Below are 57,671 nucleotides of genomic sequence, written 5' to 3'. Positions count from 1 at the left end.
ATCCGCCTTCGCGGTCACTGGCTCACCGCCGCCGGCTTTGCGCCGGGCGACGACATCACCGTTCGCATCTGCCACGGCCGCCTCGTCCTCACTCGCCGCTGATCGTCGATACGGCACCCGTCCCGCCCGGGGCGGGTGCCCTTCGCGTTCCGCAACGTCATTGCTCATCTGGCTTACGGCGTTCCGTCCGCCTATTGCAGAATGGCATTGGTGTACCGATCGCCACGGCGCTCGTTCGGCGCCTCCCCGGATCGTTCCCGACCCGCCACGGCTTCCACCGGCAACGCCGTTCGGCGTGCGTCCCTCACCGCGCTTCCGCCCCAGCCGAATGTTCGGCTTTCCTTCCGTCGCGCGTTGAACACGCCGACCGTTAGACAAGAAAGACGCCGCTCACGGCGATCGACACTTCAAACAACAGGAAGGATCATGAACACGATGCAATCCGCGCACCGGCGCGGCAAGGGATTGCGCGCCAGTGCGCGGCGACTGAGTACCCTCTGGCTCGCGGGCGCCATGCTCGGCGCGCTGAGCCTGCAAGCCCATGCCGACATCTACAACGTCAACGTCTCCAGCGACGCCCCGCAGGATCCGGCTATCACCAACAAGTGCGCGGCCCAGGGCGATACGACGCACTGCTCGCTGCGCGCCGCGATCATGTACGGCAATACGCGCGCCGGTTCGCACACCATCAACTTCGTGGGCGTCACGTCCATCACCGTGGTCAACGGCGGGCTGCCGCAGATGCGCGCGCCGTATACGGTCAACGGCAACAAGGTGGTCATCAACGGCAACGGCCGTCCTTGCCTCGATCTCACCGACTCGGGCACCGCGGCGCTCGGCCATGCCGACGGCGCCACCGGTTCGAAGATCCTCAATCTCGTGATCGGCAACTGCAACGGCAACGGCATCAGCGCCAATGGCCACAGCTATACGTTCAGCGGCAACTACATCGGCGTGAACGTGACCGGCGCCGTCGCGATGCCCAATACCGGCGACGGCATCTCGCTCTCGGCGTCGCACGTCTATCCCGATACCAGCACCGCGTTCCTCTCCAATCTGTATTCGCAGTTCCCGGTGCAGCCGGTCGATGCTTCCGCCGTCAACGCGTTTCAGAGCCAGCTGGCCACCGCGCTGGCCTCGCTCGACCCGGTGCTGGTCACCGGCAACGTCATCGCCGGCAACGGCGGCGACGGCATCGAGATCTTCAGCCAGAACCTCGCGGCGGTCTTCGTCAGCGGCAACATGATCGGCACCGACCTCACGGGCAACATCGCCATCGCGAACGGCGGCCACGGCGTCAACCTCACCGGTACGACGTTCGGCAACATGATCGGCCCCGGCAACGTCATCAGCGGCAACAACGGCAACGGCATCAACGACGTTTCCGGCGCCGTGTTCCTGCCGAACTTCATCATGGGCAACCGCATCGGCCTGAGCGCCGCCAACCAGGCCGTGCACATCGGCAACGCCCTGAGCGGCATCTATGTCGATTCCAAGCCCGATACGTCGGGCGCGAGCTACAACCCGAGCTTCACCGCCGCCGTCATCGGTCCGGCCAATATCATTTCCGACAACAAGGGCGCGAACAACAACGCGTTCCCCGATGTGGGGGCCGACTATGCCGGCGTCATGATCACGGGCGCGAGCAATGGCGTGAAGGTGCTCTACAACACCATTGGCCTGGCGGAGTTTCCCACCGGCACGCCGATCAACTCCGCCGCGTTCGGCAACAAGGGCGACGGCATCATCGTCACCACCACGGGCAACGCCATCACCGGCAACACCGTTTCGGCCAATGCGCGCCACGGCATCACGGTGCGCGGCAGCAGCACCAACAGCACCACCATCACGAAAAACCTCGTGGGCATCAGCGCGAACTTCGCCAACGTCACGACCCTGGGCAACGGCGTCGACGGCATCCATATCGAAACGGCGGCCTCCACGACGGTGGGCGGCCCCGGCGCGAGCGACCGCAACGTCATCGTCGCGAACAAGCGCAATGGCATCAAACTATACAATGGCGGCGGCGACACCAGCGGCTGGGCCAACCTGTTCCAGCGCAACCGGGCGTACGGCAACGCCAAGGCGCTGCCCGGCGTGGACATCGATCTCGAGCACACCACCAATGCGGCCGACTTCGACCACAGCGAATTTCCGGCCAACTACGCCAACCGCGATCAGAACACGCCGCAGATCTGCACGGGCAACGACGCCTCCGGCCCCTGCGTCGGCGGCGCCGCCCCCTTCAACGTGGGTGCGAACACCTCGGCGCGCTGGACGATCGCCACGCATGGCCCGGCCAGTTTTCGCATGGAGTTCTATTCGATCAACGCCGCCACGACGACGGCGGCCACGTCGATGGTGTTTCTGGGCGAGCAGCTGATCACCACCGACGCGACGGGCAAGCCCGCCAACAGCGGCGCGTGTTCGGCAGGGCGTTGCACGGCCACGATAGGGCCCGTATCCACCGGGCGCCGCATCGTGATGACCGCCACCGACGTCACGCCGCTGACCAATGTGCCTTCCGGCAGCGGCTGGCAGGGACAGCTGAAGTGCTTCCTCGGCAACAACGGGATCATTCTGTCGGCCTGCAACGCCAACAACACGTCGGAATACTCGAACGTCGTTGTCATCACCGGGGGCGACGTGCTGTTTGCCAACGGGTTGGACTTCTAGGAATGGTCCGTAGCGTCCATCGTTGACCTGTCATTCCGCGTCGCGTCCGGAGCAAGTCCTGACGCGACGCACGCCGCATCAGGCACTATCGACTTCGCCGGTTTCCCGACGCCGCCTACCAGATATGCACGCGATCCGCAGGCGCGAGATAGAGCTTGTCGCCGGGCTTCACGTCGAACGCGACGTACCACACGTCCATATTGCGGACGACGCCGTTGACGCGGAATTCCGCGGGACTGTGGGGGTCGGCGGTGAGGTTGGCGCGCAGCTGCGCTTCGCGAATGTTCTCGCGATAGGTTTGGGCCCACGAAAGAAAGAAGCGCTGAAGCCCCGAAAAGCCGTCCAGCACGGGCGGTTCGCCGCTCAGCAACGACATCTGGTAGGCCTCCAGCGCGACGCTGAGACCGCCGTTGTCGCCGATGTTCTCGGCGAGGGTGAGGTTGCCGTTGAGGTGCGTGCCGGGCAGGGGTTCGAATTGCGAATACTGCGTCGCGAGCCTTGCGACCAGCGTCTTGAAGCGGGCGACGTCCTCGGCTTTCCACCAGGTGCGCTGGATGCCGTTTTCATCCGACTTCGATCCCTGGTCGTCGAACGCGTGCCCCATCTCGTGGCCGATCACGCCGCCGATGCCGCCGTAGTTGACCGCGGGGTCGGCCTGCGCATCGAAGTAGGGGGGCTGCAGGATCGCCGCGGGAAACACGATTTCGTTGAAATACGCGTTGTAGTAGGCGTTGACGGTTTGCGGCGTCATGCCCCACTCGTCGCGGTCCGTCGGCGCATCGAGGCGGGCGATGCGGCGGCGCCATTCCCACGCTTTCGCGCGCTTGCGGTTGCCGACGGGATCGCCGGCGCGAACATCCAGCGTCGCGTAGTCGCGCCACGTGTCCGGGTAGCCGATCTTGACGCGAAACGCATCGAGTTTTCGAAAGGCCGCCTGCTTGGTTTCGTCGGACATCCAGGCCGCACGCGCGATCCGCGCGCGGTAGGCGGCACGCAGGTTCTCGACCAGCGATGCCACTTGCGCCCTGGCTTCCGGCGTGAAGTGCTCGCGCACATAGAGCGCGCCGACGGCTTCGCCGAGCGCGGTATTCAACGCCACGGTCGCGCGTTTCCAGCGCTCGCACTTCTGCGGTTGTCCCGAGAGCGTCCTGCCGTTGAAGTCGAAGGCGAGGTCGTCGAGGTTGCCGGGCAACATGTCCGCCATGGCGTTGAGGTACTGGAACGTCATGTACGCGCGCCATGTCTTTACGGGTGTCGCGCGGAACAGTTTCGCCAGCGCGCCGACGGCATCGAGTTCCTTCACGACGAAGAAGTCGTGATGCGGGATCTGCGCCGCGGACAATATCGCCAGCCACGGGAAATCCGGCGCGAACGCCACCAGTTCGGCCCGCGAGCGGGGGTGATAGGTCAGATCGCGATCGGCGCGCTTTTCCGCCGACCAGTGCAGCGTCGCGATCTGCGTTTCGAGCGCGGCAACGGCGTTGGCCGAACGCGCCGCCAGCGGATAGCCGCCCATCGACAGCAGTGCTTCGATGTAGGCGCGATGCTTGCGGCGTATCTCGACGAATTTCGCGTCGTCCTTCAGATAGTAGTCGCGGTTCGGAAGGCTCAGGCCGGACTGGACGATGTTCACCGCGTAGCGATCGGGATTTTTGCGTCGGGCCAGGGTGAGATCGAGACTGGGCCGCCCACGTCGATGTCGCGGCGTCCCATGAGGCGCGCGACGTCCTCGTGCGAGCGCGCGGCGGCGATCGCGGCGAGGTCGTCGCGGACCGGTGCGAGGCCCGCCTTGTCGATGGCTTGCGTGTCGAGGTAGGCGTTGTAGTAGTCGGCGATCTTCCGTTCGATCGATCCCGCCGGATTCGGCCGGCTGGCCACCGCTTCGACGATGGCGTTGACGGCCGTCTCGGCATTCGCGCGCAGCATGGAGAACGTACTCCATGACGCGCGATCCGGCGGGATGGCGGTACGGGTCATCCATGCCCCGGCGCTGTAGCGGAAGAAATCGTCTCCCGGCCGGATCGTTCGATCCATGCCGGCGAGGTCGAATCCCCAGGGGCCCGTGTGCGGCTTGGCCGTTTCGCCATGGGCGACGTTGAGCGATAGCAGCAGCAGGGTCGCGGCAACTCGCGCGCGAACGCCGTTCGATGTCATGGCGAATCCTTGAAAGCGGTGGGGACTGCGTACGCGCTACCGCTGGCGCGCTTCGGCGTTGTCGTGCCGCGCCGGGCAACGACGGGGTCGATGGGTGCGACTGAGATGGCGGCGAACGGGAAAGGGTTTACGCGAGGTCGGGGCAGGGGTGGGGCAAGGGGCCGGGCAGGCCCCGAAGGCCCGATCGCGCCCGGGAACGTCGCGAGTGGCCAGCACTCACGCGTGAGTATTCGAGTACTCATGCGTGAGTGATTTTTACTCGCGCGTGAGTGCCCGGCAGTCACCGTCGAGTGGCTGGTACTCACGCGTGAGTGATTTTTGCTCACGCGTGAGCGGCGGGCATTCTCGCGTGAGTGACGGCCAGTCTCGCGTGAGTATGCGGATACTCGCGCGCGAGTGATTTTTGCTCACGCGTGAGTGATGAACAGTCAACGCTGAGTGTTCGTCACTCACGGGTGAGTAGTGGACACTCAAACGACGAAAAAAGCGTGCGAAATGCCCGGAAAAGCGCGGTTTCGGACTGCAAGCGGGCCCGAACGCGGGCGAATCCGCGTTCGAGGTAACGAACGAGGGCATACGTGCTTGCGAGTCTTGGCACTTGCTCCGGCTCGTGCTCGTCACTCAGGCGCAGGCCGGGGTCCAGCTTGTCGGTGTCTACGAAGATCGGACGGTACAAGCTGGATGACTCGCCGCATCCGCGGCTCGCCCTTCGGGCCATTCGCTGCGCGAATGTTCGCTCCGGCATCCCTGCCTTCGCAGTCCGGCCTGCGCCGGTATGACGAGCAAAGGCGAACGTCAAAGGCTGGATGACTCGCCGCATCCGCGGCTCGCCCCTCCGGGGCCGTTCGCTGCGCGAACGTTCGCTCCGGCGTCCTGCCTCCGCAGTCCAGCTTTCGCTGCGATGACGAGCAAGGGCGTTTCATCCGCGAGCAGGAGATTCAGGGACACCCAGATTCAGGGACACCCGCCGATGGATATGCGAGGCCCGAGTCATCGGGGCGAGCTCTGACTTTGCTTTAGCTCGCCATTCCAGCGAAGGCTGGAATCCAGCTTTTAACGCCCGGTCTTCGTAGAAACCGAAAAGCTGGATGACTCGCCGCATCCGCGGCTCGCCCTTCGGCCATTCGCTGCGCGAATATTCGCTCCCGCATCCCTGCCTGCGCAGTCCGGCTTGCACAGGAACGACGTGCAATAACGCGCGCAGACCTTCCCGCACTTGCAGTGCAGCAACACGGTTTCATGACCGGGACGTGACGTTTTTTCGGAAAGCTTCAATGCCGACTCCCACCCGGTCGGCCGACGCCCGCGCCCAGTCAGAATCCGCGCCGGAGCGCTACTGTAAAATGTGATGACTTGCACATATTCACCAGCAGGCGTAGATTCAAAGTGGATAAATTCCGATGTTTTGAATCGTCGCCGCAAGGTCACAGGGGCCTGCGATGGGGTTGAGGTGCGCGCGGTCGTCGTATCGCGGCGCGCGGTCGTACTCGCCCCTGATTCCACCCGCTCGATCGTTGCCGATGCGGCCCGGCGGGAGCCGCATTGCTTCGAAAAACCGACAACCCCTCGTTCGGTGAACGGCCGCCGGCCACGGCGTCGCCGGCAAGGGCGGCATGCCAGACGCCAAGCGTCTCTTGGACGGATGTGACGGATGCGCAATCAACAGGCAACGCACTCTCAACGGGAGAAACAAACATGTCCACTCCGCTATCCGGCAATCAGATTTCTCTGAGCGCCAATCCGATTCCCGCCAACGTCATCTGCGTCTTGAGCGGCTACTGCCAGTCGGCCTATACGCAGTTCGCCCAGGTCCAGGACCAGAACGGCAACGTCGTGGCCCAGATCACCGGCGGCTCGATCGCCCCGGGGCAGATGTCGCCGCCGACCGGCCAGTCCATTTCGTTCAAAGCCGCTGCCGGAACCACTTACACGGTTTCGATCGGCAATACCGGCAATGGCGGCAAGAGCCCGAAGGCCTACAACACGGTGCTCGCGCAGTACCAGACGATCGCTTCGGGCACGAGCACCTATATGGGCGTCTGGCTCTTCATTTCCGAGGACGGTGCCGACAAGGACTTCAACGACAGCACGGTTCAGTTGAGCTGGAACCTGTTCTCGGGTTGATGCCGCGCTGCACAGTGAAGTCGTGAACGCCCTGCGCGACGGCGTCGACAGCCCGTAGCGCGCATCCGGGGCGATCGAAGTACGGCGGCACGCCGCTATGCATCCGCAGCCGCCGTACTTTCCGCAACCGCCGCATGACGTCACGCAACGCTCGCCACCGCAACCCTCGCGCGAGATCGCCCGTGCGCCACACGAATCATCCCTCGAAGCCGTTCGCGAACAGCCTGTCGTTGTCGGGCACAGGCATCACGTTGCCGATGCGCATCAACAGATGCTGCGTGCTGTCGTCCACCGGCACGCCGGGGCGCCGGTCGGATTGCGATCCGATCACGAGCACGCGCCCGTCGGGCTGCAGCGTCGCGGCGTTCGCGAACTCGTCGAAGCGGCCGAAGATTTCCGGGAGGCGAAACAGGCTCGCGCCATTGATCTCGCCGAAGTCGAAGTCCGGCGAGCCGTTCGCCAGCAGACGCGCGACGCCGATGTCCTGCGTGCCGTAGTACACCTCGGTGCCGTTCGTGTTCATGTGCGTGCCGACCGCCACGAGCTTGCCGTCGGGCAGCGGCAGGATCTGCTGCAGGCTGGTGGTGCGGCCTTGCGCGCTCTGCGTCGGCGGGAGGAAGTTCACGGGCGTTACGCCGCCGGTGCCGAAGTTGAGATCGAGCTGGCCGTTGCGCAGCAGGCGCGCGATTCCGACGCCGCCGCCGCTGCGATAGCAGCTCACCATCGCCCGCTGCTGCGCATCGAGCGCGATGTCGCCCGACGCCACGCAACTGCCCGCCAGATGCACGTAGTTGGAATCGCCGGGCCAGCTCGCGTCGACCGAGCCGTCGTCGAGCAGGCGATGCACCACGCCGCCTTCCTGCCCGGTGCCTGTCTGGCCTTCGGTGCCGGCGAAGTACAAGTGTCCGTCGGTGTCCTGCGCGATGCTCTCGACGTACAGGCGGAACGGATTGGTGGTGGTGTGCAGGCGCACCACGCCGCCGTCGCCGAAACCGGTGTCGACGGCGAGGTCGGCCGTGAGGCGCAGCACCAGGCCGAACTGGTCCGTCCCGTTGGCGCCCGGTTGCGCGGTGCTGCCGGCGACGACGATGCGTCCCTGCGCGTCGCGCATGATCGCGTTGAAGGTCGCGCTCCGGCTCGTCGCCTGGAAGTTGAGGTCGGTCCAGGTTTCCAGCGCGCCGTTGCCGAAGAAGTTCGTGTCGACGCTGCCGTCGGGCAAGAGGCGGATCACCGTGCCGCTGTTGCCCACGCTGCCGGCGATCAGGGTGCTGCCGTCGTCCAGCGCCAGTACGGATGTGCACAACACCACATTGTTTCCGGTCGGGCTCAGGCTCAGCGTGCGCCGGCCGTTCGGCGGCGCGAACGACGTGTCGGCGCGGCCGTCGGCCAGCGAGCGCGTCACCACGCACTGGTAGGTGGGCGAGGGGTTGGTGTCGAAGCGCAGCCGTCCGATCGTGGTGATGCGGCCGCTGCCGTCCACGGCGACGTCGGTGCCGGTGGTGTCCTGGCGCGGTCCGCCGCCGAGGAACTCATCGAAATGCTGCAGGCGATAGCCGGTGTTGAAGCCGAAATCGGGATCGAGAAAACCGCTGGCCACGGCGGGATCGGCCATGCCCAGGCGCGCGATCAGGAAGCGCGTGGCCTGGGTGCCGAAGTCGCGCTGTCCCACGATCACCGGACGTCCGCGCGGATCGAGCACGAGGTTGCTGACCTGTTCCCAGTACGATTCGCTGCTGGCAGTGACGTACGGATCGCCCACGCGCAGCCGGCTGTATCCGGATTGATAGCCGAAGCCGAAGTCGGTGGAGCCGTCGGCGTTGAGTCGCGTCACGTACCAGTCGAATTCGTTGTTCGGCTGGTCGGCGACGTCGAGCGTCGCGGCCATCACGATCTTGCCGTCCGCTTGCAGCGCGATGCGCGGCAGCGAGTACAGCGTGCCCATGGGCGAGGTGAAGCCCAGCGGTTCGACCAGGCCGTCGCCGCCGAAGCTCGTGTCGGGCAAGCCGTTCGTGCCGAGGCGCAGCACGCCGGCGGCCAGCAGCGGGCCGGGTGTCGCGCCGGAGACATCGGGTTCGCAACCCATCAGCGTGCGACCGCTGCCGTCGATCGCGAGGCTGGCGATGCGGTCGCAGCGCGATACGAAGCCGCGCCCGCCGCCGCCGTTGCCGTTCGCGCCGTTCATGCCCGCGCCGTAGCCGCCGTCGAGCGAGCCGTCGTCGAGCACGCGGAAAATCACGCCGTGACGCACGCTGCCGGGCTGCTGCGTGGTGCCGCCCACGAGGATGCGGCCTTGCGCATCGAGCACGAGCGAGGTGGGCTGCACCAGCGGCGTGCTGAAGTCGGCGAGCGGCACCGCGCCGTCGAATCCGAAGCCGGTATCGAGCGTGCCGTCGGCGAGAAAGCGAACGAGGATGCCGCGTGCCTGGCCGTTGGCCTGCACGCGCCCCACGGCGAGCAGCCGGCCCTGCGCATCCACGACGGAATCGACGAAGAGCGTGCTTTCGGCCGGGTCGATCCAGCCGATCTGTGCGTTGAGTTCGAACACGCCGTTGTCGAAGAAGGTCGTGTCGGGGGTCGCGTCCGCGTTCAGGCGCGCGACCATGCCGGTGAGGCGGTCGTTGCTGGTGGTCGCGTAGCCGATCGCCAGGAGGCGGCCGTCCGGCAGCACTTCGAGCGAGGCGCACAGCTCGACGTTGGAACCGCCACGATCCAGCGTCAGCCGCTGCTGGATTTCGAGGTCGCGGCCGCCGGGCGTGGAGATGAAGACCAGGCAGTCGGCGTTCGCGCTGCTGCCGGGATGCGACAGCGTGCCGATGGCGATCACGCGGCCTTGTGCGTCGAACTTCGCGTCGCGCAGCGTCTGGAATCGACCGCGATCGCCGCCGACGAATTCGTCGAGTTGCGCCCAGCCGCGGTACAGAAAACTCGGGTCGAGCAGTCCGTCGCGGGCGAGGCTCGCGCCGGAGACGAGCAGGGTCAGCAGAAAAAAGACGCATCGTGCGGCGTGCATGGGAGTCCCTCGCGGTGGTGTCCGTTGTTGGGACATACGTCGCCGCGGGCGAAACCTGACAGGCGCGTGTTGCGAGCGGGCCGATGCTCGCGACCGTCTTCTTCGCGGGGGCGGACGCGACTTTCCGCAAGTCCCGCCGTTGCGACTAAACCAGAACTCGACGCGATCGTGCGCTTCGCCCCCTCAACCCAACCTTCTCCCCCAAGGCGGTTGGGGGAGAAGGAGCCGAGGATTCAGACGCTGCGCCGCTTTAGCCCTCTCCTCCAAGCTTGCTTGGGGGAAAGGGTTGGGTGAGGGGGCGACGGCAAGGTCTTCGTTGCCCTGACAGGAAATCCGCTCGCGAGCACGGCACACGCTGGTTTCGGACGACGGCAAGCGTTCGCCTGACTGGCCCCTGGCGAGCGAAGAGAAAAAGGCCGACAAAGTAAAAACTGAATTCTTATCTCTTCCGGGCGGCGAAGCGCCGCAGCCTACGACAAGAACCCGCGCTCCAGCCCATCCAGCGCCTCCTGCCCGAGCCGCGCCAGATCCGGCTTGCCGTCCTTCTCATACCAATACCGCATCGTCGCGCGGATAACCCCGATCGCCGCCCCGGCCATCAGCCGCGCCCGGCGTTCCGACGCCGCGCCGCCGCCGAAGCGGCGCTGGAACGTCGCGGCCATCGCCGTTTCCCAGTCGCGGTCGATTTCGTGTTCGCGCGCGGCGAGCGCCGGCACCGAGTCGACCAGGCGCTGCTGCGCGAGGATCGTTTCGCGATTCGCCGAGTACTCGCGCGCGAACGTCTCGCAGATCGCGCGCAGGCCGTCGACCGGGTTCGGCGATTCGTCGGCCCCGTCGAGCAGCGCGAGAAAGCGTTCGAGGCGCTCGGTCCGGTGCGGAAAAGCGAGCGCTTCCTTGTTCTCGAAGTAGCGGAAGAACGTGCGCCGGCTCACGCCGGCGTCTGCGCAGATCTCGTCGATCGTCGTCCGCTCGAAGCCGTGGCTGTGGAACCGGCGGTTCGCCGCGGCGACCAGCGATCGGCGGACTGCGGCCTTTTTTAGTTCTCGCAGTGGCATTTCCGCTCCGGCGCGGCTATAACGGCGGACCGCTAAAGTGCCACCGAGTGCCAGTTTTGGCTAGCGTCCCCACGATTGCCCCTCACGCGCCGGCGCATTGGCGCGGCGGAGCGCCCGCGTTCGCGCCGGCCGAGCTTGCGAGCGCCTGCGCCCAGGTGCGCCACACCGCGGTCGTCATCCGCGACGAACGCGACGGCCGGCTCGGCGTCGGTCTCGACGGCGTACTCGCCGCCGCGGGCGACAGCGGCGCGTGGCCCGTGCTCGGCATGTTGCCTCCGCTGTATCCCGAATGGCTCGGCGACCGCACGTTCAACGAGACGCACGGCACGCGCTTCCCGTACGTCGCGGGCGCGATGGCGAACGGCATCGCCACGACCGCGCTCGTGATCGCGCTGGCGCGCGCGGGCTGCCTCGGCTTCTTCGGCGCCGCGGGTCTGTCGCCGGCGCGCGTGGAAGCCGCGGTCGACGAACTGGCCCGCGAACTCGATCCGCGCGGGCTGCCGTGGGGCGCGAACCTCATCCACAGCCCGAGCGAGCCCGCGATCGAAGACGCGGTCGCCGATATCTTCATTCGCCGCGGCGTGCGCTGCGTCGAAGCGTCGGCGTTCATGGCACTTACGCCGGCGATCGTGCGCTACGCGGCGACCGGCCTCACGGTCGACGGCGCCGGCAATATCGCGCGCCGCCATCGCGTGCTGGCGAAGGTGTCACGCGAGGAAGTGGCGAAGCACTTCATGGCGCCGATGCCGGTCGCGATGCTCGACGCGCTCGTCGCGCGCGGCGAACTCACGCGCGCCGAAGCCGACCTCGCCGCGCGCGTGCCGCTCGCCGAAGACATCACCTGCGAAGCCGATTCCGGCGGCCACACCGACAACCGTCCGCTGGCCGCGCTGCTGCCGACGATCATGGCGCTGCGCGACCGCATCGCGGCGGAGCAGCGCTACGCGCGGCCGATCCGCGTCGGCGCCGCCGGCGGCCTCGGCACGCCGGGCGCGCTCGCGTCGGCGTTCGCGCTCGGCGCGGCGTACGTGCAGACCGGCTCGGTGAACCAGGCCTGCGTGGAATCGGGTCTCGGCGCCGGCGCGCGCGCGATGCTCGCGCAAGCGTCGATGGCCGACGTGATCATGGCGCCGGCGGCCGACATGTTCGAGATGGGCGTCGACGTGCAGGTGCTGCGTCGCGGCACGATGTTCGCGATCCGCGCGAGGAAGCTCTACGAGGTCTGGCGCGCGTATCCGTCGCTCGACGCGGTTCCGGCCGCCGAGCGCGCGAAGATCGAGAAGGAGATGCTGCGCGCGAGCTTCGAGGAGGCATGGGCCTCGACGCGCGCGTTCTGGTCGTCGCGCGACGCCTCGCAGGTCGCGCGCGCCGAATCCGATCCGAAGCACCGCATGGCGCTGGTGTTCCGTTCGTACCTCGGTCTTTCGAGCCGCTGGGCGATCGACGGCGTGACCGAGCGGCTGACCGACTACCAGATCTGGTGCGGCCCGGCGATGGGCGCGTTCAACACGTGGGCCGCCGGCAGCTTCCTCGAAGCGCCCGCGCAGCGCACCGCGGTGCAGGTTGCGTTGAACCTGCTCGAAGGCGCCGCGGTCGTCACGCGCGCGCAGCAGCTGCGCACGTTCGGGTTGGCGATTCCGCCGTCCGCATTCGATTTCCGTCCAAGGCCTCTCGCATGAGTTCTTTGAAGCGCCAGCCGATCGCCATCGTCGGCGTCAGCGCGATCTTTCCCGGCTCGCACGACGCGAACGGCTTCTGGCGCGACATCCTTGCCGGCAAGGATCTCTTGACCGACGTGCCGTCGACGCACTGGCGCATCGACGATTACTACGACGCCGATCCGTCGGCGCCCGACAAGACGTACGCGCGCCGCGGCGGGTTTCTCGCGCCGATGGATTTCGATGCGCTCGGCTGGGGCATTCCGCCTTCGACGATTCCCGCGACCGACACCTCGCAGCTGCTCGCGCTGATCGCCGCGCGCGCGGTGCTCGAAGACGCGGCGCGCGAGCAGTTCGAGACGATGGACCGCTCGCGCATCTCGGTGATCCTCGGCGTCACGAGCGCGCAGGAGCTCTTGTTCTCGCTGGTGTCGCGCCTGCAGCGTCCGGTCTGGCAGAAGGCGCTGCGCGAAACGGGCCTGCCCGAAGACGACGTTCAAGCCGCCTGCGCGCGCATCGCCGCGCAGTACGTGCCGTGGCAGGAGGCGTCGTTCCCGGGCCTGCTCGGCAACGTCGTCGCGGGGCGCATCGCGAACCGGCTGGGCCTGGGCGGCACGAATTGCGTGACCGATGCCGCGTGCGCGTCGAGCTTTTCGGCGATCCAGATGGCGGTCAACGAGCTGCAGCTCGGCGATTCCGATCTCGTGATCTCCGGCGGCGTCGACACGCTCAACGACATCTTCATGTACATGTGCTTCTCGAAGACGCCCGCGCTGTCGGCGAGCGGCGACTGCCGGCCGTTCTCGGACCAGGCCGACGGCACGATGCTCGGCGAAGGCCTCGGCATGGTCGCGTTGAAGCGCCTCAATGACGCCGAGCGCGACGGCGACCGCATCTACGCGGTGCTGCGCGGCGTCGGCACGTCGTCGGACGGCCGCGCGAAATCGGTGTACGCGCCGGTGTCGGCGGGGCAGGCGGTCGCGTTGCGTCGCGCCTACGCACAGGCCGGCTTCGGACCCGAGACCGTCGAACTCGTCGAGGCGCACGGCACCGGCACGAAGGCCGGCGACGCCGCCGAGTTCGAGGGTTTGCGCAGCGTCTACGCCGAAGCCGATGCCGCACGCACGCAGTGGTGCGCGCTGGGCTCGGTGAAGAGCCAGATCGGCCACACGAAGGCCGCCGCGGGCGCCGCGGGCCTGTTCAAGGCCGTGATGGCGCTGCACCACAGGGTGCTGCCGCCGACGATCAAGGCCGACGTGCCGAATCCCAACCTGGATTTGGGAACCAGTCCGTTCTACCTCAACACGTCGGCGCGGCCGTGGGTCCGCGACGCGTCGCATCCGCGGCGCGCGGCAGTCAGCGCGTTCGGTTTCGGCGGTTCGAATTTTCATCTCGCGCTCGAGGAATACACGGGCGCCGCACCGCGCGCCGAACGGCTCGCGACGCAGTCGCACGATCTCGTCGCACTGAGTGCGCCGAACGCCGACGCGATGCTCGCACGCATCGCGCTGCTGCGCCGGTCGTGCGCGAGCCAGATTCCGCTGTCGTCGATCGCGCGCGATTCGCGCGAGGCGTTCGATCACACGGCCGCGTTGCGTCTCGCGCTCGTCGCGGCGAGCGTCGACGAACTCGATGGGCGGCTAGCCCTCGCACACACCAAGATCGCCGACGATCCGGCAGTGTCGTTCCAGCTGCCGGACGGCACGAGCTACGGCGTCGGCGCGCCCGACGGCGCGCTCGCGCTGCTGTTTCCGGGGCAGGGCAGCCAGTACGCCGGCATGGGCGCCGCCGCGGCGATGCAGTTCGACGCGGCGCGCGCGGTGTGGGATCGCGCGGCCGACCTGCGCATCCACGACGTCGCGTTCGGCCGTTCGACCGACGCGCTGACGCACACCGAAAACGCGCAGCCGGCGCTGGGCCTCGCGTCGATCGCGCTGCTCGCCGTGTTGCGCGAGCTTGGCGTCGAAGGCGCGATGACCGCCGGCCACAGCTTCGGCGAGATCGTCGCGCTGCACGCGGCCGGTGTCGTCGACGAAGCCGACGCGCTGCGCATCGCGCGCCGCCGCGGCGAACTGATGCGCGACGCGGCGGCGAGCGGCAGCGGCGCGATGTGCGCGCTCGCGTGCTCGATCGAACGCGCGCGCGCGCTGATCGGTCCGTCGCTCGCGATCGCCAATCACAACGCGCCCGAGCAGGTGGTCGTGTCGGGACCGCTGGAGGCCATCGCCGCACTCGAGACGCAAGGCATCGCGGCGAAACGTCTGCCGGTTGCCGCCGCATTCCATTCCGCGCAGGTCGAACCCGCGTGCGCGCCGTTCGGCGCGTTCCTCGCCGGCATCGACTTCGCCGCGCCGCGCGTGCCGGTCTATGCGAACGCACACGCCGCGCCTTACGACGGCGATGTCGGCACGATCCTCGCGCAGCAGATCGCGCAGCCGGTGCGCTTCGTCGAGACGATCGACGCGATGTACGCCGCGGGCGCGCGCTGCTTCGTCGAAGTCGGCCCGGGCACGGTGCTCAAGGGCCTCGTCGGCGCGATTCTCGGCAAGCGCGCGCATCGCGCGATCGCGCTCGATCGCAAGCACCGATCCGATCCGGGCAAGAACGATCTCGAGCCGCTGCTCGCGGGCCTCGCGCAGCTCGTCGCCGCCGGCCATGTGACGCGCGTGTCGGCGTTGTTCGCCGACGTGCGCGTGCCGGCGCCGCCCGCGAAGCACAAGCACGGCATCGCGATCAGCGGCACCAACGTCGGCAAGCCGTATCCGCCGGCCGATCCGTCGCAGCTGCCGGCGCCGAATCCGCCGCGCGCGAATCCGTCACCGTCGAATCCAGCACCGTCGAATCCGCCGCGCGCGGAACCCGCATCCGTCGTCGAGGTACGCACCGTGAACCCAGAACAGCCACTGTCGCCGGCCTGGCTCGCCGCGTTCCAGGAAGCGCAGCAGCAGACCGCGAACGCACATGCCGCCTACCAGCGCGCGCTGAGCGACAGCCACATGCAATACCTCAAGCTCGCCGAGAGCGCGATCAACGGGCTCACCGCGCTGCTCGGTGCGGCGCCGCCCGCTGTCGGTGCGGCGTCGGTCGCGCCTGCCTTGCCGCAGATCGCGCCTGCGCAGATCGCCGCGCCAATGCCTGCACCGATGCCGATGCCGGCACCGGTCATCGTGGCCGCGCCCGCGCCGGTCGCACCGCCGGTGCCGGTCGTCGTCGCGGCGCCCGTCGCCGTTGCCGCGCCGGCGCCGAGCACGGACCTCGCCGCGCTCCTCCTCGCCGTCGTCGCCGACAAGACCGGCTATCCCGCCGAGATGATCAACCTCGACATGGATCTCGAAGCCGACCTCGGCGTCGATTCGATCAAGCGCGTCGAAATCCTCTCCGCGGTGCAGGCGCACGGCACCGTCGCCGCGCAGGCCGATCGCACGAAGCTGAGCGGCATGCACACGCTGCGGCAGATCGCCGAATATCTGCAGGGCGGTGCGCCGGTCGCCACGCCCGTCGCGGCACCCGTCGCCATGCCGGCCGCCGCGCCGGTCGACGACATCGCGGGCATCCTGCTCGGTGTCGTCGCCGAGAAGACCGGCTATCCGGTCGAGATGCTGAACCTCGCGATGGACATCGAAGCCGATCTCGGCATCGACTCGATCAAGCGAGTGGAAATTCTCGCCGCGATGACCGAGCGCGTGCCCGGGATCGCGAAAGACGGCGCGCGCCCGCCGGCGCTGCACACGCTGGCCGACATCGTGGCGTACCTCGGCGCGGCTCCGGCGACGGCTCCGGCGGCGGCGCCGGGTGCAGAAGTGCCAAAAGCAAAATCGCTGCGCCGCGCCGAACTCGGCCGCTTCGTCACCGAACTGATGCCGGCGCCGGCAGCGGGCTTCGCGGCGCCGGGCCTCGTCGGTGGCGAGCCGGTGTTCGTGCTCGGCGCCGCGGGTCTCGACGCCGCGGTCGCGACCGCGCTGCGCACCCACGGTGTCGACGCGCGCGCGGTCGACGCGTTGCCCGACGGCGCGAAGCGCTGCGTCTATCTCGGCGGCCTGCGCGGCGTCGACGACGCCACGCAGGCGATGGCCGTGAACCGCGAGGCGTTCGTCGTCGCGCAGCGTCTGGCCGCCGTCGACGATGCGCTGTTCGTGACCGTGCAGGACACCGGCGGCCACTTCGGCCTGCGCAACGCCGACGCGCGCCGCGCGTGGCTCGCGGGTCTGCCGGCGCTGGTCAAGACCGCTGCGCTGGAATGGCCGCGCGCGACGCTGAAGTCGATCGACGTGGAACGCGGCACGCGCGACGACGCGGCGCTCGCCGAAGCCATCGCCGACGAACTGTTGCGCGGCGGCGGCGAGATCGAAGTGGCGTTGCCCGCCGCCGGCGGCCGCTACACGTTGCAGAGCGTCGCACGCGCGGTGCGTCCGTCGGTCGCCGCGATCGATACGGGCGACGTCGTCGTCGTGTCGGGCGGCGCGCGCGGGGTGACCGCCGGTTGCATCGTGGCGTGGGCCAAGCAGTGCAAGGCGCGGTTCGTGCTGCTCGGACGCACGCCGCTCGCCGACGAACCCGCCGATTGCGCCGGCGCCGTCGACGAGGCGGCTTTGAAGCGCATCGTGCTCGCACGCGGCGCATCGCTCACGCCGAACGAACTGTCGCGGGAAGTCGATCGCATCGTCGGCGCGCGCGAGATCCGCGCGACGCTCGCGGCGATTCAGGCGCACGGCGCGCAGGCGCGCTACGAATCGGTCGCGGTCGACGATGCCGCCGCGCTTGCGGCGACGCTCGATCGCGTGCGCCGCGAGTGGGGACCCGTTGCGGGCGTCGTGCATGCCGCGGGCGTGCTCGCCGATCGCCGCATCGCCGACAAGACGCTGGCGCAGTTCGATCTCGTGTTCGGCACGAAGGTCGGCGGGCTGCATGCGTTGCTCGACGCGACCGCGGCCGATCCGCTGAAGCTCTTGTGCGTGTTCTCGTCGGTGTCGGCCCGCTGCGGCAACACCGGGCAGAGCGACTACGCGATGGCGAACGAAGTGCTCGCGAAGGTCGTCGCGGCGCAGGCGCGCAAGCGCCCGGGCCTGCGCGCGAAATCGCTGGGATGGGGACCGTGGGAAGGCGGGATGGTCTCGCCGGAGCTCAAGGCGCGCTTCGCCGAACTCGGCGTGCCGATGATTCCGCTCGACACGGGCGCTGCGATGTTCGCCGACGAAATGCGCGACTCGCGCGCCGCCGACATCGAGCTCGTGCTCGGCGGCGAGCCGCGCGGCGAAGCGCTGCTGATGGACGGCGTCGAGGCGCGCGTGCAGGGCGTTGAGCTGGTCGTCTCGCGCGCGAGCCACGCGTTTCTCGAAGGCCACGCGGTGAAGGGCACGCCGGTGGTGCCGGTCGTGCTCGTCGCCGAATGGATGGCGCGCGCGGCGCGCAGCTTCCGACCGGGCCTCGCGCTCGCCAGCCTGCACGAACTGAAGGTGCTCAAGGGCATCCGGCTCGGCGGATTCGACAACGGCGGCGATCGCTGCCGCATCGAGGCGACGCCGCTGCCGAGCGAGCGCGGCGCGCAGCTGATGATGACCGTGCGCGACGCGCGCGGCACGCTGAACTACAGCGCGCGTGCGGAACTCTTGCCCGAGCCGCCGAAAGTCCGGCGCGAGGCGCCCGCGCTCGCGCTGGACGCGTGGAGCGGCGAAAGCATCTATCCCGAGCTTTTGTTCCATCGCAAGCAGTTCGAGCTGATCGACGAGGTACACGGCATCTCGGACGAGGGCATCGGCGCGACGGTGCGCGGCGTCGACGCGGCCGGTTGGAACGGCGAGCGCTGGTCGCTCGACGTCGCGGCACTCGACGGCGGCCTGCAGATCGCGGCGCTGCACGGCCGGCGCATGCTCGGCGGCCAGACGCTGCCGACGGCGATCGGCGAGCTGCGGCACTTCGGCGCCGAGCCGGTCGCCGGCCCGATCACGGCCACCGCGTACGTGCGCAAGGTCGGCACCAGCGACACGACGACCGACATCGTGCTGACCGACAAGAGCGGAAAGCGCTACGCCGAAATGATCGGCGTGCAGAATCACGCGCTGCCGAACGGCGCCTAGTCGATGTTCGAGCCCATCGCCATCGTCGGCCGCGCCTGCGTGCTGCCCGGCGCGTTGAGCCCGGCCGCGCTCTGGGACGCGGTCGTCAACGCACGCGACCTCGTCACGCGCGTGCCGGCGGATCGCTGGCGCCTCGCGCCCGAGCACGCGTTGTGCGCGCCCGATGCGCCGCGCCCGGATCGCGCGTGGTCCGATCGCGGCGGCTACGTCGAAGGCTTCGAGGCGATCTGGAATCCCGACGGGTTCGCGGTTGCGGCGGCCGAACTCGAGGGACTCGACCCGCTCGTGCACTGGACGCTGCATTGCGCACGCGAAGCGCTGCGCGAAACGCGTGCGGCCGGTCGCGTCGGCGCGATCTTCGGCAATCTCGGTTTTCCGACCGCGAGCATGGCCGCGTTCTGCGAACAGGTGTGGACGGGCGAGGGCCACGTCGATCCGCGCAACCGCTTCATGAGCGGCGGCACCGCGGCGATGCTCGAACGCGCGCTCGCGCTCGACGTCGGAAGCTTCTGCCTCGACGCCGCGTGCGCATCGTCGCTGTACGCGATCAAGCTCGCGTGCGACGCGCTGCACGATCGCAGCGCCGACACGATGCTCGCGGGCGCCGTGCAGCGCGCCGACGATCTCTTTCTCCACATTGGCTTTTGTGCGCTCGGCGCGCTGAGCAAGTCCGGGCGCTCGCGGCCGTTTCATCGCGACGCCGACGGACTGGTGCCGGCCGAAGGCGCGGCGTTTCTGGCGTTGAAGCGCCTGGCCGACGCGCGCCGCGACGGCGACACGATCCACGGTGTGATCCGCGGCGTCGGCCTCTCGAACGACGGCCGCGGCAAAGGGTTTCTCGCGCCGAGCGAAGAAGGGCAGCGGCGCGCGATCGACGCGGCGTATGCGATGGCGGGCATCGCGCCGACGCAGGTGTCGCTGCTCGAATGCCACGCGACGGGCACGCCGGTCGGCGACGCCACGGAGCTGCGCAGCAGCGCGCACGTGTTCGCGCAGGCGCAAGGATTGCCGATCGGCTCGCTCAAATCGAACCTCGGTCACCTCATCACCGTCGCGGGCGCGGCGGGTCTGATCAAGCTGCTCGAAGCGATGCGCGCCGGCGTGCGTCCGCCGACCTTGCATTGCGACGATCCGAATCCGGCCGTGCGCGACACGCCGTTCCGGTTGTTGCGCGACGCCGAGCCTTGGACCCACGACGGCCCGCGCGTCGCGGCGATCTCCGCGTTCGGCTTCGGCGGCAACAACGCGCATCTGATCGTTTCGGAAGACGACGCCGGCATCGCTTGCGAGCGCGTCGCTGCCGTCGCGGTTCCGGTCGCGATCGTCGGCATCGGCGCGAAGATCGCCGATGCGCCCGATCGCGCCGCGTTTGCGCGCGCGCTGTTCGACGGCCGCGCACCGCGCGATAGCGGCATCGATTCAGGCGCTCGCGCGCCGCGCGAGCGCCGCATGGACGCGTTCGAACTCGACATGGACGGTCTGCGTTTTCCGCCGCGCGATCTCGAACAGGCGCTGCCGCAGCAACTGGCGCTGCTCGCGGCCGCCCGCGAAGCGCTCGCGGAGACGACGCCACTGCCGCGCGAACGCAGCGCGGCGCTGATCGGCATCGAGCCCGACCCGGAAGTCGCGCGTCACGGCGCGCGCTGGCGGCTGACCAACGGTCGCGACGACGATTGGGCGTCACGCACACGCGCCGCGCTGGTGCCGGCGCTCGAAGCCGCCGCGGTGCTCGGATCGATGCCGAACATTCCGGCCAATCGGCTGAACTCGCAGTTCGACCTCGGCGGCCCGTCGTTCACGCTGCAGGCCGGCGCCGCGTCGGGTACGCACGCGCTGCGCGTCGCGGCGCGCGCGCTCGCGCGCGGCGAGCTCGACGCGGCGATCGTCGGCGCGGTCGATTTCGGCTGCGAGGCGGTACACCGCGCGGCGAGCGCGGAAGCGCCCGGCGACGCGGCGGTCGCCTTGGTGCTGAAGCGGCTCGAAGACGCGCAGCGCGACGGCGATCGCGTCTATGCCTTGGTCGACGATGCGTTCGTCGATGCGACATCCGAGGCGCCGCCGTCGCGACTGACGGCGCTGCTGCGAGCGCGCTTCGGCGACGCGCAGGCTGCTTTTGGACTAGTGGAAACGGCCGCCGCCGCGCTCGCGCTGCATCATCGGCGCGATGTCGACGGCGAACCGTGGCTCAGCGCCGAGCCGCGCCGCGCGGCGAATCTCGTCGAAGCCTCGGCGCATCCGCGCCGTGCCGAACACGAAGTCGCGCGGCTGCACGGTTTCGCGGGCGCCGACAAGGCTGCGGTGATCGACGCGTTGAAGCAGGATCGTCGCGGCCTCGACGGCCCGGCGCGCTGCGTGCTCGTCGCTACCGACGCGACGCTCGACGCGGTTCGCGCGCGCGCGATCGCGCACCTGGAAACCGGTGCGCCCGCCGGCCGCGGCGTGTTCTTCCGCGCACGGCCGATCGGCGGCGAGATCGCGTTCGCGTTTGCCGGCGCGGGCGCGTCGTATCGCGGCATGGGCCGCGACCTGCTGCTGCACCTGCCGCAACTGCACGAGCGTCTGCGCACGCGCAGCCGGCGTCTCGCGACCGCGCTGGCGTGGTCGTTCGCGGCGGACGACGCGACACCGGGCGTCTTCGATCAGCTGTGCGGTTCGTCGGCGCTGTCGCAACTGCATCTGGCGTTGAGCGAAGGCCTGCTCGGCCTCGAAGCCGACGCCTGGCTCGGCTACTCGTCGGGCGAGACGAACGCGCTGATCGCGGCGGGCGTCTGGAACGATCCCGACGCGCTGATGGCCGACATGGAATCGTCGGGGTTGCTCGAACGCGAGCTCGCCGGGCGCTTCGATCTCCTGGCGCGCACGTGGGGCGAACCCGCCGCGTGGGAATGCTGGACCGTCGCCGCACCGCTGGCCGAGGTGCGCCGCGCGCTAGCGGACCTCGATCGCGTGCATATCGCGATCATCAACGACGACGCGAGCTGCCTCATCGCGGGCGACGCCGTCCAGTGCGCCCGCGTGGTCGAACGGATCGGCGCGGCGCGCTGCCTGCACCTCGACTATTCGCTGGTGGTGCACGTGCCCGAACTGCGCGGCGCCGAGCGCGCGTGGCTGGCCGTACATCGCCGCGCGACGTCGGCGCCGCGCCGCGGACGCATCTACGGCACCGCCAGCGGCCGGCCGTATGCGCCGGACAGCGAGGCCTGCGCGCAGGCGATCCTCGCGCAGGCGGTCGACACGATCGACATTCGTGCACTCGTGGACAATGCGTGGAACGACGGCGTGCGCGTCTTCGTCGAGCACGGACCGGGCGGCACCTTCGGCCGCGCGATCCGTCACGTGCTCGGCGCGCGCGAGGCGCTCGTGGTGAGCCTCGACCGCCAGGGCCACGGCATCGAGACCGTGCTCGGCGCGACCGCGGCGCTGCTCGCCGCCGGCGTGGCGGTGGATCACGCGGCGCTCGAAGCCGCGCTCGCGCCGGTGCCGCGCGTCGAGGCGAAGCGTCCGCGCCGCTTCGATGCGCACCCGCCGCCGGTGCGCCTGCCGCCGCGCGAGGAACCGTTGCAGACGATGGCGCCGGCGCCGCGGCTGCCGGCGATTCTTGCGGCCACGGTTCTCGAACGCACGATCGTCGAAAGCACGATCGTCAAAAGCACGATCCCCGAACGCACGATGCGCGAGCCCGCCGTCGCGGCGCTGCCGGTCGCGGCGCCCGCGCTCGCCGCACCGCCGCCGATGCGTGCGGCGCATCCCGCGCTCGAAGGCATCCGCGCCGAGCTCGCGCGACTCGCCGCCGCGCAACAGGCGCTCACGCAAGCGCAGACCGGCGCGCACGCGCAGTATCTCGCGCTGCAGGCCAAGGCGACCGACGTGCTGTTACGTGCCGGACGACACGGCGCGAACCCGCTCGCGATGCCGTCGCCGTCATCTCCGCCGCGAGCGACGCCCGCGGTGCGTTTCACGCGCGAAGATCTCATGGTTCACGCCGACGGCAACATCTCGGCGATCTTCGGCGCGCCGTTCGCCGCGCAGGACGGCTTCCAGCGTCAGGTGCGCATGCCGCGTCCGCCGCTGCTGCTCGCCGACCGCGTGACCGCGCTCGACGCCGAGCCGATGAGCATGGGCAAGGGCTCGATCACCACGCAGACCGACGTCGGCGCCGAGCCCTGGTACCTGCACCAGGGCCGCATGCCGGGCGGCGTGATGGTGGAGGCGGGGCAGGCCGACCTGATGCTGATCTCGTATCTCGGCGTCGATGCGCTGAACCAGGGCGAGCGCGTCTACCGGCTGCTCGGCTGCGAGCTGACCTATCACGGCGAGCTGCCGCGCGCGGGCGAGACGATCACGTTCGACATCCATCTCGACGGCCACGCGGCGCAAGGCGACGTGCGCCTGATGTTCTTCCACTACGACTGCATGAACGGCAGCCGCAAGCAGCTGACGGTCAGAAACGGGCAGGCCGGATTCTTCACCGACGCGGAGCTTGCGGGCTCCGCGGGTTGCCTGTGGACGCCGCAGGGTCAGGAGATCGTCGCGAATCCGCGCCTGGATCCGCCGCGCGCGACGAGCGAGCGCACGCGCTTCGATCGCGCCGCGCTCGAGGCGTTCGCGAGCGGCGACACGCACGCGTGTTTCGGCGCCGGCTTCGAGCTCGCGCGCACGCATACGCGCAGCCCGCGAGTCCAGTCCGGGGACATGCTGCTGCTCGACCGGGTGACCGCGTGCGAACCGCGCGGCGGTCCGTGGGGACGCGGGTACCTCAAGGCCGAACTCGACATCGATCCGTTGCGCTGGTTCTTCGACGGGCATTTCAAGAACGATCCGTGCATGCCCGGCACGCTGATGCTCGAAGGGTGCCTGCAGGCGCTCGCGTTCCATCTCGCCGCTTGCGGCTACACGCTCGAGCACGACGGCGCGCGCTTCGAACCGGTGCCAGAACTCGCCTACAAGCTGCAGTGCCGCGGCCAGGTGATTCCAAGTTCGAAGTTGTTGGTGACCGAGGTGTTCGTCGAGGAGATCGAGGCGGGACCGGTGCCGACGATCTGGGCCGACCTGCTGTGCACGGTCGACGGATTGAAGGCGTTCCACGCGCGGCGCCTTGCGCTGCGCCTGGTGCCGGATTTTCCAGAAGTGAATAGTGAGGGCCTCCTCGCGTCGGCGCTCGGCCGTCCGTCGCGCGCGTTCGGACCGATGTACGAACGCTTCGACGGCACGCTGCGCGCGCCGCGCCTGCCGGCACCGCCGTATCTGTGCATGAGCCGCATCGCGCGCGTCGACGGTACGCAAGGGCAGATGCGCAGCGGCGCGCGTGTCGTGGCCGAATACGACGTGCCGCGCGATGCCTGGTATCTCGATGCCGCCGGCGTCGTGCCGTTCGCGGTGCTGCAGGAGGCCGCGCTGCAGCCGTGCGGGTGGTTGTCGAGCTGGGCCGGCTGCGCGCTGGCCAGCGACGAGGAACTGCGCTTTCGCAACCTCGACGGCCGCGGCACGCAGCATTCGGAACTGCGCGGCGGCGAGACGCTCGCCACCGAGGCGACGCTGACGTCGGTCTCGGCATCGGGCGGCATGATCATCGTCGCGTTCGACGTGCGCTGCGCGGTCGGCGCGCGCGAGGTCTACACGCTGAAGACGGTGTTCGGATTCTTCCCGCGCGCCGCGCTCGCGGCGCAAGCCGGGCTGCCGCGCAGCGAGCGGCACGAGGCGCTGCTGCGCCGCGAACCGAACGCCGCGCGCGCGCTCGACGAAACCTCGATGCTGCGCATGATCGACCGCGTCGACGGCGTCTGGCCCGAGGCGATTCGCGCGCGCAAGCGCGTCGATGCCGGCGAGTGGTTCTTCAAGGCGCACTTCTTCCAGGATCCCGTGCAGCCCGGCTCGCTCGGCGTGCAGGCGATGCTGCAGGCGCTGGAGCAGTGGTGCACGACGCGCGATGCGCCGGCGGGCGTCGCGGCGCCGCTGCTCGGACGCGAGCACACGTGGAAATATCGCGGGCAGGTGCTGCCGCATCACGGCGAGGTCGCGATCACGCTGCAGGTGACCGAACAGGGCGCCGACTACGCCGTCGCCGACGCGAGCCTGTGGGTCGACGGCGAACGGATCTACGAGGCGAACGGAATCGGCGTGCGTCTGCGCGATCGGCACTGAGCGCGTGTGGCGGCACGAGCGCTGCGCCCGATGTTTCACCGAATCGGGGCAGGCCCGCCTTCAGCAATCAGATCGCGGATCTCACTCGAACCCGCTTTCGAACAGCGTATCGGCGCAGACGTCCACGACGGTGCCGAACACGGTGTTCTGGGTCGCGCCGCAATATGTGTAGAACGTGCCGCCGTCGTAGGCGCTCAGCGACGTGGCGCCGGCGACTTCATGGTAATTGTGGAACGATGAATTGCCTACGATATGGTGGATCCCGCCGGTGGTGCGGAACGAACCGTGGTTGTAGAAGACGGCGCCGTTGGTCATTCTGAAGATCTCCTGCGACGTCCAGATGGAACCGGGGTAGGTGGTGACCGTGCCGCCCTCGCTGACGAAATGGTAGCTGCTGCTGAAAAGACCCAGGTCGATATCGACGAGGCCGACCGTAATCGTGCCGGTATTGGTCATTTCCACGTCGTTGAGCAGGATGCCGTTGTTGTCGATCGTGCCGTGGTTGATCAGCGTGGAAGATCCGTTGAGCACGTTCTTGAGGAAGCCGTTGTTGGTGATGTGACCGTCGTTGGTCAGCGTGCTGAGCGCATTTTCCAGCGTGGCATTGCGCGTGACGACCAGGCTGCCGCCGGGATGGATCGTGAAGGGCGCCCAGTTTTTGTACGTCGCGCCGCTGGAATCTTCGCCCAGCACCAGCTCGCCGCCGACCTCCACGGTGCCTGAGTTGCTGAAAATGCAACCGACGCAGATTTCCAGCCGGCCCGTTTCGGCGATCACCAGGGTGCCGCCGGCATTGACCTGCGCGCCCGCCCGCGGGGGCGCGGTCGTGACGGTCACCGTGTGTGCGGCGCGGATCACGGCGTCTTCGGTCGACCCCGGCACGGCGCCGCCCCAGGTCGCGGGATCGGCCCAGTCGCCGCTCTGTACGGACGCCGCGGCGTGAACGAGCGGCGGCATGGCGACGATCGGGAGCACGATGAAAATGGTTTGGGACAGGCGGTTGCGCATGGGTAGTCGGGCCGGGTGCGGGACGGGAGGGACAGCTGCATCGCTCAAACGACGTTTGCCGGCGATGTGCGACACTGCGCTTCCGTTCGCGCCGCGGAGACCCTCGCCATGTCGAATGCGACCGTTGCCGACGTCAACGGCCAGCCGCTCTCTTATCGCGTGCACGGCGCCGGCAAGCCGCTGATCCTGCTGCACGGCGGCATCAACCCGGACAGCTTCGGCGGCAATCTCGCCGAACTGGCCAAGCACCGGCAGGTGATCGCCGTGCACCTGCAGGCGCACGGGTACACGCCGGACAGCGACCGGCCGCTGCGCGTCGAAACGCTCGGCGACGACGTCGCCGCGCTGATCGGCCATCTGAACCTCGGCAAGGCCGACGTCATGGGCTACTCGTTCGGTGCCAGCGTCGCGCTGCAGACGGCCATCCGCCATCCCGATGCCGTCGACCGCCTCGTGCTCGTGGCCGCGCGCATGCGACAGGACGGCGCGTACCCCGAGGTCGTGGCCGCCTTCGAACAGCTCGAGGCCAACGCGGCGGTGTACGGCCCGGGCGTCAAGGCATCGCCGCTGGGGCAGGCGTATCCCGATGTCGACTGGACGAATCTCTTCCGCAAGCTCGGCGAGCTGACCCGGCAGCCCTTCGACTGGAGCGCCGATGTCGCCGGGATTCAGGCGCGCACGCTGCTGATCTACGCCGACGCCGACTGCATCCGTCCCGAACACATGGTCGAGTTCTGGAAGGCGCTGGGCGGCGGCTGGCGCGATGCCGGGCTCGACGGCTCGCTGCGGCCCGCGAACCAGTTCGCCATCGTGCCGAACACGACCCACCACACGCTCGCCGTCGAGCCGATGCTGCCGACGATCGTCGAGCGCTTTCTCGCGGCTGAATAAGAAGCAGGTGTTTCAACGGCCGGGAAGGTCCTTCCCGGCGCCGTAGACGCGATTCGCCCGGTTCCGTTCGAACCCGTTGCGGAAGAGCAGGTCGCCGACGGCGCGGAAAGACGCGTCCGGGGCCGCGCCGTTACGGCGAGACGAAGCGGCACTGCGCCGCGTCGGGCGCCGATGCGACACAGGCCTTCTGCACGGCCGCGGCGTCGGGCTTGCGCGCGCCGTCGAGCCACGCCTCGAGCGCGGCGAGCGCGCTGCGGTAGGTCGCATCCTTCAACCGGCTGTGCTCGTTCTCGTCGGTCGCGACCTGGGCGAGCAGCGCGCCGCGGCCGGCGGCCTCGACCACGGCCGCGTAGTCGGCGTCGGCGTCGGGCGAGACGACCGGGTCGTGCAGCGCATGCACGGTCAGCGTCGGCCGCACGATCAGGCCCGAAAGATCCGCGTCGTAGGCGAGCTCCGCGAGTGCCTGCGGATCGGCGGCGAAGCGCTCGATGCCGGCGTTCAACGCGCGGTCGTCGCGCGAGCCGCGGTAGCGCGTGTGCGTGTTGTCGAACGGATTGCGTCCGCCGAGGCGCTTGCCCACGAGATCGCGGAAATGGAACGTGCCCCAGGCGAGGTGGCCGAGCAGTTCGCGCTCTTCGACGCCGCTGACGGCGAGGATGTCGCGCAGCCGCGCCGCCTGCTCGGGCGTGCGCTCGGCCGGCGGCGAATCGAGCCCGGTGCACGCCTGCACGCGGCGGCGCAGTTCCTCGCGATTCATGCGCGATCCGGCCGGCAGCCCCTGCCACAGCGGATACGCCGGTTCGTCCGGCGCAGGATGGTTGCGGCAGTAGAACTGCCAGATCGCGCGCAGGTCGGCGCGGAAGCCGTAGGCGCGCGTGCCGCCGTACAGCACGCCGTTGGTCACGAGCACGCCGTCGTAGTTCGCGCGGCCGTCGGCGTCGAGCGCATAGAGCTCGGCCGTCTTGGCCGCCACGTTGCCGCCCCACGACTGACCGTGCAGCAGCGTGCGCTCGGGCCGGCCCCACCGCGCCCAGAACAGGCGGCGGCTCTCGTCGACGCCGGCCGCGGCCATGCGCACGCCGTAGCCACCGCGCCGGTAGGTCGACCCGATCCAGGCGTAGCCGCTTTCGACCATCACCGCGAAACGCGCGAGGTCTTCGGCCGAATCGCCGGCCTGCGGCTCGCCCAGGCGCGGCCCGCCGTGCGCGTGGACGACGAGCCGCTTGTTCCACTGGCGCGGCATCGCGGCGAGCAGCCACGCGCCGTGTCCGTCGGGCGCGCTGAAGCAGTCGGCGAACGGCGCGACCGCCGCGGGACAGGCGACGGCCGAAAAAGCCGTCGCCTCGGGCGCCTTGTCCGCCGCCCGCGCCGCCGAAGCGGCCAGCAGCGCCGCGAGCACGCATCCGATCGTCTTTCCGCGCATTCCCAAGCCTCCGTCAGAACGTCTTGCTGACGCTCACGTACCAGTAGCGACCCCAGGGATTGTGCAGCGAGCCGCGATAGCCGCCGTCGGCCAGCGCCGGGCCCTCGTCGGTGACGTCGCGCACGCCCACGCGCACCGTGGTCTCGTTGTAGAAACGATACTGCCCGAAGAGGTTCGTGATGAGCCGGTCGTCGACCTTGAACGGTACGCCCGATTCGCTGAGGAGCTGCGCCTGTTCGAAGCTGCTCATGTACTGCGACGAGATGCCGGCGCGCCAGGGGCCGCGGCTCCAGGTCAAAGAACCGCTCGCGCGCCAGCGCGGCCGCCCGTTCTGGCCGATCAGCTGCGTCGGGTCGGGCAGGGGCGTGCCGGCGTCGATCGTGCCGGCCGCGCGCGCGGCGTAGAGCGCGGCGACGACGGGGCCCGGGTCGCGCGTGAACTCGAGCAGTTTGGTCGCGTTGAGGTCGACGCTGAAGTTGCCGAAGCGCGTACCGCGCAGCACCCAGTTCAGGCCGAAGTCGAGGCCGCCCGCGGTCTGCGGCTGCAGGTTGATGAAGCGGTCGGAGACCGAGATGGCCTGGCCGACCGGATCGATGCCGGTGCCGGCGAACAGCGCGATGTCCTCGGCGGTCGGCGCCGCGCGTACGACCAGCGGGTTCGCGCCGCCGCCGACGCGGTTCAGATAGTCGAGCGTCAGCGCCGTCTGCGCGCCGAGCAGGCCCACGATCTGCTCCTGCTCGATGCGCCAGCGGTCGGCGGTCAGCGTGATGCGGCCGTATTCCTCGGGCACGAAGCCCGGCTGGAAGACGAAGCCGAACGACGTGCTCTTGCTCTCTTCGGGCTCGAGGTCCGGATTGCCGGCGACGAGCAGCGACACGCCCGACGTGGTCTGCGTGCAGTCGGCGAACGAAGCGATGCGGCCGGCGCGCAGGTCGGCCTCGCAGCGAACGTGGTCGACGCCGTTGGCGAGGCGCGAGTACTGCGTCGCATGGGTCTGTTCGAGGTTCGGCGCGCGGAAGCCTTCGGAATACGAGCCGCGCAGGCGCAAACCGTCGACGAGGTCCCAGGCGAGCGCGATCTTCGGCTTGGCCACCGAGCCGAAGTCGGAATAGTGCTCGTAGCGTGCGGCGAGCTGCATGTCGAGGCGGTGCACCAGCGGCACGTCCATCGCCGGCGCCACCAGCGGCAGCGCGAATTCGACATAGCCCGAACCGACCGTGCGCGAGCCTTCGGTGTCCGGATTCGGGCTGACCGCCGCGACGTTGCTGAGGTTCGTGGCGCCGGTCACGCTGTCGGTGAACGTGTAGGTGCCGTCGACGTTCGCGTCGCGGTCGTCGCTCTGGGTCTCGCGCCGCGCCTCGACGCCGAACGCGATGCCGGCCGATCCGGCCGGCAGCTCGAACAGGTCGGCGCGGTTCATGCGGAAGTCGGCCATGCTCAGCGTCGTGCGCGACGTGCGCACGAGATCGAACACGATCGCATCGATCGCCGCCGCCGAACTCGGCGAGCAGTCGCCGTAGGACGGCGTGCCGGCGCAGCCGCCGCTGAACGGGTTGTACGCGTCGGGCGTGGACAGCGCGAGCTGGCGCTGCAGCGCGGTCATGTTGACGTTCGGCGAGCGGTCCTCGGCCTCGGCCTCGGAATAGACCAGCGCCGATTCCCAGTCGAAGCCGCCCCAGGTGCCGCGCAGGCCGCCGACGAAGCGCGACTGGTAGTTCTCCACGCGCACGTTCTGGAAGCCCGCGTCGACGTAGCGGTAGTTCGACATCTGCACCGGCAGGCCTTCGTTCGGCACGCCGGTGAGGTTCGGCAGGCGGTTCGGGTTCGGCGTGCCGTCGGCGAACGCGACCGGGCCGAACGGGTTCCAGTAGTTGCCGGCCGGAATCCAGATGCTGTTGAGATTGACGACGGCCGGCTGCACCGCCTCGCTGACCGCGCGGTAGTAGCCGAGCTCGCCGAACGCCTCGATCGCGGGCGTCAGTTCGTAGTGGCCGGTGAGGTAGGTGTTGATGCGCTCGACCGAGGGCCGCACCGTGGTGCCGACGCGCGTGTCGAAGCGCATGTCGCGGTGCGTCGTGTTGAAGTTGTGGTTGCCGCTGGCGAGGCACAGGCCGTCGCCGAACGCGACGCCGCAGCCGCCGAAGCTGTCGGGCTGCACGTGGAACGTGCCGGCGCTGGCGGTGACGGCCGTGCCGCCGGAACGGATCACCGGCCGCGCGCCGACCGTCAGCCGCGCCCACGGCGTGTTCGAGGCGCGGCCGTCGAGGCTCGCGAGTCCCGCGTAGCCGGGCTCGTCGGCGAACAGCGGACGCAGGTCGTCGCTCGCGGTGTAGTCCTGGTCGGCGGCCCACAGCGCGCTGCGGTCGACGTAGTTCAGGAATACCGACACGTTGCCGCGCTCCCCGGTCTTCCCGGCGAGCACGTTGGTCTCGAACTCGTTCATGCGCGTGCCTTCGGCGGTGCCGTAGCGCGTGCTGAGCGTGACGCCGTCGAAATCTTCCTGCAGCACGGTGTTGACCACGCCGGCGACGGCGTCGGCGCCGTAGATCGCGGCCGCGCCGTCGAGCAGGATTTCGAGCCGCTCCAGCCCGCTGACCGGAATCGCGTTGGAATTGAAGCTCTGCACCGGCACGGTGCCGGTGTCGGACGTGCCCTGGCTGGTCGGATGCTGCACGAGGCGCCGACCGTTGAGCAGCACCAGCGTGTTGCCGACGCCGAGCGAGCGCAGGTTGACCGAGTTCACGTCGCCGCGCGCGGCGTTGCTGGTCTGCGGGTTGTTCGACGCGTCGAACAGCACGTCGCCCATCTGCGGGATGAAACGGAACAGCTCGTCCCCGGACACGGCCGCGGCGGCGTCGATCTGCTCCTGCCCGACGACGACGACGGGCAGGGCGGCCGTGGTCTGCGCGCCTTTGATGTGCGTGCCGACGACGACGATTTCCTCGATGCGGACCGCGTCTTCCGGCGCCGCGGTTTTCGGCGGCGCGTCGGTCGGCGCGGCCTCGGCGGCCGGCGCGGTCTGCGCGCGGGCGGGCAGTGCGGCGGCCCATAGCGCGGCGGCGACGGCGCCGGCCAGCAGTGTCGGACGATGAATCTGGCGCATGGTGTTTCCTCCCCTTGAATATGGTGCTGCGGCTCGAATGGCCGCTGTCAGTCGGCGGCAAGAACGCCCGGATCGCCGGGGCCGGCCGCGGTGTCTGGCGCGGCGGCGATGGGGCGCGGCCGGGCGTCGAGCGCGCGTGCCAGCGCGTCGCGGTCGAGTTCGCCCTCCCAGCGTGCGACGACGACCGTGGCCACGGCGTTGCCGATGAAATTGGTCAGCGAGCGGCATTCGCTCATGAAGCGGTCGACACCGAGGATCAGTGCCATGCCGGCCACCGGCACGTCCGGCACGACCGCGAGCGTGGCCGCGAGCGTGACGAAACCGGCGCCGGTCACGCCCGCCGCGCCCTTGGAGCTGAGCATCGCGACCAGCAGCAGCGCGATCTGGTTGCCGAGCGTCAGCGGCGTGTCGGTGGCCTGCGCGATGAACAGTGCCGCCAGCGTCATGTAGATGTTCGTCCCGTCGAGGTTGAACGAATACCCGGTCGGCACGACGAGCCCGACGACGGACCTGCCGCAGCCGGCGCGTTCCATCTTTTCCATCAGCGACGGCAGCGCCGACTCGGACGAGGACGTGCCGAGCACGAGCAGCAGTTCGGCCTTGAGGTAGCGGATCAGCTTGAGCACCGAGAAGCCGGCGATCCGCGCGACGGCGCCGAGCACGACGAGTACGAACAGCAGCGAGGTCAGGTAGAACGAGCCGACGAGCCAGGCGAGGTTGGTCAGCACGTCGAGGCCGTATTTGCCGATCGTGAACGCGATCGCGCCGAACGCGCCGACGGGCGCCGCGCGCATGAGCAGGTGCACGAGGCGGAACACCGGCGCGGTCAGCGTATCGAGCAGCGCGACGACGGGCCGGCCGCGTTCGCCGCACTGCGCCAGCGCGATGCCGAACAGCACGGCGACGAACAGCACCTGCAGGATGTTGTCGCCGACGAGCGCGCCGAGCAGCGTGCGCGGAATGACGTCGAGCACGAAGCCGGTGAGGCTCAGCTCGTGCGACTTGTTGACGTAGTCGCGGACGGCGCCCTGGTCGAGGTCCGCCACGTTCGCGTGCATGCCGGCGCCGGGCTGCACCACGTGCGCGACGACGAGGCCGACGACGAGCGCGAGCGTCGAGAAGAACAGGAAGTACGCCATCGCCTTCAGGAACACGCGGCCGACGCGGTGCAGCTGCGGCATGCCGGCGATGCCGTTGACGATGGTCAGGAAGATCACCGGCGCGATGATCATCTTCACGAGCTTGATGAACGCATCGCCGAGCGGCTTCATCGCCTCGCCCCAGGCCGGCTCGAAGTGGCCGAGCAGCACGCCCAGCACGATGGCGGCCAGCACCTGCACGTAGAGGTGGCGGTAGAAAGGCAGCGGCGCGGCGGCGTCGTACATTGCGGCTCCGGAACGGCATGGCCGCGGCGGGATGCGGCGGCGCGTCTTTGTACCGTGCCGCGTCCGCCGCGCCGATAACCTATTCGTACTAGCACGAGCATGCGCGCGGCGCCCTACACTCCGGCGCATGCACATCACGCGCAAACATCGCTCGACGCTACTGCTGCTGGCCGTCGGCGGCGGCGTCATGGCGCTTGCGATGTCGGCCGCCTGGCATATCGCCGGCGACGGCTCGCTGCGCGCCGAGCAGGCGCAGGTGCAGCGTCAGCTCGACCTCTACGCGCAGGCGCTGCAACAGCGCATCGACCGCTACCGCACGCTGCCGCAGGTGCTCGCGCTCGACCCGGAACTGCGCGCCGCCGTATCGCAGCCGGAACCGGCGCGGCACGACGCGCTGAACCTCAAGCTCGAGCGCGCCAACAGCGTCACGCGCGCGTCGACGCTGACGCTGATCGGCCGCGACGGCATCGCGCTGGCCGCCAGCAACTGGCGCGAACCGTCGAGCAACGTCGGCCGCGACTACAGCTTTCGCCCGTACGTGCGCCAGGCACTGTCGGAAGGCAGCGGTCGCTTCTACGGCGTCGGCGTGACGACGGGGGAGCCGGGGTATTTCCTTTCGCAGGCGATCCGCGACGAGGCCGGTGCCGCGCTCGGCGTCGTCGTCATCAAGATCGAACTCGGCGCGCTCGAACGCGAATGGCTGAGCACCGCCGACATCGTGCTCGTCAGCGACGCGCACGACGTCGTGTTTCTCGCGAGCCGCGAAGAATGGCGCTACCGCACGCTGCGCCCGCTGACGCCGGTCGACCGCGACGAACTGCGCACGGTGCGCCAGTACGCCGACGAGGCGCTGGTGCCGCTGCGCCTGGAAATCCTGCGCGAGCTCGGCCCGGACGCGCGCATGGCGCGGCTCGAATCGCCGCCGCTCGCAGGGCCGGTGCTCTGGCAGACCGTCGCGCTCGGCGAAAACCATTGGCGCCTGCACCTGCTGCACGACGCCGGCGTCGTCGGCGCGGCGAGCCGCAGCGCCGCGCTCGCCGCCGGCGGCGCCTGGCTCGCGCTGATCTTCCTCGTGCTGTTCGTGCAGCAGCGCCGGCGGCTGTCCGCGCACCGCCAGCGCAGTCGCGAGGAACTCGAAACCGTGCTGCGCCAGCACGCGCAGGAGCTGCGCACGGCGCAGGACGGACTCGTCCAGGCCGCGCAGCAGGCCGACAGCGGGCTCAGCCGCAGCCTCGAGCATCTGCCGCAGGGCGTCGTCATCATCGATGCGGCGCTGCGACTCGTTGCCTGGAATTCGCGCTACGTCGAGCTGTTCCGGTTCCCGCCCGAACTGCTCAAGGTCGGGCGTCCGATCGAGGACCTGTTCCGCCACAACGCGCGCCGCGGCCTGCTCGGTCCCGGCCCGGTCGAGGACTCGATCCAGCGCCGCCTCGATTTCCTGCGCAGCGGCAAACCGCACCTGCGCGAAAGCGAGAAGGACGACGGCACCGTGCTCGAGATCCGCGGCAATCCGCTGCCCGAGGGCGGCTTCGTCACGAGCTATGCCGACATCACGAGCTACGCGAACGCCGCGCGCGAACTGCGCTCGCTCGCCGACGCGCTGGAACGCCGCGTGGAAGAGCGCACGCGCGCGCTGGCCGAGGCCAAGGCCGACGCGGAAAAAGCGAACCGCTACAAGACCCGCTTCGTCGCCGCGGCCGTGCACGACCTGCTGCAGCCGCTGAACGCCGCGCGCATGTTCCTGTCCGCGCTGCGCGGCCGGCTGCGCGACGACGACGAACGCGAGATCGCCGGCCACACCGACAACGCGCTGGCCGCGCAGGACGCCATCCTCAACAGCCTGCTCGACATCGCGCGGCTGGAGGCCGGCACCTTGCAGACCCGCGTACGCGACTTCCGCCTGGAACCGCTGCTCGATACGCTCGGCCGCGAATTCGGCATCGTCGCGCAAAGCCGCGGGCTCGCGCTCGAACGCGTGCCGACGCGGGCCGTCGTGCGCAGCGACGAGGCGCTCTTGCGGCGCATCCTGCAGAACTTCCTCTCCAACGCGATCCGCTACACGCCGCGCGGGCGCATCCTGCTCGGCGTCCGCCGCGACGGCGCCGCGCTCAAGATCGAAGTGCACGACCAGGGCCCCGGCATTCCCGAACGCCTGCACACCGAAATCTTCGAGGAGTTCCGCCGCCTCGACGACGGTGTCGCGAACGATCGCGGCGCCGGTCTCGGCCTCGCGATCGTCGAACGCATCGGCCGCCTGCTCGGCCATCCGATCGGGCTGCGCTCGCGCCTGGGCCGCGGCACCGTGTTCTGCGTCACGCTGCCGTGCGGCGACGCGCTCGCGGCCGACGTGCCGGAGCCGGCCGCAGCGGCCGATCCCGGCGCCGACTCGTCGCTGCGCGGCTGCGAGGTCTGGTGCGTCGACGACGATCCGCGCGTCTGCGAGGCCACGCGCGCGTTGCTGCAGCGCTGGGAATGCACGGTCGGCCTCGCCGGCGCCGCGGACGCGGCGCTGGCCGCCGCCGACGCGGCCGGCGCGCCCGACCTGGTCCTGCTCGACATCCACCTGGCCGGCGATCTCGACGGCCCCGCGCTGTACCCGCGCCTGTGCGAGCGCTGGCAGTGCCGGCCGCCGGTCATCCTCGTCACGGCCGGGCGCGACGAGGCGTTGCGCGAACAGGCGAGACGCAACGGATGGGGCTTTCTGCTGAAGCCGGTGCGTCCGCCGGCGCTGCGTGCGCTGATGACGCAGTTGCTGCTGCGCCGCGGCTGAAACGTCAGGGCTGAAGTGTCACGGCTGAAGCGTCACGGCATCGCTTCGGGCTCCAGCGCGCGGACCAGCACTGCCGCCTGGGTGCGGCTGTGGCAGTTGAGTTTCTTCAGGATCGCGGTGACGTGCACCTTGACCGTGTTCTCGGCCAGCCCGAGTTCGTGCGCGATCTGCTTGTTGAGCAGGCCGTCGGCGAGACAGAGCAGCACGCGGAACTGCTGCGGCGTGAGCTGCGCGAGGCGCGCGGCGAGCTGCGCGTCCTCCTCGGAACGCTCCGCGGTCAGTGCCGGAAACCAGGCGCCGCCGTCGAGCACCGCCGCGACGGCCTGTCCGATCGCGTCGGCCGGCGAGGATTTCGGAATGAACCCGACCGCGCCGAATTGCTGCGCGCGGCGAATCACGCGCGGATGGTCGTTCGACGAGATGATGACGACGGGAATCTCGGGCCGCTCGCCGCGCACGTGCAGCAGCGCGGAGAAGCCGCGTGCGCCGGGCATCGCCAGATCGAGCAGCACGAGCTCGATCTGCGGTTGCGCCGCGAGCACCTGATCGAGCGTGGCCGCACTGGCGGCCTCGAATACCGTGGCCTGCGGCAGCGCCTCGCGCAGCGCATGCAGCACGGCCGAACGGAACATCGGATGGTCGTCGGCGACGAGGATGGCGGGCGCGCTCATGACCGCGAGTCTGGCATTGCGGCGGGCGCTTTTGGGCTAGTTCATTCGGATTAGTACGCGGGGAGGCGTACCGCATGGGCACGACCGGGCGTCGGGGTTGAACCCAAGTCGTCGCCATCGACCCGCGGATGCGACCGAAACAGTGCCCCGCCTGCGAACGGGTCGAAACGCCGACCCTCTGAATACGCCCCCGGCCGGCTGCACGGGCGCCGCGGCGGCGTTGGCCGGCTACCTGATCGGCGCGAACAAAGCCGACTGCGCCGCGGGCCGGGCGACGGCAGCGCGCCTGGCCGCAGGCCGCGCAGGGCGATGCGTCGCGAGGGACGCACAGCGCGCCGGATCTGCTTCGTTCGCCGCGGCATCGGCGGCTTCAGTCGCGGGGCGCGCTGCCGATATCTGTTTCGAGCGACGCGCGCTGCGCGCCTCTCGATACGGAGCCGAAAACTGGAGGAAGGGACATGTTGCCAAGTCGCCGATCCACCTTCCGCCATTTGTTGCTCTGCGCCGCACTGCTGTTGCCGACCGTCTCGCCCCCGCGTGCCCAGGGCGTGGGCGTGACCTTGCGGATCACGCTGAGCGCCGATTCCGAAGAGATATTGCACGCCTGGCGGCGTGCCCAGGGGCTCGAACCGCCCGATCCGGCCGCCGACGAGCGCGTGCGGCAGGCGGCAATGCGCCGGGCCGCGGAGCGCGCCGAGGCGCAGTCGCCGGAGGCCGCGCGCCGCCGCCGCATGGCCCGCACCGTCGAGCTCGTCGACACGCCGGTCATACAGGTCGGCTACTGAAGCTATTGCTGCCGCGGCGCCAGCGGCAACCGCGCCAGCAGTACGCTCCCCATTCCCGGCGTCGAGACGATTTCGCAACGACCGCCCGCGAGCGCGGCGCGTTCCTGCATGCCCAGAACGCCCAGGCTCTCGCCGCCCGCCGCGCGTTCGCTCGCGGCGACGGGATCGAAACCCACGCCGTCCTCGCTGATGCGCAGGGCCAGCTCGGTTGCCGTCACCTTGATCGCCACGTCGACGTGCCGCGCCCGCGCGTGACGCAGGATGTTCGTCACGGCTTCCTGCACGAGCCGGAACGCGGTCAGTTCGATGACCGGCGGCGGACGCCGGCCGAGTCCTTCGACCGACAGGTGCGCCTCGAACTTTCCCGCCGCGGCCTGCTTGTCGAGGTACCAGCGCAGCGCCGCTTCCAGCCCCAGCTCGTCGATCAGCGGCGGGCGCAGCCGCAGTGTCATCGCACGGACATCGCCGAGCGCGCGGCGGATCTCCTCGGCCGCGGCGCGGCGATCGGCCGGGTCGAGCGGCCCGTCGGCATTCATCTCGAGCGTGAGGATCGCGGCGGTCAGCGACTGCCCGATCTCGTCGTGCAGCTCGCGCGCGAGGTGCCGGCGCTCGTCCTCCTGCACGTTGACCAGGCGCTGCGACAGCTCGGTGAGCCGTGCGTTGGTCGCTTCCAGCTCGCCGCGTTGCGTTTCGACGCGGTCGAGCGCGGTCTTGAGCGCATCGATGTCGGTGAGCAGCCCGGCCATCACACGGGGCTGTCCGGCATCGTCGCGCAGCGCGCTTCCGACCGAGCGGAACCAGCGGTAGCTTCCGTCGCGGTGGCGCAGGCGCAGCTCGATGTCGTAGGGCGCGTCGTCCACGAGGTGCCGGGCGAGCGCATCGGGAATCGCCGCGACGTCGTCCGGGTGCACGCGCGGCATGAAAAATTCGGCACCGGGCGCAGCATCGTCCGGCGCGAAGCCGAGCAGGGCGACGCAGCGCGCGGAAAGGTAGAGGCGGCCGGTATCGAAGTCGCGCATCCACAGCGCGAGGCTCGCGCCGAACGCACCGAGCGCGAATCGGCTGAGCCGGTTCCAGTCTTCGGCACGGCTGCCGGTGAGGATGTCGTCGTCGCCCCTGTCCACGCCCCTCGTCCGTAAAAAAAGAGAGCTTTGCGACAATGGCACCAGTTTACAGCGGCGCGGTGCCGGTGCGGAACACCAGCGGCGGGCGGTGGCTAGAACAGCTGCACGCTGCCGGTGTCGAGGCAGACCTGGCTCACCGGCTTGTGCGGCGGCGTCTCCCACTCCTGCCGGTTTTCGCGCAGGCGGCGGCCGAAGGCGGCGAGCGCGTCGACCGCGCCGCGGTCGTGCGACAGCGCGCGCGCGACCAGGGCCTGCAGCGACGACGCCTCGTGGTTGACCGACACCAGCCGCGCGAGGTGCACGTCGGCGGCGCCGAGCGCCTGCGTGGCGATGTCCTCGAACTGCAGCGACCGCACGGCATCGGACACCGCGCGCTCCATCTTCTTGCTGCACGAGGCGACGTCGGCGACGCCGGCGGCGAGCGCGTCGTTCATCGATTCGGCGTGCTGCGACAGGCGCGTCGCGTCGTTCTTCGCCTCGCGCGAGCGCGTCGAATCGCGGGTGGCCATCTGCACGACGGCGCCGCGCACCTTGCTGACCGACTCCTTGGCGTTGCCGGCGAGCTTGCGGATCTGGTCGTTGAAGGCCGTCGACCGCTCGGAGAGATTGCGCACCTCGTCGGCCACCACCGCGAAGCCGCGGCCGGCTTCGCCGGCACGAGCCGCCTCGATCGCGGCGTTCAGCGCGAGGAGGTTCGTCTGGTCGGCGATCGACTTGACGTCTTCGAGCAGCGCGAAGATCTCGTCGAGCTGGGTCGCCATCGAATCGATGTTGCCGACTGCCGCGGTGCTCTGCTCGCTCACCTGGGCGAGCACCTCGGTGAGTTCGCCGATGTGCTGGCCGGTCTCGCGCGCGAAGCGGCGCATGTCGATGCCGCTGCGCTCGCCGTCGCCCGTCTGGTCGACGAGGCGCGAGATGGCGAGGCTCTGCGTGCGCGAGTTCTGGTTCATGTCCTCGAAGCTCGCCGACAGCTGGCCGACCGCCTGCTGTACGAGGCCGCGCGCGCGCTCCACTTCCTGGCGGGAGCCGTCGATCTCCTGCGCCACGTACGAGCGCAGTTCTTCGAGCAGCCGGTTCTGTTCGCGCAGTATCGAGCCGTCTCCCGCGCCGGTGCGGCGGATGGAGACGACGAGCCAGCCGCCGAAGACGAGCCAGGCGAGCAGCGCGGTCGTGGTGATGGCCTGCCGCACCGAGGGCGACCAGGCGGCGAATTCGGCAACGATGTGGAGCAGGGTGAGAACGATCGCGGGCGTGAGTCGGATCAGGGAGCGGGGATGCATGGCGAGTTCCGTCGTCCTTCGGGGGACGTATCGAGGTCGTTGAAAGAGTTAGCGGCCGATTCCGGCGCGGGTTGAGGCCGCGGGCGCATCGGCCGGCTTGGCGCCGGCGGCCTGCAGCAGCCATCCGGCGATGCGATCGAGCGGCAGCACCTCGCGCACGGCGCCCATCCGGACCGCGGCGCCGGGCATTCCCCAGACCACGCTCGTGGCTTCGTTCTGGGCCACCGTGGGCACGCCCGCGTCGCACAGCTGGAGCAGTCCGCGCGCGCCGTCCTCGCCCATGCCGGTGAGGATCGCCGCCACCGCGTTGCGTCCGACGTTCTGCGCGACGGAACGGAACATCACGTCCACGCTCGGGCGGTGATGGTGTTCCGGCGCCGCGTCCGACAGCCGGCAGCACCAGCGCGCGCCGCTGCGCTCGATGACGAGGTGCCGGTCGCCCGGCGCGATGTAGCAGTGGCCGGGCACGATCTGCTGGCCGTCGGCGGCTTCGCAGACCGACATCGCGGTCGACCGGTCCATGCGCTCGGCGAAGGCGCGGCTGAAGGTCGCCGGGATGTGCTGGGTCACGACGATCGCGGGGGCGTCCGCCGGCATGTTCTGCAGCACGACGCGTATCGCCTCGGTGCCGCCGGCCGAAGCGCCGATGGCGATCAGGCGATCGGTGGTGCGGTAGCCCAGCGCTGTGGCGGCCGGCCGGACGGTCGTCGCCGCGCGGCGGCGCTGCGGCCGGGCCCCGGCCGCGGCGCGCACCTTCGCGCGCAACTCGTCGGCATAGGCTTCGATGCCGTGCGCGACGGCGGACTTCGGCTTGGCGACGTAGTCGACGGCGCCGAGTTCGAGCGCGTCGAGCGTGGCCTCCGCGCCGGCCTCGGTCAGCGACGAGACCATGACCACCGGCAAGGGATGCAGGCGCATCAGGTTGTCGAGGAACGTGAGCCCGTCCATGCGCGGCATCTCCACGTCGAGCGTGACGACGTCGGGTTCCAGCCGCTTGATCATTTCGCGCGCGACGTACGGGTCGGGCGCGGCGCCGACGACGACGAGGCCGGGGTCGCGGCCGAGCACTTCGGTCAGCATCTGGCGCACGAGCGCCGAATCGTCGACCACCAGCACGCGCTTGCGCGGACCATGAGGCACGCGGATTGTATTCATGTGAACAGCTCCACATTGCCGGAAACGGGGGTGGCGGAGATGCGTGCCCGATAGCGCTGTTCTTCGGAGCGCACGCGTGCGTCGCTGGTCGAGGGCAGCCGGCGCACCACGACGCGCCCGCTCGACGGAAAGAACCAGATCTTGCGCGGATGCGGACCCATCAGGTCGCTCGAGAGCACGGGGATGCCCTCGGTCGCGAGGTAGTCGATGACGAACTGCGCGTTGCGCGTGCCCACCGGTTGCGACGAGAAGCTCTTGAGCACGTTGCCGCCGCCGAACACCTTGGCTTCCAGCCGCTGACGGCTGGCGCCGGCGGCGAGCAAGCCGTTGACGAGGAGTTCCATCGCGTTGGTGCCGTAGCGGGCCGGCGCGTCGGCGCAGTCGCCGTCCGGCAGCAGGAAATGGTTCATGCCGCCGACGCCGGCCGTGCCGTCGCGCAGGCAGGCGGACACGCACGAGCCGAGCACGGTGACGAGCGCGACGTCGTCGCGCGTCACGTAGTAGTCGGCCGGCAGCAGCTTCACCGCGGCGATGTCGAAGCGGTCGTCGTGGTAGTGCAGGGGCGCGCCGACGCCGAGCGCTCGGACGTGCGGCGCGGGCTTCACGCGCGCGCTCCGGCGTCCGCGGCACTGCGATAGACCGTGCCGCCGCACGGGCGGAACAGGTCGTGCGCGTGCAGCAGGTTTTCCGAGTGGCCCGCGAAGAACAGTCCGCCGGGCGCCAGCCGCGACTGCAGGCGGCGCAACACGTCGTACTGCGTTTCCTTGTCGAAGTAGATCATCACGTTGCGGCAGAAGATCGCGTCGAAGCGCCCGGCCGGCATCGCCGCGGCGTCGTCGATCAGGTTCACCGACCCGAACTCGACCAGCCGCCGCAGCGCCGGCGTGACGCGGCAGCGCCCGGCGTTGGGGCCGGTGCCGCGCAGGAAGAAGCGCTTGCGCCGCGCCTCGCCGATCGTCTCGATGCGCTCGATCGGATACTCGCCGGCCTCGGCGGTGGCGAGCACGTTGGTGTCGATGTCGGTCGCGAGCACGCGCACCGGCGGCGACGGCGAATCGAACGCCTCGCACGCGGTCATGGCGATCGAATAGGGCTCCTCGCCGGTCGACGCCGCGCAGCACCACACCGACAGCGGCGCCTGCGCGCGGCGTTCGCGCAGCAGGCGCTCGAGCACGCCGAAATGGTGGGCCTCGCGGAAGAATGCCGTGAGGTTGGTGGTGAGCGCGTTGGTGAACTGCTGCCACTCGGCGGCGTCGTCACCGGCGGCGAGCCGGTCGAGGTAGTCGGTGAACGAGGCGCAGCCGCGTGCGCGCACGCGGCGTACCACGCGGCTGTAGACCATGTCGCGCTTGCCCGGCGACAGGGCGATTCCGGCGCGCTCGCGGATCAGCCCGCAGACGCGATGGAAGTCGCGGTCGGTGAACGTGAATTCGCGGTCGGCGACGGCGTCCATGGCGGATCAGAACTCCTGCCAGTGCTGGTCGGCCGGCATCGCGCTGCCGTTCGCCACCTTGCGGGCGGCCGCGGAGGCCCCGCGGCGTCCGCCGCGCGCGGCGGCGGGCAGGGGGGCGACGGTCGCGGACGCCGCTACCGCGACGGCGCGGACGGGCTCGTGCGTGCCGGCCGCTTTCGCGTCCAGCTTGAACGCGGCCACGGCCTGCGCGAGGTTCTGCGCCTGGCGTTCGAGGCTGCGCGCGGCGGCGCTGGCTTCCTCGACCAGCGCGGCGTTCTGCTGGGTCGTCTCGTCCATCTGCGCGATCGTGCGGTTGACCTGCTCGATGCCGCTGCTTTGTTCCTGCGAGGCCGCCGAGATCTCGGCCATGATGTCGGTGACGCGCCGCACGCTGTTGACGACTTCGCCCATCGTCGCGCCGGCCTGCTCGACGAGCGCGGAGCCGGCCGACACCTTGTTCACCGAATCGGCGATCAGCGCCTTGATCTCCTTGGCGGCGTTCGCCGAGCGCTGCGCGAGGCTGCGCACTTCCGAGGCGACGACCGCGAAACCGCGGCCCTGCTCGCCGGCGCGTGCGGCCTCGACCGCCGCGTTCAGCGCGAGGATGTTGGTCTGGAACGCGATGCCGTCGATGGCGCCGATGATGTCGGCGATCTTGCGCGACGCCGCGTCGATCTCGCGCATCGTCGCCACCACCTCGCCGACCACGGCGCCGCCGCGCGTCGCCACGTCGGAGGCGCCGAGCACGAGCTGGTTTGCCTGACGCGCGTTTTCGGCGTTCTGCTTCACGGTGGAGGTGAGTTCCTCCATCGACGAGGCGGTCTCCTCGAGCGAGGCGGCCTGCTGTTCGGTGCGGTTCGACAGGTCGGCGTTGCCCGAGGCGATCTCGCCCGCCGCGGTGCCGATGGTGTCGGAAGCGAGCTTGATGCCGCCGACGATGGAGGCAAGCTGCGCGACCGTCGCGTTGGCGTCGTTGCGCAGTTTCTCGAACGCGCCCTGGTAGGTCGCGTCGATGCGCACGTCGAGGTCGCCGCCCGCCATCGCCGCGAGCATGCGCGACAGCTCGCCGATCGGCGCGGCGATCGCGTCGAGCGTGCGGTTCACGCCGCCGATCATCTCGCGGAAGCGGTATTCGAAGCGGTCGGCGTTGCCGCGCCGCTCAAGGTCGCCCTGCGTCGCGGCGGCGACCATCGCGACGATCTCCTCGTTCATCGCGCGCAGGTTCGCCTGGGCGCGGTCCATCGTCTCGGTGACGATCGCCTTCTCGTTCGGCAGGCGATCCATCACGACGTCGAAGTCGCCGACGGCGTAGCGTCCGACCACCTCGATCATGCGCGACTTCTCCTCGACGTGCGTGTGCACCAGCGCGTTGAACTCCTCCGCCACCTGGCGGAAGGCGCCCTCGAACTCTTCGGTCGCGATGCGCTGCGACACGAAGCCCTCGGCATGCCGCTGCGCGACGTTCTGCTGCGCGCTGATGAACGCGCGCACGGTCCTGGCGATGCCGTCGAGCGCCGCCTGCACCCGGCCGACTTCGTCCTTGCGGTCGATGTCGATGCGCCGGTCGAGGTCGCCGCGCGACACGGCGGCGGCGGCGGCCGCGAGGCGTCCGAGGGGCCGCGTGATGCTGCGCGATATCCACCAGGCGAACCCGCCGCCGAGCAGCAGGCACACGATGAGAATCGAAAGCTCGGAGTACATCGTGGACCACCACGCCGCCTCGAGCCGGATCGCGGTGCTCCGCGAAGCCTCGACCTGCAGGTCGACCAGCCCGCGCACCGCGTCGTTGTACGTCTGGCCGAGCGGCAGCAGCGTCTTGGTGAAATATTCCACTTCGTTCTGCTGCGCGCCGGAGAGCAGTTTCTCGATGAAGCGGTTGCGCTCGCCGATCCAGGCCTCGCGCGTCTTCTCGAGCCTGGCCATCGCGGCGACGTCTTCGGGCGTGTCGAGCTGCGACTTCAGCTTGGCGAGCAGCGCGTTGTTCGCGTCGCGGGTCGCCTTGATCTGGTCGGCGATCGATTCGAGGGTGGCACGATCGCTGGCGAGCAGCATTTCGGCGACGCGCCGCTGCTGGATGAGGTTCGTCCCGAGCAGGTCGTAGCTGATCGTTATCGACGAGATGTCGTTCTGGGTCGTCGCCATCTCCGAGGTCTGCATGTGGCGCCAGGAGAACAGCGCATGCAGCAGCAGCCCGGCGCAGAGCAGCAACGTGACCGCGAAGCCGAGGGCGAGGCGCGACCCGATGTTCAAGGAGAGGCGTGGCATGTGGGCGATTCCTGATTGATCGGCGCGTCCGCGCCGTAGGTAGCGGTGAGGCCGAACTCGGTGCTGCCGAGCAAGCCCTCGATGTCGAGCAGGATCAGCATGCGGCCGTCGCGCGTGCCGATGCCGGTGAGAAAGCGGCCGTCGATCGCGCCGCCGAATTCGGGCGCGATATGGATTTCGTCGCGCGCCAGCGGCGCCACGTCGCAGACGCCGTCGACGACGACGCCGACCACGCGGCGCGCGGCGTTGACCACGATCATCGCGGTGAACTCGTCGTAGCGCGCGTCGGGCAGGCGGAACTTCGTGCGCAGGTCGACGACCGGCACGATGGTGCCGCGCAGGTTGATCACGCCGCGGACGAAGTCGGGCGCGTTCGGTATCCGCGTGACGGCGTCGTAGCCGCGGATTTCCTGCACCTTGAGAATGTCGATGCCGTATTCCTCGCCCGCGAGCGTGAACGTGAGGAACTCGCGCGGCGGCGCCGGCATGCCGCGCGCGGGCGGCGAGGGTTTGTCGATGTCGATCATGCGTGGGCTCCTTCAGGCGACGCGTGCGTAGCGGCGGGCGAGGCCGCCGACGTCGACGATCAGCGCGACGCGGCCGTCGCCCAGGATCGTCGCGCCGGATACGCCGTCGACGCGCCGGTAGTTCGATTCGATGCTCTTGACCACCACCTGCTGCTGGCCGACCAGTTCGTCGATCTCGAGCGCGAGCTTGCGCCCGTCGCTTTCCACGACGACCGCGACCGGCTGGCGCTGCGCACCGGCCGCGCCGGGGCTGCCGAACAGCTCGCGCATCGCCAGCAACGGCAGGTACTCGCCGCGCACGCGCAAAACGCGATGCCGGGCGGCGACGAGGTTCACGTCGGCCGGCCGCACCTGCAGCGACTCGACGACGTAGCCGAGCGGCAGGACGTAGGTCTCGCCGTCGACCGCGACCGACATGCCGTCGAGGATCGCGAGCGTGAGCGGCAGGCGCACGGTGACGCGGGTTCCCGCGCCGGGCTCGCTGGCGATGGCGACTTCGCCGCCGAGCGCGAGGATGTTCCGGCGCACCACGTCCATGCCGACGCCGCGGCCGGAGATGTCGGTGATCGCGCCGGCCGTCGACAGTCCGGGATGGAACACCAGCTGCCAGATTTCCGCGTCGGACGCGCCGGGATCGACCGCGATGCCGCGTTCGGCCGCTTTCGCGACGAGGCGCGCGCGATCGATGCCGCGGCCGTCGTCGGTCACTTCGATGACGATGCTGCCGCCCTGGTGCGACGCGGACAGCGAAATCGTGCCCGCAGCCGGCTTGCCGGCGCGAAGCCGGTCCTCCGGCGGCTCGAGGCCGTGGTCCAGCGCATTGCGGACGAGGTGCACGAGCGGATCGACGATGCGCTCGATGACGCCCTTGTCGAGTTCGGTGCCTTCTCCAGAAGTCTGCAATTGCACTTTTTTGGAAAGGCGCGCGGCGAGGTCGCGCACCAGGCGCGGGAAGCGCGAGAACAGCGCTTCGACCGGCACCATGCGCACGGCCATCACGGCTTCCTGCAGGTCGCGCGTGTTGCGCTCGATCTCGTCGAGGCAGGCGCCGAGCGATTCGGCGGCCGCGGCGTCGAGCAGGCTCGCGCGCTGCTTGAGCGACGCCTGGTTGATCACCAGCTCGCCGACGAGGTTGATCAACGCGTCGATCTTCGGCACGGCCACGCGCATCGACGTCTCGGCGTGCTCGCCCGGTTCGATGGCGCCCGACCCGGCGGCGCGCGTTTCGGGGGCGTCGGCGGGAGGCGCCGCCGCGGGCGTGGCGATCGCGGGTAGCGGTGCGATGTCGAGGTCGCATTCGGTGTCGACCCAGGCGAAGACGCCGTCGACCGCGTCGCGCGGTATGTCGCCTTCGAGGTCGATGCGCCAGGCCAGGCGCGCTTCGACCGGGTCGAGCGCGGAGAGCGGCGGCAGGTCGGCCAGGTCGCAGGTCACGCGCGCGCGGCCGAGCGCGTCGAGCTCGCGCAGGAGGCGCGAGGGATCATTGCCGCTCGCGTAGAGCCCCGGTCGCGGCCGAAAGTGGATGCGCCAGCCACCGGTCGGCGGCGCGGCAGCCGCGGAGGCGGCCGGCGCCGATGCGGCGCCGAGCAGGCCGTCGAGCCGGGAGCAGGTCGCGCGCACGATGCCGGCCGGCGCGTCGAGGCCGCGTTCGGCCGCATCGAGCATTGCCCGCAGCGCGTCCACCGTCGCCAGCAGCGCGTCGACGAACGCCGCGTCCGCGGCACGCCTGCCGGCGCGCAGCTGGTCGAGCAGCGTCTCGGCGAGGTGCGTGGTGTCGGTGATCGCGGTGAATCCGAACGTGGCGGCGCCGCCCTTCATCGAATGCGCGGCGCGGAACACCGTGTTGATCGTCTCGGCATTCGCCGCGCCGCTTTCCAGCGCGAGCAGGCCCGCCTCCATCGCGTCCAGTCCCTCGCGGCTTTCGGCGAAGAACGTCGCCTGGAACTGCGCAAGATCGATCGCGGCCATGGTCAGCCCAGCACCTTGCGGATCGTCGCGACCAGCTGCTGCGGGTCGAACGGCTTGACGATCCAGCCGGTGGCGCCGGCGGCCTTGCCTTCGAGCTTCTTCTCGCCGCCCGACTCGGTGGTGAGCATGAGCAGCGGCGTGAAGCGATAGTCCGGCAGCCGCCGCAGTTCGCGGATCAGCGTGATGCCGTCCATCTTCGGCATGTTCACGTCGGCGACGACGCAGGAGTATTTTTCCTGCCGTGCCTTGGCCAGCGCATCGGCGCCGTCCTCGGCCTCGCTCACCTCGAAGCCGGCCTCGCGCAGCGAGAAGGCCACCATCTGCCGCATGGTCGGCGAGTCGTCCACCGCCAGCACGCGCAGCGCGCTCACGACACGCCTCCGGCCGCGAGTCCCAGCGGCACGTCGAGGGCGAGCAGGCGTGCGGCGTCCGCGAACTCCGGCGCGACGCCGTCATAGCGCAGGGCGCGGCCGGCGGCGCGGCGTTCGAGCGCGAACGCGCACAGGGTCTGCAGCGCGGCGCTGTGGATGCGGTCGACGCCGCTGGCGTCGAGCACGACCACGTCGTGCTCGGCCACCAGCGGCATCAGCGTGTGCTTGAGGGCATCGACGGATTCGATGCCCAGGTCGGATTCCAGCGTGAGGCGGTTCATGGCGTCCTCGTTCGACATGCGTTGAGGGGTGTATCGGCCGCATCGCGCGCGACTTGAGCGGATGCGGAAATTTTCAAACACGGCGTCGCGCTCAGCGCACCAGCGCGTCGGCGTCGAGCAGCAGCGCGAAGGCGCCGCCGTGGCGCGTCAGGCCGGCGAGCGACGGGTCGGAGATTTCGTTGAAGGGCGTCGACAGGCGCTCGAGCGCCGCGTCGGGAAACGTGACGACTTCCGTGACGGCGGAAACCAGCAGCCCGGCCAGGGCGCCGCCGCGTTCGAGCACGACGATGCGCGAGGCGTCGTCGATCGCGGCGCGTTCGAAGCACAGCCGCCGCGCGAGATCGATCACGGGCACGATCTGCCCGCGCAGGTTGACGATGCCGACGATGTCGCCGCGGACCCCGCGCAGCGGCACGATGTCGCTCACGCGCTGCACTTCCTGCACCGCCAGCAGCTCGACGGCGCAGGTGCGGTCGCCCGCGCGCAGCAGCAGCCAGCGCTGTTCGCGGCTCGCGGCGGACGAGGCGGCGCTGGCGCGAAAGGCGCAGGCGGCCACGTCAGCCGGCCTCGCCGGAACGCGCGACCGACGCTTGCGCGGTGGTCGTTTCGGCCGCGCTCGTGCCGGGTTCGTCGGGCGTGGCGAGGATGGCCAGCACGACGCGCCGGTTCTCGCTGCGGCCGTCGATGTCGGCGTTGTCGGCCTTCGGACGTTCCTGGCCGTAGCCGATCACCGTCATGCGCGCCGGCGCGACGCCTTCGGCCGCGAACAGGCGCACGACGCTCGCGGCACGCGCGGCCGAGAGCTCCCAGTTGGACGGAAACGCGGCCGTGGCGATCGGGCGGTCGTCGGTGTGTCCCTCGATGCGGATGCCGTTCGGGAACGGCGCCAGCGTCTGGCCGAGCCGCGCGATCGTCGCGCACGCGTCCTCGCGCGGCGCGGCGGAACCCGAGTCGAACAGGATGTCCGCCTTCACCTCCACCTCGAGCCACAGCGGCGTGCGGGTGACGACGACGAGATCGGCGCGGATCAGCGGCGCGAGCGCTTCTTCCACGCGCACGGCGATCGTCTCGAGCTTTTCGCGCGCCCGCGCGTAGCGTGCCGTGGCGGCGTCGGGCGAGCCGGTCTCGACGGCGAGCCGCATCTGCGGTCGCGTCGGCAGGTCGCTGATCATGCGCGAGGCGAGGGCGCTGCGCGGCAGCTTGTTGGCCACCATAGTGGCGGATTCGTTCTGCGAACCGCGCTGCTGCACGCGGCCGAGCTGCAAGGGCTTGACCGAGCGCGGCGGACCGCCGAACGCTTCGGACAGCGAGTCGGCCAGCACGCGGTACTTGCCCTCGTTCACCGACGAGATGGAATACATCACGACGAAGAAGGCGAGCAGCAGGGTCACGAGGTCGCCGTAGGGGATCGCCCAGGCCTCGTGGTTGGCATGTTCCTCGTGGTGCTTCTTGCGCGCCATGGCGGTCTCAGTGCAGGAAAGCCTGCAGCTTGGCTTCGATGTTCCGCGGGTTCTCGCCGTGAGCGATGGCGATGAGGCCCGCGACGAGCAGTTCGCGTTCGCGCGTGCGCTGCGCGACGACGCCTTTCAACTTGTTTGCAAAAGGAAGAAATACAAGATTTGCGGCGCCGATGCCGTAGATCGTGGCGGTGAACGCGGCGGCGATGCCGTGCCCGAGCTTGCTCGGGTCGGCGAGATTCTTCATCACCGCGATGAGGCCGAGCACGGCGCCGATGATGCCGAGCGTGGGCGAGTAGATGCCCATGCCTTCGAACACTTTGGCGGCGGCGAGGTCGGCGTGCTCGGTCGTGGACATGTCGGTTTCGAGCGTGTCGCGGATCGCGTCGGGTTCGCTGCCATCCACCAGCATCTGCAGGCCGCGCTTGACGAAGGGGTCGTCCTGCGAGGCGATCTGGTTCTCGAGGCCCAGAAGGCCCTGCTTGCGCGCGACGCCGCTCCACTCGACCACTTGCGCGATCAGCGCCTCGGCGCCGCTGGCCGGCGGCTTGAACACCCAGGCGACGATGCCGAGCGCGCGCTTGAAGGTCGACATCGGCGTCTGCACGAAGATGGCCGCGAGCGTGCCGATGATCACGATCACGAACGCCGCGGAAGACCACAGCGCGCTGAGGCCCGCGCCCTTGAGCACGGCGCCCACCAGGAGCGCCACCAGCGCGAGTACGAGGCCGACGAGAGTGAGGATGTCCATGTGTGGAATATCGGCAGGATCGCCGGCGGCTTGAGCCGTCAGGCGGCCAGGAACGTCTCGGCGTCGAGGATCGGCGCGAGCCTGCCGTCGCCGATGATCGCCGCGCCGGCATAGCCCGCGGTGCCGTGCACCAGTCCGGGCAGCGGCTTGATAACGACGTCCTCGCGCCCGTGCACTTCGTCGACCAGCAGCCCCACGCGCCGTCCGCCCTGGCCGACGACGACGACGAACGCCTCGCCCGAGCGCGTGCCGGCGGTATCGAGCCACATGCCCAGCGCGACCAGCGGCAGCGCCTCGCCGCGTGTATCGAGCACCTCGCGGCCTTGGAGCCACCGTCGCTGCGAGGGCGCGAACGTGAATACCTCCTGCACGGACGCGAGCGGCAACGCGTAGACGCGCTTCGCGCAGGCGACCAGCAGCGTCGGCAGCACGGCGAGCGTCAGCGGCACGCGGATCTCGAATCGCGTGCCGCGGCCGAGGTCGCTGCGCACCGCCACGCGGCCGCTGACGGCGGCGATGCGGGTCTTCACCACGTCCATGCCGACGCCGCGGCCGGAGATCTCGCTGACCGCCTCGCGGGTGGAAAAGCCGGGCAGGAAGATCAGGTCGTAGCAGTCCTCGGTGCTCATGCGCGCGGCGCTCTCGGCGTCGACCAGGCCGCGCGCACGCGCCTCTTCGCGCAGCGCCTCGGGGTCGATGCCGCCGCCGTCGTCGGCGACGACGACGAGGATGTGGTCGCCCTCCTGCGACGCGGACAGTTCGAGCCGGCCTTGCCGCGGCTTGCCGCGGCGTTCGCGAACGTCGGGCGGTTCGATGCCGTGGTCTATCGCATTGCGCACGAGGTGCACCAGCGGATCGGCGAGCGCCTCGACGACGTTCTTGTCGAGTTCCGTCTCTTCGCCCGCGAGCACGAGCGCGACTTCCTTGTGCAGCTGCCGCGCGACGTCGCGCACCACTTTCGGAAACCGGGAAAAAGCGCGGCCGACCGGCTGCATGCGCAGCCGCATCACGGCGTTTTGCAGGCGGCCGGTGACCACGTCGAGATTGCCGACGGCGCGCTCGAGCGCCTCGTCGCGAAAGCGCCGGCGCAGCGACTTGAGCCGGTTGCTCGCGAGCACGAGTTCGCCGGCAAGATTCATGAGGCTGTCCAGCCGGTGCGTTTCGACGCGCGTCGAGGGTTGCACCGCGGCGGCGCGCGGCGGTTCGGCCGCCGCTTCCGGGACGGAAACGGCCGCAGCCGGCACGGACGGGGACGGCGCGTTGTGGAAAGCGTCCAGCAGCCGGTCGAACTCCTCGTCGCTGACGGGCGCGGAAGACGACGCCGCGGCGGCCGGTGCGGGCGGGCAGGCCTGCATCGTGGCGGCCTGGAGCGCGTCGAGCAGCGCCGGCGGCGCGGAGCCCGGCGCGGTGCCGGCCGCGATCGAACGCATCATGCCGGCGACGGCGTCGAGCGAAGCCTGCGCCGCGTCGAACACGCCGCGGTCGACCTCGCCGTTGCCCGCGCGCAGGCGGTTGAAGAGTTCCTCCACGCCGTGGCAGACGGCGACGAGCGGCGCGAAATCGAAAAAGCCGGCACCGCCCTTGATCGTGTGGAAGCCGCGGAAGATCGCATTGAGGAGTTCGCGGTCGCCCGGGCGCTGCTCGAGCGAGACGAGATCCTCACCGAGGCGATCGACGATCTCGTTCGCTTCGACGATGAAGTCGGCGACGACGTCGGAGGCGTGGCCGCTCATCAGAAGCCGAGGTCCGACAGCAGCGCGTCGGCGTCGTTCTGCGAGACGGCGGGCGCGTCGAGATGCTTGATGGCCGGACCGAACGAACGCACCGGCGAACGCGCGGCGGGCTCGAAGGTCACGCCGCAGTCGGCAAGCGCGGTCTCGACACGTCCCACGATTTCGGTGACCCGGCGGATGATCTGCCCGGTCAGGTCCTGGTATTCCTGCGCCAGCGCCATCTGCGAGAGGTTGGCGCGCAGCGCGAGCACCGCGGCGTGCACCGCGGCGGGATCGGTCGCCGCGTCGATCTCGTCGAGCAGGCGGCGGTTCTCCTCGACGAGGTCGAGCGTGCGGTGCGTCGCTTCTTCCGTCATGTGCGTGACGAAGTCGAGCCGTGCCCGCGCATCGGGCAGCTCGCAGCCGGCGAGCGCGCCCAGGCGCGAATCGACGGGCAGCGACGACATGGCCTCGGCGATCTCGCGGGCGAGGCGGCCGAAGGTGGCGTAAAGAGGGCGCGTGCGCCATTCGGCGAGCGCGTCGATGCATTCGCGGTAGCGGGCGGCGTCGTCCGCTTCGACCGCATGCAGCGCGCGGGTGAGCAGTTCGACGATGCGCGCGGGGTCTTCGATCGGCGCGGCCGGGACGGGGGCGGGGGCGTTCATGCTGCGGCCTCCAGGCGTTCGAAGATCTTGGTGAGTTTTTCCTCCAGCGTGTTCGCCGTGAACGGCTTGATGATGTAGCCGTTCACGCCGCAGCGCGCCGCCTCGATGATCTGGTCGCGGTTCGCCTCGGCGGTGACCATGAGCACCGGCAGCTTGGCGAACTGGGCGTCGGCGCGGATCGCGCGCAAGAGCTCGATGCCGCTCATGCCGGGCATGTTCCAGTCGGTCACCACGAGATCGCAGCGGTTCGACCGCAGGTGCGCCAGCGCGCCCTGGCCGTCCTCCGCCTCGGCGGTATCGGAGAACCCGAGGTCGTTGAGGAGGTTCTTCACGATGCGGCGCATTGTGGAGAAGTCGTCGACGATGAGTATCTTGATTTTCTTGTCCATGGCGGGGTCCGGGGTCAGGCGCAAGCGGTGTCGTCGATCCAGCCGGCCAGGCGCGAACGCACGCGCAGCAGTGCCTGGCCGTGGATCTGGCAGACGCGGGATTCGGAGACGCCGAGCGTCGCGCCGATCTCGCGCAGGTTGAGTTCCTGTTCGTAATAGAGCGAGAGCACGAGCGCCTCGCGCTCGGGCAGCCCGCCGATGGCCTCGGCCAGCGCCGCGCTGAACTTCGCGCTCTCGTAGCGGCCGGACGGGCTCGCGTCGGCCTGGAGCGCGGGCAGGCGCGCGTCGCCGTGCTCCTCCACGTGCATATCGAGGCTCAGCACCTGGCCGCGGACGGCGTCCTCGAGCAGGTGATCGTAGTCCTCGCGCGACATGCCCAGCGCGCGCGCGACATCGGCCGGCGCGGCGGCGCGCCCGGTGCGCTGCTCGATGTCCCGCACGGCCTGGGCCGCCTCGCGCGCGCGGCGGTGCACCGAGCGGGGCATCCAGTCGCCCTTGCGCACTTCGTCGAGCATCGCGCCGCGGATGCGGATCGAGGCGTAGGTTTCGAACGACGCGCCCTGCGCGGCGTCGTAGCTGCGCGAGGCTTCGATCAGCCCGATCATGCCGGCCTGCACGAGATCGCCGACATCGACGTTCGCCGGCAGGCGCGCGCAGAGGTGGTGCGCCAGGCGCGACACGAGCGCGGTGTGCCGTTCCACGAGTTCCGCGAGACTGTCGCGGCCTGCGGCGCGGTATTCCGCGTGGGCGTGTGCCCGAGGGGTTCCGAGAGGGAAAGGCATTGCGTTCATGCGGAAACTCCGGCGCTGGTGACCAGGCGCTCGACGAAGAATTCGACCGGCCCGCGCGCGCCTTGCGGCGGGCGCCACTGGCCTATGCGTCGCGCGACGTCGGCGAGCGCGCGCGAGGAGGCGCAACCGGGATAGGCTTCGACGGCGGCCTGCTGACGCTGTACCGCGCGGCGCATCCATTCGTCGTGCGGCACGCTGCCGAGGTGGCTCAGGGTGACGTCGAGGAAGCGTTCGCTGACGCGCACGAGCTTGCCGAACAGCTCGCGGCCCTCGTCGGCGCCGCGCACCATGTTCGCCAGCACCTGCACCCGGGCGACGCCGCGTTCGCGCGACAGCACCTTGATCAGCGCGTAAGCGTCGGTGATCGAAGCCGGTTCGTTGCACACGACCACGACGACGTCCTGCGCCGCCTGGCCGAACGTCAGCACGCTGTCGCAGATGCCCGCGGCGGTGTCGACGATCATGACGTCGACGTCGCGGCGCATCTCGGAGAAGGCGCGGACGACGCCGACGTGTTCGCCGGTGGAGAGCTCGGCCATGCGCCGCTTGCCGGAAGCCGCGGGCACCACGGCGAGGCCGCGCGGGCCTTCGATCACCGCGTCGTCCACCGTGCAGCGCCCTTCGAGCACGTCGGCGAGCGTGTAGCGCGGCTGCAGTCCGAGCAGCACGTCGACGTTGGCGAGGCCGAGGTCGGCGTCGAACAGCAGGGTGCGCTGTCCCGCGCCGGCGAGCGCGACGGCGAGGTTGACCGACACGCAGGTCTTGCCGACGCCGCCCTTGCCGCTGGCGACGGCGACGACGCGCACGGGGCGGCGCTGGAGCGACAGGCCCTCGGCCTGGCCGGGCAGGGTCGTTTCACGCTGCGGCATGGCGGGTTTCCTCGAGCGCCGACCGGCGCAGTTCGCGGACACGCAGGGCGAGCCGCTGCGGCTCTGCGGGGTAGAGGTCTTCGGGTACGCGCTGGCCGTCGGTGACGTAGGCGATCGGCAGGCGATGACGGATCGTCACCGACAGCACCGCGCCGAGGCGGCTGGTTTCGTCGAGCTTGGTCAGCACCACGCCGGCGGGCGACGCGGGCGCGAAACGGCGCACGACGTCGTCGAGGTCGGCCGGCTGCGCGTTCGCCGGCATCACGAGGTAGCTGCGGATGCGCCGGTCTCGCGCCAGCCACGAAAGCTGGGCGGCGAGCGCGCGGTCGCGCTGGCTCATGCCGGCCGTGTCGACCAGGACGAGCCGGTAGTCGGACAGGCGCTCGAGCGCGGCGGCGATTTCGGCTTCGCTGGAAGCTTCGGCCACGGGCATGCCAAGCAGGCGGCCGTAGGTGTGCAGTTGCTCGCGCGCGCCGATGCGAAACGCGTCGGTCGTCACGAGCGCCACGTCGCGCGTGCCGTGAGTGTGGGCGTAGCGGGCGGCGAGCTTGGCGAGCGTCGTGGTCTTGCCGACGCCGGTGGGCCCGACCAGGGCGATCACGCCGCCGTCGGCGATGGGTTCGCGGACCGGCGTGGTCAGCGACTTGGCGAGGATCGCGAGCTGAAAGGCGCGCGCCCGCCGCGGATCGGCATCCGCCGGGATCTTGTCGACGATGCCGCGCGCCACCTCGGCGTCGCAGCCGCAACCGTCGAGGTCTTCCAGCGCCGCGGCGCGGCCGGGTGCGGCGCGCAGGCGTTCGTCGCTGAAGCGCGCGACCTCGCGCTCGAACATCGCGCGCATCGCGACGAGTTCGCGGCGCAGCTCGCCGATGACGGCGTCGGACGCGGACGCACCGGCGGCAGCGGCCTGGGTCGCGGCCGGCATCGCAACGGGCACCTGTACGGGCGCCGTCGCCGGCGGTGCGGAGGGCCGCTCCGCGGGTCGCGCGGCCTGGCGTTCGACGGGCGGCGCAGCGGGCGGTGCGAACGCCCGGGACGCCTGCCGCACGAGCGCTTCGTCGAAGTCGGTCGCGGCTACCACCTCGATGCCGCCGTCGACGCGGCGATTGGAGAGGATGACCGCGTCGGGGCCTTGCTCGTCGCGCACCTGGGCGAGCGCCGAACGCATGTCCGGGGCGACGAATCGCTTGATCTTCATGGCAGGTCAGCCCAAGGTGCCGACGAGACGCAGACGCTTGTCGTCGGGAATTTCGTGGTAGGCCAGCACGTGCAGGCCGGGGATGCTGTGCCGCGCGAGTTTCGCGACGAGCGAGCGCACGACGCCGGGGACGACCACGACGGCGGGTTCGCCGGCGAGTTCCTGCCGCTTGACGCACTCTTCGAGTGCCTGGTGCAGACGTTTCGCAAGGTTCGGCTCCAGCGATGATGCGTTGACGCTGACCGATTCCTGCAACACGCGTTCCAGTGTCGGCGACAATGTATAAATCGCCAGTTCCGGCGCCAAGCCGTTGATTTCCTGCACAATGAAGCGACCGAGCGCGGTTCGGACCGCCGCGGTGAGCGCGCCGGGATCCTGACTGTGCGCCCCGTGCTCGACGAGCGCCTCGGCGATGCGGCGCATCTGCCGCAACGGCACGTTCTCGACCAGCAGGTTCTGCAGCACCCGCACCACGACCGCGAGCGGCAGCGTCTTCGGCGTCAGGTCCTCGGCGAGCTTCGGCGCTGCACGCGCGAGCGTCGCGACGAGCTGCAGGGCCTCCTCGTGTCCCATGAGGTCGGCGGCGTGCCCGCGCACCACGTGCGACAGATGCGTGGCGATCACCGTCGCCGGATCCACCACGGTCATGCCTTGGGCCTCCGCCGCGGCGCGCGACGACGGCGCGATCCACAGCGCCTCCAGGCCGAATGCCGGGTCTCGCGTGGGGATGCCGTCGATGCCGAAGGCCTGCCGACCGGCGTTGAGCGCGAGCTCGCGGTCGACGTATACCTCGCCGCCGGCGACGGCCACGCCGTGCAGCAGCAGGCGGTAGGCCGTCGGCGCCAGCTCGAGGTTGTCCCGGATGTGCACCGAGGGCACGAGGAAGCCGAGGTCCTGGGTGAGCTTGCGGCGCACGCCCTTGATGCGCGCCATCAGTTCGCCGCCGTGGTCTCGGTCGACCAGCGCGATCAGGCGATAGCCGAGTTCGAGCCCCAGCGCGTCGTGCGGGGCGACGTCTTCCCACGACAGCTCCGGCGGCGCGGGCGGCGGCAGGGCGGCCGCGGCGGCGCCTGCGGCCTGGGCGGGACGCGCCTTGCGCGCCATGCGCCAGGCGAGATAGCCGATCACGGCCGCCAGCAGCAGGAACGCGACGTTCGGCATGCCGGGCACGAGGCCCACCGCGCCGATCACCGCCGCCGTCACGGCCATCGCCTTCTGGTGGCCGAACACGCCGACCAGCGTGCGCCCCATGTCCTGCGCCTTCGACACGCGGGTAACGAGGATCGCCACCGCGGTGGAGGTGAGCAGCGCCGGGAGCTGCGCGACGAGTCCGTCGCCGATCGCCAGCAGCGTGTAGGTGCGCGCGGCGTCGCCGAAGGCGAGGCCGTGCTGGATCACGCCGATGCCGAGGCCGCCCAGCACGTTGATGAAGAGGATCAGGATGCCGGCGATCGCGTCGCCGCGGATGAACTTGCTGGCGCCGTCCATCGAACCGTAGAAGTCCGCTTCTTCGCGCACTTCGTCGCGCCTGACGCGCGCTTCCTCGCGCGTCAGGAGTCCGGCGTTGAGGTCGGCGTCGATCGCCATCTGCTTGCCGGGCAGCGCATCGAGCACGAAGCGCGCGGACACTTCCGAGATGCGGCCCGAGCCCTTCGTCACAACCACGAAGTTGATGATGGTGAGGATCGCGAACACGACGAAGCCCACCGCGTAGTTGCCGCCGATCACGAATTCGCCGAACGCCTCGATCACGCGGCCCGCCGCGCCGTGACCGGTGTGGCCGTGGAGCAGCACCACGCGCGTGGATGCCACGTTGAGCGAGAGCCGCAGCAGCGTGACGATCAGCAGCACGGTCGGGAACACCGCCAGTTCGAGCGGGCGCTGCACGTACACCACCGCCAGCAGGATCAGCATCGACAAGGCGATGTTGAAGCTGAAGAGCGCGTCGAGCAGCGGCGTCGGCAGCGGCACGACGATCATCGCGAGCAGCGCGACGATGACGAGCGGCACCCCGAGTCCGTGGCGCAGCACTTCGATCAGACGGATGCGGCTTGCGGTGAGGTCGGCCATGCGCGGTTCGCCTTCGCGCGGCGGACCGCGCGTCACAGATCGGGTTTGGAATCGGGGTCGGCTTCGCCGCCCGGCGTTTCGCCGGGGCCGAGCGTCGGCGGCTGTGGCATGCGTCCGCCGTGCCGGCGCCAGGCGCGCAGCTGGTAAATGAAGGTCAGCACCTGCGCGACGGCGGCGTAGAGCGCAACCGGGACTTCGCGATCGAGCTCCACCTGCCGATACAAGGCGCGTGCCAGGGAAGGCGCTTCGACGATCGCGACGCCGTGGCGCTGTGCCGTTTCGCGGATCGCCTGCGCGATCAGGTCGACGCCCTTGGCGACGACGCGCGGCGCGCGCATGCGCTTGCCGTCGTAGGCGAGCGCGACGGCGTAGTGCGTCGGGTTCACCACGACGGCGTCCGCGCGCGGGACCGCTTCG

General features: G+C 70.0%; 38 protein-coding genes and 1 pseudogene (2 of these 39 running past the window's edge). 9 read left to right on the top strand and 30 right to left on the bottom strand.

All coding sequences use genetic code 11. The annotated features are described in order from the left end of the window. On the top strand, nt 1–102 hold the end of the coding sequence (locus OD750_RS10185) for a type I toxin-antitoxin system SymE family toxin (RefSeq protein ID WP_263545324.1). Its footprint begins 108 nt before the window's first position; only the last 102 of its 210 coding nucleotides appear in the window; its start codon lies off the left edge, out of view; it ends in the stop codon at nt 100–102. A 252-nt stretch (nt 103–354) separates the two neighbouring features. Continuing rightward, nucleotides 355–2,676: a hypothetical protein gene (locus tag OD750_RS10180; RefSeq protein ID WP_263545323.1), complete on the top strand. Its 2,322-nt coding sequence runs from the start codon at nt 355–357 to the stop codon at nt 2,674–2,676. 115 nt (nt 2,677–2,791) lie between these two features. Here OD750_RS10180 and OD750_RS10175 read toward each other — a convergent pair whose 3' ends face one another. Both OD750_RS10175 and OD750_RS10170 read right to left on the bottom strand, forming a co-directional pair. Next, nucleotides 2,792–3,427 (bottom strand): M13-type metalloendopeptidase, encoded by a 636-nt coding sequence (locus OD750_RS10175; protein WP_263545331.1) that lies wholly within the window; start codon nt 3,425–3,427, stop codon nt 2,792–2,794. A gap of 195 nt (nt 3,428–3,622) precedes the next feature. After that, nucleotides 3,623–4,653 (bottom strand): annotated as a pseudogene (locus tag OD750_RS10170) (M13 family metallopeptidase); the annotation flags it as partial. Nucleotides 4,654–6,525: 1,872 nt separating this feature from the next. On the opposite strand from OD750_RS10170, the gene OD750_RS10165 reads away from it, so the two are divergent. Beyond that, the gene (locus OD750_RS10165) at nt 6,526–6,954 is read left to right on the top strand and encodes a fucose-binding lectin II (RefSeq protein ID WP_263545322.1); all 429 of its coding nucleotides are present in this window, start codon (nt 6,526–6,528) and stop codon (nt 6,952–6,954) included. Nucleotides 6,955–7,150: 196 nt separating this feature from the next. Here OD750_RS10165 and OD750_RS10160 read toward each other — a convergent pair whose 3' ends face one another. Both OD750_RS10160 and OD750_RS10155 read right to left on the bottom strand, forming a co-directional pair. Beyond that, nucleotides 7,151–9,964 carry a hypothetical protein gene (locus OD750_RS10160; RefSeq protein WP_263545321.1) on the bottom strand — a complete coding sequence of 938 codons (2,814 nt, stop codon included), beginning with the start codon at nt 9,962–9,964 and terminating at the stop codon, nt 7,151–7,153. Between the two features lie 470 nt (nt 9,965–10,434). After that, nucleotides 10,435–11,019: a TetR/AcrR family transcriptional regulator gene (locus tag OD750_RS10155; protein ID WP_263545320.1), complete on the bottom strand. Its 585-nt coding sequence runs from the start codon at nt 11,017–11,019 to the stop codon at nt 10,435–10,437. Between the two features lie 56 nt (nt 11,020–11,075). Between OD750_RS10155 and OD750_RS10150 the strand changes: the two genes are divergently transcribed. Genes OD750_RS10150 through OD750_RS10140 form a run of 3 tightly spaced genes read left to right on the top strand, consistent with a single transcriptional unit; the run spans nt 11,076 to nt 24,892 of the window. Further along, a complete protein-coding gene (locus tag OD750_RS10150; protein WP_263545319.1) occupies nt 11,076–12,698 on the top strand; it encodes a PfaD family polyunsaturated fatty acid/polyketide biosynthesis protein in 1,623 nt (540 codons plus the stop codon). After that, nucleotides 12,695–18,751, top strand: coding sequence for a type I polyketide synthase (locus OD750_RS10145; protein ID WP_263545318.1), 6,057 nt, complete (start codon nt 12,695–12,697; stop codon nt 18,749–18,751). Before OD750_RS10150 ends, OD750_RS10145 begins: the two co-directional genes overlap by 4 nt. Nucleotides 18,752–18,754: 3 nt before the next feature. Beyond that, entirely contained in the window at nt 18,755–24,892 is a 6,138-nt protein-coding gene (locus tag OD750_RS10140) for a beta-ketoacyl synthase N-terminal-like domain-containing protein (protein WP_263545317.1), read from the top strand. A gap of 81 nt (nt 24,893–24,973) precedes the next feature. Here OD750_RS10140 and OD750_RS10135 read toward each other — a convergent pair whose 3' ends face one another. Beyond that, nucleotides 24,974–25,900, bottom strand: a complete 927-nt coding sequence (locus OD750_RS10135) for a G8 domain-containing protein (RefSeq protein ID WP_263545316.1) — start codon at nt 25,898–25,900, stop codon at nt 24,974–24,976. Between the two features lie 108 nt (nt 25,901–26,008). Here OD750_RS10135 and OD750_RS10130 point away from each other — a divergent pair, with 108 nt between their 5' ends. Then, complete coding sequence (locus OD750_RS10130; protein ID WP_263545315.1) at nt 26,009–26,791, top strand: alpha/beta fold hydrolase; 783 nt, start codon at nt 26,009–26,011, stop codon at nt 26,789–26,791. 130 nt (nt 26,792–26,921) lie between these two features. On the opposite strand, the gene OD750_RS10125 is transcribed toward OD750_RS10130, so the two are convergent. The 3 genes from OD750_RS10125 to OD750_RS10115 are packed head-to-tail and all read right to left on the bottom strand — an operon-like array spanning nt 26,922 to nt 32,702. Further along, nucleotides 26,922–28,214, bottom strand: a complete 1,293-nt coding sequence (locus tag OD750_RS10125) for an alpha/beta hydrolase (protein WP_263545314.1) — start codon at nt 28,212–28,214, stop codon at nt 26,922–26,924. A 13-nt stretch (nt 28,215–28,227) separates the two neighbouring features. Then, nucleotides 28,228–31,317, bottom strand: a complete 3,090-nt coding sequence (locus OD750_RS10120; RefSeq protein ID WP_263545313.1) for a TonB-dependent receptor domain-containing protein — start codon at nt 31,315–31,317, stop codon at nt 28,228–28,230. A gap of 47 nt (nt 31,318–31,364) precedes the next feature. Then, a complete protein-coding gene (locus OD750_RS10115) occupies nt 31,365–32,702 on the bottom strand; it encodes a dicarboxylate/amino acid:cation symporter (RefSeq protein ID WP_263545312.1) in 1,338 nt (445 codons plus the stop codon). Nucleotides 32,703–32,829: 127 nt separating this feature from the next. Here OD750_RS10115 and OD750_RS10110 point away from each other — a divergent pair, with 127 nt between their 5' ends. Continuing rightward, nucleotides 32,830–35,472 carry a PAS-domain containing protein gene (locus OD750_RS10110; RefSeq protein WP_263545311.1) on the top strand — a complete coding sequence of 881 codons (2,643 nt, stop codon included), beginning with the start codon at nt 32,830–32,832 and terminating at the stop codon, nt 35,470–35,472. A gap of 32 nt (nt 35,473–35,504) precedes the next feature. Here the strand turns inward: OD750_RS10110 and OD750_RS10105 are convergent, their stop codons facing one another. Further along, nucleotides 35,505–36,143, bottom strand: coding sequence for a LuxR C-terminal-related transcriptional regulator (locus OD750_RS10105; protein WP_263545310.1), 639 nt, complete (start codon nt 36,141–36,143; stop codon nt 35,505–35,507). Nucleotides 36,144–36,601: 458 nt separating this feature from the next. Between OD750_RS10105 and OD750_RS10100 the strand changes: the two genes are divergently transcribed. Beyond that, nucleotides 36,602–36,928: a hypothetical protein gene (locus OD750_RS10100; protein WP_263545309.1), complete on the top strand. Its 327-nt coding sequence runs from the start codon at nt 36,602–36,604 to the stop codon at nt 36,926–36,928. 2 nt (nt 36,929–36,930) lie between these two features. Here the strand turns inward: OD750_RS10100 and OD750_RS10095 are convergent, their stop codons facing one another. From OD750_RS10095 to flhB, 21 genes are all read right to left on the bottom strand, one after another. Further along, entirely contained in the window at nt 36,931–38,214 is a 1,284-nt protein-coding gene (locus OD750_RS10095; protein WP_263545308.1) for a sensor histidine kinase, read from the bottom strand. Beyond that, nucleotides 38,145–39,332, bottom strand: coding sequence for a methyl-accepting chemotaxis protein (locus OD750_RS10090; protein ID WP_263545307.1), 1,188 nt, complete (start codon nt 39,330–39,332; stop codon nt 38,145–38,147). Before OD750_RS10090 ends, OD750_RS10095 begins: the two co-directional genes overlap by 70 nt. A 48-nt stretch (nt 39,333–39,380) precedes the next feature. After that, nucleotides 39,381–40,487, bottom strand: a complete 1,107-nt coding sequence (locus OD750_RS10085; RefSeq protein WP_263545306.1) for a protein-glutamate methylesterase/protein-glutamine glutaminase — start codon at nt 40,485–40,487, stop codon at nt 39,381–39,383. Then, nucleotides 40,484–41,092, bottom strand: coding sequence for a chemoreceptor glutamine deamidase CheD (gene cheD / locus OD750_RS10080; RefSeq protein ID WP_425508222.1), 609 nt, complete (start codon nt 41,090–41,092; stop codon nt 40,484–40,486). Before cheD ends, OD750_RS10085 begins: the two co-directional genes overlap by 4 nt. Beyond that, complete coding sequence (locus OD750_RS10075; protein ID WP_263545305.1) at nt 41,089–41,940, bottom strand: CheR family methyltransferase; 852 nt, start codon at nt 41,938–41,940, stop codon at nt 41,089–41,091. Before OD750_RS10075 ends, cheD begins: the two co-directional genes overlap by 4 nt. A 6-nt stretch (nt 41,941–41,946) precedes the next feature. Beyond that, nucleotides 41,947–44,205: a methyl-accepting chemotaxis protein gene (locus OD750_RS10070; protein ID WP_272841915.1), complete on the bottom strand. Its 2,259-nt coding sequence runs from the start codon at nt 44,203–44,205 to the stop codon at nt 41,947–41,949. Continuing rightward, entirely contained in the window at nt 44,187–44,693 is a 507-nt protein-coding gene (locus tag OD750_RS10065; protein ID WP_263545329.1) for a chemotaxis protein CheW, read from the bottom strand. The genes OD750_RS10070 and OD750_RS10065 overlap by 19 nt, the downstream gene beginning before the upstream one ends. A gap of 51 nt (nt 44,694–44,744) precedes the next feature. Then, nucleotides 44,745–46,700 (bottom strand): chemotaxis protein CheA, encoded by a 1,956-nt coding sequence (locus OD750_RS10060; RefSeq protein ID WP_263545304.1) that lies wholly within the window; start codon nt 46,698–46,700, stop codon nt 44,745–44,747. A gap of 2 nt (nt 46,701–46,702) precedes the next feature. Further along, entirely contained in the window at nt 46,703–47,062 is a 360-nt protein-coding gene (locus OD750_RS10055) for a response regulator (RefSeq protein ID WP_425508224.1), read from the bottom strand. A 5-nt stretch (nt 47,063–47,067) separates the two neighbouring features. Beyond that, complete coding sequence (locus OD750_RS10050) at nt 47,068–47,352, bottom strand: STAS domain-containing protein (RefSeq protein ID WP_263545302.1); 285 nt, start codon at nt 47,350–47,352, stop codon at nt 47,068–47,070. Nucleotides 47,353–47,443: 91 nt separating this feature from the next. Next, the gene (locus OD750_RS10045) at nt 47,444–47,908 is read right to left on the bottom strand and encodes a chemotaxis protein CheW (protein ID WP_263545301.1); all 465 of its coding nucleotides are present in this window, start codon (nt 47,906–47,908) and stop codon (nt 47,444–47,446) included. A 1-nt stretch (nt 47,909) separates the two neighbouring features. After that, complete coding sequence (gene motD, locus OD750_RS10040; protein ID WP_263545300.1) at nt 47,910–48,812, bottom strand: flagellar motor protein MotD; 903 nt, start codon at nt 48,810–48,812, stop codon at nt 47,910–47,912. Nucleotides 48,813–48,819: 7 nt separating this feature from the next. Next, nucleotides 48,820–49,560 carry a flagellar motor protein gene (locus tag OD750_RS10035; protein ID WP_263545299.1) on the bottom strand — a complete coding sequence of 247 codons (741 nt, stop codon included), beginning with the start codon at nt 49,558–49,560 and terminating at the stop codon, nt 48,820–48,822. A gap of 38 nt (nt 49,561–49,598) precedes the next feature. Then, nucleotides 49,599–51,293, bottom strand: a complete 1,695-nt coding sequence (locus tag OD750_RS10030) for a chemotaxis protein CheA (protein ID WP_263545298.1) — start codon at nt 51,291–51,293, stop codon at nt 49,599–49,601. Then, on the bottom strand, nt 51,293–51,937 hold the full coding sequence (locus OD750_RS10025; RefSeq protein ID WP_263545297.1) for a protein phosphatase CheZ: 645 nt from the start codon (nt 51,935–51,937) through the stop codon (nt 51,293–51,295). The genes OD750_RS10030 and OD750_RS10025 overlap by 1 nt, the downstream gene beginning before the upstream one ends. Next, nucleotides 51,934–52,326: a chemotaxis response regulator CheY gene (locus OD750_RS10020; protein WP_263545296.1), complete on the bottom strand. Its 393-nt coding sequence runs from the start codon at nt 52,324–52,326 to the stop codon at nt 51,934–51,936. The genes OD750_RS10025 and OD750_RS10020 overlap by 4 nt, the downstream gene beginning before the upstream one ends. Nucleotides 52,327–52,340: 14 nt before the next feature. After that, on the bottom strand, nt 52,341–53,108 hold the full coding sequence (locus tag OD750_RS10015; RefSeq protein ID WP_263545328.1) for an RNA polymerase sigma factor FliA: 768 nt from the start codon (nt 53,106–53,108) through the stop codon (nt 52,341–52,343). A 5-nt stretch (nt 53,109–53,113) separates the two neighbouring features. Continuing rightward, complete coding sequence (locus tag OD750_RS10010; RefSeq protein WP_263545295.1) at nt 53,114–53,986, bottom strand: MinD/ParA family protein; 873 nt, start codon at nt 53,984–53,986, stop codon at nt 53,114–53,116. Next, a complete protein-coding gene (gene flhF, locus OD750_RS10005) occupies nt 53,973–55,184 on the bottom strand; it encodes a flagellar biosynthesis GTPase FlhF (protein WP_263545294.1) in 1,212 nt (403 codons plus the stop codon). The genes OD750_RS10010 and flhF overlap by 14 nt, the downstream gene beginning before the upstream one ends. 6 nt (nt 55,185–55,190) lie before the next feature. Next, a complete protein-coding gene (gene flhA / locus OD750_RS10000; RefSeq protein WP_263545293.1) occupies nt 55,191–57,254 on the bottom strand; it encodes a flagellar biosynthesis protein FlhA in 2,064 nt (687 codons plus the stop codon). 32 nt (nt 57,255–57,286) lie between these two features. Beyond that, a protein-coding gene (flhB, locus tag OD750_RS09995) for a flagellar biosynthesis protein FlhB (protein ID WP_263545292.1) crosses the window boundary here: on the bottom strand, nt 57,287–57,671 show its end. Its footprint extends 767 nt past the window's final position; 385 of the gene's 1,152 nt are visible here — the last part of the coding sequence; its start codon lies off the right edge, out of view — the gene reads right to left on this strand; the stop codon is at nt 57,287–57,289.

The organism is Tahibacter soli, assembly GCF_025717065.2.
In the GTDB taxonomy this organism is placed as follows: Bacteria; Pseudomonadota; Gammaproteobacteria; order Xanthomonadales; family Rhodanobacteraceae; genus Tahibacter; species Tahibacter soli.
This window is presented reverse-complemented; position numbering and strand designations above follow the sequence as displayed.

What these genes read in the sequence shown, in the direction of transcription:
- OD750_RS10175 (WP_263545331.1), bottom strand. Translation starts at nt 3,427, where the DNA reads ATGACGCCGCAAACCGTCAACGCCTACTACAACGCGTATTTCAACGAA.
- OD750_RS10165 (WP_263545322.1), top strand. Translation starts at nt 6,526, where the DNA reads ATGTCCACTCCGCTATCCGGCAATCAGATTTCTCTGAGCGCCAATCCG.
- OD750_RS10160 (WP_263545321.1), bottom strand. Translation starts at nt 9,964, where the DNA reads ATGCACGCCGCACGATGCGTCTTTTTTCTGCTGACCCTGCTCGTCTCC.
- OD750_RS10155 (WP_263545320.1), bottom strand. Translation starts at nt 11,019, where the DNA reads ATGCCACTGCGAGAACTAAAAAAGGCCGCAGTCCGCCGATCGCTGGTC.
- OD750_RS10145 (WP_263545318.1), top strand. Translation starts at nt 12,695, where the DNA reads ATGAGTTCTTTGAAGCGCCAGCCGATCGCCATCGTCGGCGTCAGCGCG.
- OD750_RS10140 (WP_263545317.1), top strand. Translation starts at nt 18,755, where the DNA reads ATGTTCGAGCCCATCGCCATCGTCGGCCGCGCCTGCGTGCTGCCCGGC.
- OD750_RS10135 (WP_263545316.1), bottom strand. Translation starts at nt 25,900, where the DNA reads ATGCGCAACCGCCTGTCCCAAACCATTTTCATCGTGCTCCCGATCGTC.
- OD750_RS10130 (WP_263545315.1), top strand. Translation starts at nt 26,009, where the DNA reads ATGTCGAATGCGACCGTTGCCGACGTCAACGGCCAGCCGCTCTCTTAT.
- OD750_RS10125 (WP_263545314.1), bottom strand. Translation starts at nt 28,214, where the DNA reads ATGCGCGGAAAGACGATCGGATGCGTGCTCGCGGCGCTGCTGGCCGCT.
- OD750_RS10120 (WP_263545313.1), bottom strand. Translation starts at nt 31,317, where the DNA reads ATGCGCCAGATTCATCGTCCGACACTGCTGGCCGGCGCCGTCGCCGCC.
- OD750_RS10115 (WP_263545312.1), bottom strand. Translation starts at nt 32,702, where the DNA reads ATGTACGACGCCGCCGCGCCGCTGCCTTTCTACCGCCACCTCTACGTG.
- OD750_RS10110 (WP_263545311.1), top strand. Translation starts at nt 32,830, where the DNA reads ATGCACATCACGCGCAAACATCGCTCGACGCTACTGCTGCTGGCCGTC.
- OD750_RS10105 (WP_263545310.1), bottom strand. Translation starts at nt 36,143, where the DNA reads ATGAGCGCGCCCGCCATCCTCGTCGCCGACGACCATCCGATGTTCCGT.
- OD750_RS10100 (WP_263545309.1), top strand. Translation starts at nt 36,602, where the DNA reads ATGTTGCCAAGTCGCCGATCCACCTTCCGCCATTTGTTGCTCTGCGCC.
- OD750_RS10090 (WP_263545307.1), bottom strand. Translation starts at nt 39,332, where the DNA reads ATGCATCCCCGCTCCCTGATCCGACTCACGCCCGCGATCGTTCTCACC.
- OD750_RS10085 (WP_263545306.1), bottom strand. Translation starts at nt 40,487, where the DNA reads ATGAATACAATCCGCGTGCCTCATGGTCCGCGCAAGCGCGTGCTGGTG.
- OD750_RS10075 (WP_263545305.1), bottom strand. Translation starts at nt 41,940, where the DNA reads ATGGACGCCGTCGCCGACCGCGAATTCACGTTCACCGACCGCGACTTC.
- OD750_RS10070 (WP_272841915.1), bottom strand. Translation starts at nt 44,205, where the DNA reads ATGCCACGCCTCTCCTTGAACATCGGGTCGCGCCTCGCCCTCGGCTTC.
- OD750_RS10065 (WP_263545329.1), bottom strand. Translation starts at nt 44,693, where the DNA reads ATGCCGGCGCCGCCGCGCGAGTTCCTCACGTTCACGCTCGCGGGCGAG.
- OD750_RS10060 (WP_263545304.1), bottom strand. Translation starts at nt 46,700, where the DNA reads ATGGCCGCGATCGATCTTGCGCAGTTCCAGGCGACGTTCTTCGCCGAA.
- OD750_RS10050 (WP_263545302.1), bottom strand. Translation starts at nt 47,352, where the DNA reads ATGAACCGCCTCACGCTGGAATCCGACCTGGGCATCGAATCCGTCGAT.
- motD (WP_263545300.1), bottom strand. Translation starts at nt 48,812, where the DNA reads ATGGCGCGCAAGAAGCACCACGAGGAACATGCCAACCACGAGGCCTGG.
- OD750_RS10035 (WP_263545299.1), bottom strand. Translation starts at nt 49,560, where the DNA reads ATGGACATCCTCACTCTCGTCGGCCTCGTACTCGCGCTGGTGGCGCTC.
- OD750_RS10030 (WP_263545298.1), bottom strand. Translation starts at nt 51,293, where the DNA reads ATGAGCGGCCACGCCTCCGACGTCGTCGCCGACTTCATCGTCGAAGCG.
- OD750_RS10025 (WP_263545297.1), bottom strand. Translation starts at nt 51,937, where the DNA reads ATGAACGCCCCCGCCCCCGTCCCGGCCGCGCCGATCGAAGACCCCGCG.
- OD750_RS10020 (WP_263545296.1), bottom strand. Translation starts at nt 52,326, where the DNA reads ATGGACAAGAAAATCAAGATACTCATCGTCGACGACTTCTCCACAATG.
- OD750_RS10015 (WP_263545328.1), bottom strand. Translation starts at nt 53,108, where the DNA reads ATGCCTTTCCCTCTCGGAACCCCTCGGGCACACGCCCACGCGGAATAC.
- OD750_RS10010 (WP_263545295.1), bottom strand. Translation starts at nt 53,986, where the DNA reads ATGCCGCAGCGTGAAACGACCCTGCCCGGCCAGGCCGAGGGCCTGTCG.
- flhF (WP_263545294.1), bottom strand. Translation starts at nt 55,184, where the DNA reads ATGAAGATCAAGCGATTCGTCGCCCCGGACATGCGTTCGGCGCTCGCC.
- flhA (WP_263545293.1), bottom strand. Translation starts at nt 57,254, where the DNA reads ATGGCCGACCTCACCGCAAGCCGCATCCGTCTGATCGAAGTGCTGCGC.